This window comes from Methanothermobacter sp. (assembly GCA_030055615.1).
Classification (GTDB): Archaea; Methanobacteriota; Methanobacteria; order Methanobacteriales; family DSM-23052; genus Methanothermobacter_A.
Genome location: JASFYN010000004.1, coordinates 1 through 57,269, shown reverse-complemented (window position 1 = coordinate 57,269; position 57,269 = coordinate 1). Strand labels below are relative to the sequence as shown.

71 protein-coding genes (1 of these 71 running past the window's edge) are annotated in these 57,269 nt (G+C 39.6%); 26 read left to right on the top strand and 45 right to left on the bottom strand.

The window, feature by feature from the left end; all coding sequences use genetic code 11:
- Window positions 1-379, top strand: the 3' portion of a protein-coding gene (locus tag QFX38_07210; protein ID MDI9624657.1) for a nitroreductase family protein. It extends 140 nt beyond the left edge of the window; 379 of the gene's 519 nt are visible here — the last part of the coding sequence; its start codon lies beyond the left edge, outside the window; the stop codon is at window positions 377-379.
- On the opposite strand, the gene QFX38_07205 is transcribed toward QFX38_07210, so the two are convergent.
- The 3 genes from QFX38_07205 to QFX38_07195 are packed head-to-tail and all read right to left on the bottom strand — an operon-like array spanning window position 376 to window position 2,992.
- Window positions 376-867 carry a PsbP-related protein gene (locus QFX38_07205; GenBank protein MDI9624656.1) on the bottom strand — a complete coding sequence of 164 codons (492 nt, stop codon included), beginning with the start codon at window positions 865-867 and terminating at the stop codon, window positions 376-378. The two genes, QFX38_07210 and QFX38_07205, sit on opposite strands and share 4 nt — an antisense overlap.
- Window positions 868-881: 14 nt before the next feature.
- Entirely contained in the window at window positions 882-1,349 is a 468-nt protein-coding gene (locus tag QFX38_07200; GenBank protein MDI9624655.1) for an MGMT family protein, read from the bottom strand.
- Complete coding sequence (locus QFX38_07195) at window positions 1,346-2,992, bottom strand: cation:proton antiporter (GenBank protein ID MDI9624654.1); 1,647 nt, start codon at window positions 2,990-2,992, stop codon at window positions 1,346-1,348. The genes QFX38_07200 and QFX38_07195 overlap by 4 nt, the downstream gene beginning before the upstream one ends.
- Before the next feature lie 350 nt (window positions 2,993-3,342).
- Here QFX38_07195 and QFX38_07190 point away from each other — a divergent pair, with 350 nt between their 5' ends.
- The 8 genes from QFX38_07190 to QFX38_07155 all read left to right on the top strand — a co-directional run bounded on the left by QFX38_07190 (window position 3,343) and on the right by QFX38_07155 (window position 9,924).
- Window positions 3,343-5,376 carry a histidine kinase dimerization/phosphoacceptor domain -containing protein gene (locus QFX38_07190; protein MDI9624653.1) on the top strand — a complete coding sequence of 678 codons (2,034 nt, stop codon included), beginning with the start codon at window positions 3,343-3,345 and terminating at the stop codon, window positions 5,374-5,376.
- Window positions 5,377-5,562: 186 nt separating this feature from the next.
- Window positions 5,563-5,787, top strand: coding sequence for a hypothetical protein (locus QFX38_07185; protein MDI9624652.1), 225 nt, complete (start codon window positions 5,563-5,565; stop codon window positions 5,785-5,787).
- Between the two features lies 1 nt (window position 5,788).
- Window positions 5,789-6,742 (top strand): ABC transporter substrate-binding protein, encoded by a 954-nt coding sequence (locus QFX38_07180; protein ID MDI9624651.1) that lies wholly within the window; start codon window positions 5,789-5,791, stop codon window positions 6,740-6,742.
- 18 nt (window positions 6,743-6,760) lie between these two features.
- Window positions 6,761-7,513, top strand: coding sequence for an ABC transporter permease (locus QFX38_07175; protein ID MDI9624650.1), 753 nt, complete (start codon window positions 6,761-6,763; stop codon window positions 7,511-7,513).
- 11 nt (window positions 7,514-7,524) lie between these two features.
- Window positions 7,525-8,268 carry an ABC transporter ATP-binding protein gene (locus tag QFX38_07170; GenBank protein ID MDI9624649.1) on the top strand — a complete coding sequence of 248 codons (744 nt, stop codon included), beginning with the start codon at window positions 7,525-7,527 and terminating at the stop codon, window positions 8,266-8,268.
- Between the two features lie 4 nt (window positions 8,269-8,272).
- Window positions 8,273-8,539, top strand: a complete 267-nt coding sequence (locus QFX38_07165) for a hypothetical protein (GenBank protein ID MDI9624648.1) — start codon at window positions 8,273-8,275, stop codon at window positions 8,537-8,539.
- Window positions 8,540-8,568: 29 nt separating this feature from the next.
- Complete coding sequence (locus QFX38_07160; protein MDI9624647.1) at window positions 8,569-8,736, top strand: 4Fe-4S binding protein; 168 nt, start codon at window positions 8,569-8,571, stop codon at window positions 8,734-8,736.
- Between the two features lie 6 nt (window positions 8,737-8,742).
- Window positions 8,743-9,924, top strand: a complete 1,182-nt coding sequence (locus QFX38_07155) for an NAD(P)/FAD-dependent oxidoreductase (GenBank protein ID MDI9624646.1) — start codon at window positions 8,743-8,745, stop codon at window positions 9,922-9,924.
- Here QFX38_07155 and QFX38_07150 read toward each other — a convergent pair.
- The gene (locus QFX38_07150) at window positions 9,916-10,713 is read right to left on the bottom strand and encodes a UbiA family prenyltransferase (protein ID MDI9624645.1); all 798 of its coding nucleotides are present in this window, start codon (window positions 10,711-10,713) and stop codon (window positions 9,916-9,918) included. The genes QFX38_07155 and QFX38_07150 overlap by 9 nt on opposite strands.
- A gap of 41 nt (window positions 10,714-10,754) precedes the next feature.
- Window positions 10,755-11,492, bottom strand: coding sequence for an ATP-binding protein (locus QFX38_07145; GenBank protein ID MDI9624644.1), 738 nt, complete (start codon window positions 11,490-11,492; stop codon window positions 10,755-10,757).
- 49 nt (window positions 11,493-11,541) lie between these two features.
- Here QFX38_07145 and QFX38_07140 point away from each other — a divergent pair, with 49 nt between their 5' ends.
- Window positions 11,542-11,997, top strand: a complete 456-nt coding sequence (locus QFX38_07140) for a YbhB/YbcL family Raf kinase inhibitor-like protein (GenBank protein MDI9624643.1) — start codon at window positions 11,542-11,544, stop codon at window positions 11,995-11,997.
- A 14-nt stretch (window positions 11,998-12,011) separates the two neighbouring features.
- Here QFX38_07140 and QFX38_07135 read toward each other — a convergent pair whose 3' ends face one another.
- Window positions 12,012-12,620 (bottom strand): acyltransferase, encoded by a 609-nt coding sequence (locus QFX38_07135; GenBank protein MDI9624642.1) that lies wholly within the window; start codon window positions 12,618-12,620, stop codon window positions 12,012-12,014.
- 101 nt (window positions 12,621-12,721) lie between these two features.
- Here QFX38_07135 and QFX38_07130 point away from each other — a divergent pair, with 101 nt between their 5' ends.
- Complete coding sequence (locus QFX38_07130) at window positions 12,722-13,729, top strand: 7-cyano-7-deazaguanine synthase (protein ID MDI9624641.1); 1,008 nt, start codon at window positions 12,722-12,724, stop codon at window positions 13,727-13,729.
- On the opposite strand, the gene QFX38_07125 is transcribed toward QFX38_07130, so the two are convergent.
- The 29 genes from QFX38_07125 to QFX38_06985 form a co-directional block, all read right to left on the bottom strand.
- Window positions 13,712-13,852: a DUF3096 domain-containing protein gene (locus QFX38_07125; protein ID MDI9624640.1), complete on the bottom strand. Its 141-nt coding sequence runs from the start codon at window positions 13,850-13,852 to the stop codon at window positions 13,712-13,714. The genes QFX38_07130 and QFX38_07125 overlap by 18 nt on opposite strands.
- 34 nt (window positions 13,853-13,886) lie before the next feature.
- Complete coding sequence (argH, locus tag QFX38_07120) at window positions 13,887-15,308, bottom strand: argininosuccinate lyase (GenBank protein ID MDI9624639.1); 1,422 nt, start codon at window positions 15,306-15,308, stop codon at window positions 13,887-13,889.
- A gap of 15 nt (window positions 15,309-15,323) precedes the next feature.
- Window positions 15,324-15,476, bottom strand: coding sequence for a 30S ribosomal protein S27ae (locus tag QFX38_07115; protein MDI9624638.1), 153 nt, complete (start codon window positions 15,474-15,476; stop codon window positions 15,324-15,326).
- Window positions 15,473-15,778, bottom strand: a complete 306-nt coding sequence (locus tag QFX38_07110; protein MDI9624637.1) for a 30S ribosomal protein S24e — start codon at window positions 15,776-15,778, stop codon at window positions 15,473-15,475. The genes QFX38_07115 and QFX38_07110 overlap by 4 nt, the downstream gene beginning before the upstream one ends.
- Window positions 15,759-16,265 carry a DUF359 domain-containing protein gene (locus QFX38_07105; protein ID MDI9624636.1) on the bottom strand — a complete coding sequence of 169 codons (507 nt, stop codon included), beginning with the start codon at window positions 16,263-16,265 and terminating at the stop codon, window positions 15,759-15,761. The genes QFX38_07110 and QFX38_07105 overlap by 20 nt, the downstream gene beginning before the upstream one ends.
- A gap of 1 nt (window position 16,266) precedes the next feature.
- The gene (gene spt4, locus QFX38_07100; GenBank protein ID MDI9624635.1) at window positions 16,267-16,449 is read right to left on the bottom strand and encodes a transcription elongation factor subunit Spt4; all 183 of its coding nucleotides are present in this window, start codon (window positions 16,447-16,449) and stop codon (window positions 16,267-16,269) included.
- The gene (gene rpoE, locus QFX38_07095) at window positions 16,446-16,997 is read right to left on the bottom strand and encodes a DNA-directed RNA polymerase (GenBank protein ID MDI9624634.1); all 552 of its coding nucleotides are present in this window, start codon (window positions 16,995-16,997) and stop codon (window positions 16,446-16,448) included. The genes spt4 and rpoE overlap by 4 nt, the downstream gene beginning before the upstream one ends.
- A 20-nt stretch (window positions 16,998-17,017) precedes the next feature.
- Entirely contained in the window at window positions 17,018-17,548 is a 531-nt protein-coding gene (locus QFX38_07090; protein ID MDI9624633.1) for an inorganic diphosphatase, read from the bottom strand.
- A 24-nt stretch (window positions 17,549-17,572) separates the two neighbouring features.
- A complete protein-coding gene (locus QFX38_07085) occupies window positions 17,573-17,929 on the bottom strand; it encodes a twitching motility protein PilT (GenBank protein MDI9624632.1) in 357 nt (118 codons plus the stop codon).
- Between the two features lie 24 nt (window positions 17,930-17,953).
- On the bottom strand, window positions 17,954-19,180 hold the full coding sequence (locus QFX38_07080; GenBank protein MDI9624631.1) for a translation initiation factor IF-2 subunit gamma: 1,227 nt from the start codon (window positions 19,178-19,180) through the stop codon (window positions 17,954-17,956).
- A gap of 23 nt (window positions 19,181-19,203) precedes the next feature.
- Window positions 19,204-19,584, bottom strand: a complete 381-nt coding sequence (locus QFX38_07075; GenBank protein MDI9624630.1) for a 30S ribosomal protein S6e — start codon at window positions 19,582-19,584, stop codon at window positions 19,204-19,206.
- 18 nt (window positions 19,585-19,602) lie between these two features.
- Entirely contained in the window at window positions 19,603-21,384 is a 1,782-nt protein-coding gene (infB, locus tag QFX38_07070; GenBank protein ID MDI9624629.1) for a translation initiation factor IF-2, read from the bottom strand.
- A gap of 5 nt (window positions 21,385-21,389) precedes the next feature.
- Entirely contained in the window at window positions 21,390-21,848 is a 459-nt protein-coding gene (gene ndk, locus QFX38_07065; GenBank protein MDI9624628.1) for a nucleoside-diphosphate kinase, read from the bottom strand.
- 9 nt (window positions 21,849-21,857) lie between these two features.
- Window positions 21,858-22,025 (bottom strand): 50S ribosomal protein L24e, encoded by a 168-nt coding sequence (locus QFX38_07060; protein MDI9624627.1) that lies wholly within the window; start codon window positions 22,023-22,025, stop codon window positions 21,858-21,860.
- 12 nt (window positions 22,026-22,037) lie between these two features.
- The gene (locus QFX38_07055) at window positions 22,038-22,244 is read right to left on the bottom strand and encodes a 30S ribosomal protein S28e (GenBank protein MDI9624626.1); all 207 of its coding nucleotides are present in this window, start codon (window positions 22,242-22,244) and stop codon (window positions 22,038-22,040) included.
- Between the two features lie 14 nt (window positions 22,245-22,258).
- Window positions 22,259-22,630 (bottom strand): 50S ribosomal protein L7Ae, encoded by a 372-nt coding sequence (rpl7ae, locus tag QFX38_07050; protein MDI9624625.1) that lies wholly within the window; start codon window positions 22,628-22,630, stop codon window positions 22,259-22,261.
- A gap of 205 nt (window positions 22,631-22,835) precedes the next feature.
- Window positions 22,836-23,039, bottom strand: a complete 204-nt coding sequence (locus tag QFX38_07045) for an NFYB/HAP3 family transcription factor subunit (GenBank protein ID MDI9624624.1) — start codon at window positions 23,037-23,039, stop codon at window positions 22,836-22,838.
- A gap of 196 nt (window positions 23,040-23,235) precedes the next feature.
- Complete coding sequence (gene thrC, locus QFX38_07040) at window positions 23,236-24,444, bottom strand: threonine synthase (protein ID MDI9624623.1); 1,209 nt, start codon at window positions 24,442-24,444, stop codon at window positions 23,236-23,238.
- A 10-nt stretch (window positions 24,445-24,454) separates the two neighbouring features.
- Complete coding sequence (locus QFX38_07035) at window positions 24,455-25,057, bottom strand: stage II sporulation protein M (protein ID MDI9624622.1); 603 nt, start codon at window positions 25,055-25,057, stop codon at window positions 24,455-24,457.
- A gap of 2 nt (window positions 25,058-25,059) precedes the next feature.
- Window positions 25,060-26,157, bottom strand: coding sequence for a tryptophan--tRNA ligase (locus QFX38_07030; protein ID MDI9624621.1), 1,098 nt, complete (start codon window positions 26,155-26,157; stop codon window positions 25,060-25,062).
- Window positions 26,158-26,173: 16 nt separating this feature from the next.
- Window positions 26,174-26,680, bottom strand: a complete 507-nt coding sequence (gene endA, locus QFX38_07025; GenBank protein MDI9624620.1) for a tRNA-intron lyase — start codon at window positions 26,678-26,680, stop codon at window positions 26,174-26,176.
- A 13-nt stretch (window positions 26,681-26,693) separates the two neighbouring features.
- Window positions 26,694-26,897 (bottom strand): hypothetical protein, encoded by a 204-nt coding sequence (locus tag QFX38_07020; protein MDI9624619.1) that lies wholly within the window; start codon window positions 26,895-26,897, stop codon window positions 26,694-26,696.
- Window positions 26,842-27,252, bottom strand: a complete 411-nt coding sequence (locus QFX38_07015) for an SIS domain-containing protein (GenBank protein ID MDI9624618.1) — start codon at window positions 27,250-27,252, stop codon at window positions 26,842-26,844. Before QFX38_07015 ends, QFX38_07020 begins: the two co-directional genes overlap by 56 nt.
- Window positions 27,253-27,266: 14 nt before the next feature.
- A complete protein-coding gene (gene npdG / locus QFX38_07010; GenBank protein MDI9624617.1) occupies window positions 27,267-27,935 on the bottom strand; it encodes an NADPH-dependent F420 reductase in 669 nt (222 codons plus the stop codon).
- Between the two features lie 21 nt (window positions 27,936-27,956).
- Window positions 27,957-28,703, bottom strand: a complete 747-nt coding sequence (locus tag QFX38_07005; protein ID MDI9624616.1) for a sugar phosphate isomerase/epimerase — start codon at window positions 28,701-28,703, stop codon at window positions 27,957-27,959.
- Window positions 28,704-28,720: 17 nt separating this feature from the next.
- Window positions 28,721-30,547: a PINc/VapC family ATPase gene (locus tag QFX38_07000; protein MDI9624615.1), complete on the bottom strand. Its 1,827-nt coding sequence runs from the start codon at window positions 30,545-30,547 to the stop codon at window positions 28,721-28,723.
- A gap of 6 nt (window positions 30,548-30,553) precedes the next feature.
- A complete protein-coding gene (gene hisI / locus QFX38_06995; protein MDI9624614.1) occupies window positions 30,554-30,937 on the bottom strand; it encodes a phosphoribosyl-AMP cyclohydrolase in 384 nt (127 codons plus the stop codon).
- Window positions 30,937-32,214 carry a histidine--tRNA ligase gene (gene hisS / locus QFX38_06990; GenBank protein MDI9624613.1) on the bottom strand — a complete coding sequence of 426 codons (1,278 nt, stop codon included), beginning with the start codon at window positions 32,212-32,214 and terminating at the stop codon, window positions 30,937-30,939. The genes hisI and hisS overlap by 1 nt, the downstream gene beginning before the upstream one ends.
- Before the next feature lie 25 nt (window positions 32,215-32,239).
- Entirely contained in the window at window positions 32,240-32,902 is a 663-nt protein-coding gene (locus tag QFX38_06985) for an RNA ligase partner protein (protein MDI9624612.1), read from the bottom strand.
- 105 nt (window positions 32,903-33,007) lie between these two features.
- Here QFX38_06985 and aroE point away from each other — a divergent pair, with 105 nt between their 5' ends.
- Genes aroE through QFX38_06970 form a run of 3 tightly spaced genes read left to right on the top strand, consistent with a single transcriptional unit; the run spans window position 33,008 to window position 36,126 of the window.
- The gene (gene aroE / locus QFX38_06980; GenBank protein ID MDI9624611.1) at window positions 33,008-33,853 is read left to right on the top strand and encodes a shikimate dehydrogenase; all 846 of its coding nucleotides are present in this window, start codon (window positions 33,008-33,010) and stop codon (window positions 33,851-33,853) included.
- 6 nt (window positions 33,854-33,859) lie between these two features.
- Window positions 33,860-34,813 carry a replication factor C small subunit gene (locus tag QFX38_06975; GenBank protein MDI9624610.1) on the top strand — a complete coding sequence of 318 codons (954 nt, stop codon included), beginning with the start codon at window positions 33,860-33,862 and terminating at the stop codon, window positions 34,811-34,813.
- A gap of 17 nt (window positions 34,814-34,830) precedes the next feature.
- Window positions 34,831-36,126: a replication factor C large subunit gene (locus tag QFX38_06970; protein MDI9624609.1), complete on the top strand. Its 1,296-nt coding sequence runs from the start codon at window positions 34,831-34,833 to the stop codon at window positions 36,124-36,126.
- Here the strand turns inward: QFX38_06970 and QFX38_06965 are convergent.
- Window positions 36,119-36,772 (bottom strand): hypothetical protein, encoded by a 654-nt coding sequence (locus tag QFX38_06965; GenBank protein ID MDI9624608.1) that lies wholly within the window; start codon window positions 36,770-36,772, stop codon window positions 36,119-36,121. The two genes, QFX38_06970 and QFX38_06965, sit on opposite strands and share 8 nt — an antisense overlap.
- A 69-nt stretch (window positions 36,773-36,841) precedes the next feature.
- On the opposite strand from QFX38_06965, the gene QFX38_06960 reads away from it, so the two are divergent.
- From QFX38_06960 to QFX38_06950, 3 genes are all read left to right on the top strand, one after another.
- Window positions 36,842-37,765 carry a hypothetical protein gene (locus QFX38_06960; GenBank protein ID MDI9624607.1) on the top strand — a complete coding sequence of 308 codons (924 nt, stop codon included), beginning with the start codon at window positions 36,842-36,844 and terminating at the stop codon, window positions 37,763-37,765.
- 1,174 nt (window positions 37,766-38,939) lie between these two features.
- Complete coding sequence (locus QFX38_06955; protein MDI9624606.1) at window positions 38,940-39,095, top strand: hypothetical protein; 156 nt, start codon at window positions 38,940-38,942, stop codon at window positions 39,093-39,095.
- A gap of 574 nt (window positions 39,096-39,669) precedes the next feature.
- Complete coding sequence (locus tag QFX38_06950) at window positions 39,670-40,269, top strand: DedA family protein (GenBank protein MDI9624605.1); 600 nt, start codon at window positions 39,670-39,672, stop codon at window positions 40,267-40,269.
- 17 nt (window positions 40,270-40,286) lie between these two features.
- Here QFX38_06950 and QFX38_06945 read toward each other — a convergent pair whose 3' ends face one another.
- On the bottom strand, window positions 40,287-40,829 hold the full coding sequence (locus QFX38_06945; GenBank protein ID MDI9624604.1) for a DUF483 domain-containing protein: 543 nt from the start codon (window positions 40,827-40,829) through the stop codon (window positions 40,287-40,289).
- A 13-nt stretch (window positions 40,830-40,842) separates the two neighbouring features.
- Complete coding sequence (locus QFX38_06940; GenBank protein ID MDI9624603.1) at window positions 40,843-41,493, bottom strand: 2,5-diamino-6-(ribosylamino)-4(3H)-pyrimidinone 5'-phosphate reductase; 651 nt, start codon at window positions 41,491-41,493, stop codon at window positions 40,843-40,845.
- A gap of 68 nt (window positions 41,494-41,561) precedes the next feature.
- On the opposite strand from QFX38_06940, the gene QFX38_06935 reads away from it, so the two are divergent.
- The gene (locus QFX38_06935) at window positions 41,562-41,921 is read left to right on the top strand and encodes a carboxymuconolactone decarboxylase family protein (GenBank protein ID MDI9624602.1); all 360 of its coding nucleotides are present in this window, start codon (window positions 41,562-41,564) and stop codon (window positions 41,919-41,921) included.
- A 1-nt stretch (window position 41,922) separates the two neighbouring features.
- Here the strand turns inward: QFX38_06935 and QFX38_06930 are convergent, their stop codons facing one another.
- Genes QFX38_06930 through mtxX form a run of 3 tightly spaced genes read right to left on the bottom strand, consistent with a single transcriptional unit; the run spans window position 41,923 to window position 44,166 of the window.
- The gene (locus QFX38_06930; protein ID MDI9624601.1) at window positions 41,923-42,678 is read right to left on the bottom strand and encodes a YchF/TatD family DNA exonuclease; all 756 of its coding nucleotides are present in this window, start codon (window positions 42,676-42,678) and stop codon (window positions 41,923-41,925) included.
- A 17-nt stretch (window positions 42,679-42,695) separates the two neighbouring features.
- The gene (uppS, locus tag QFX38_06925; protein MDI9624600.1) at window positions 42,696-43,463 is read right to left on the bottom strand and encodes a polyprenyl diphosphate synthase; all 768 of its coding nucleotides are present in this window, start codon (window positions 43,461-43,463) and stop codon (window positions 42,696-42,698) included.
- Window positions 43,438-44,166 carry a methanogenesis marker protein Mmp4/MtxX gene (gene mtxX, locus QFX38_06920; GenBank protein ID MDI9624599.1) on the bottom strand — a complete coding sequence of 243 codons (729 nt, stop codon included), beginning with the start codon at window positions 44,164-44,166 and terminating at the stop codon, window positions 43,438-43,440. Before mtxX ends, uppS begins: the two co-directional genes overlap by 26 nt.
- 192 nt (window positions 44,167-44,358) lie before the next feature.
- Between mtxX and QFX38_06915 the strand changes: the two genes are divergently transcribed.
- Both QFX38_06915 and QFX38_06910 read left to right on the top strand, forming a co-directional pair.
- Window positions 44,359-44,832: a hypothetical protein gene (locus tag QFX38_06915; GenBank protein ID MDI9624598.1), complete on the top strand. Its 474-nt coding sequence runs from the start codon at window positions 44,359-44,361 to the stop codon at window positions 44,830-44,832.
- A 123-nt stretch (window positions 44,833-44,955) separates the two neighbouring features.
- Window positions 44,956-45,663 carry a DUF4012 domain-containing protein gene (locus tag QFX38_06910; GenBank protein ID MDI9624597.1) on the top strand — a complete coding sequence of 236 codons (708 nt, stop codon included), beginning with the start codon at window positions 44,956-44,958 and terminating at the stop codon, window positions 45,661-45,663.
- Window positions 45,664-45,678: 15 nt separating this feature from the next.
- Here the strand turns inward: QFX38_06910 and hemL are convergent, their stop codons facing one another.
- Genes hemL through hisD form a run of 4 tightly spaced genes read right to left on the bottom strand, consistent with a single transcriptional unit; the run spans window position 45,679 to window position 50,164 of the window.
- Entirely contained in the window at window positions 45,679-46,938 is a 1,260-nt protein-coding gene (hemL, locus tag QFX38_06905; GenBank protein MDI9624596.1) for a glutamate-1-semialdehyde 2,1-aminomutase, read from the bottom strand.
- Window position 46,939: 1 nt separating this feature from the next.
- On the bottom strand, window positions 46,940-47,563 hold the full coding sequence (locus QFX38_06900) for a cobalt-precorrin-8 methylmutase (protein ID MDI9624595.1): 624 nt from the start codon (window positions 47,561-47,563) through the stop codon (window positions 46,940-46,942).
- A gap of 10 nt (window positions 47,564-47,573) precedes the next feature.
- Window positions 47,574-48,893: an aspartate--tRNA(Asn) ligase gene (aspS, locus tag QFX38_06895; protein ID MDI9624594.1), complete on the bottom strand. Its 1,320-nt coding sequence runs from the start codon at window positions 48,891-48,893 to the stop codon at window positions 47,574-47,576.
- The gene (gene hisD / locus QFX38_06890) at window positions 48,890-50,164 is read right to left on the bottom strand and encodes a histidinol dehydrogenase (protein ID MDI9624593.1); all 1,275 of its coding nucleotides are present in this window, start codon (window positions 50,162-50,164) and stop codon (window positions 48,890-48,892) included. The genes aspS and hisD overlap by 4 nt, the downstream gene beginning before the upstream one ends.
- Before the next feature lie 1,094 nt (window positions 50,165-51,258).
- Between hisD and QFX38_06885 the strand changes: the two genes are divergently transcribed.
- From QFX38_06885 to thsA, 6 genes are all read left to right on the top strand, one after another.
- Window positions 51,259-51,567: a UPF0058 family protein gene (locus tag QFX38_06885; protein ID MDI9624592.1), complete on the top strand. Its 309-nt coding sequence runs from the start codon at window positions 51,259-51,261 to the stop codon at window positions 51,565-51,567.
- A gap of 257 nt (window positions 51,568-51,824) precedes the next feature.
- Complete coding sequence (locus QFX38_06880; GenBank protein ID MDI9624591.1) at window positions 51,825-53,213, top strand: cyclic 2,3-diphosphoglycerate synthase; 1,389 nt, start codon at window positions 51,825-51,827, stop codon at window positions 53,211-53,213.
- 19 nt (window positions 53,214-53,232) lie between these two features.
- A complete protein-coding gene (locus QFX38_06875) occupies window positions 53,233-53,760 on the top strand; it encodes a RimK/LysX family protein (protein ID MDI9624590.1) in 528 nt (175 codons plus the stop codon).
- A 523-nt stretch (window positions 53,761-54,283) separates the two neighbouring features.
- Window positions 54,284-55,501, top strand: coding sequence for an FprA family A-type flavoprotein (locus tag QFX38_06870; GenBank protein MDI9624589.1), 1,218 nt, complete (start codon window positions 54,284-54,286; stop codon window positions 55,499-55,501).
- Window positions 55,502-55,510: 9 nt separating this feature from the next.
- Window positions 55,511-55,942 (top strand): hypothetical protein, encoded by a 432-nt coding sequence (locus QFX38_06865; protein MDI9624588.1) that lies wholly within the window; start codon window positions 55,511-55,513, stop codon window positions 55,940-55,942.
- A 44-nt stretch (window positions 55,943-55,986) separates the two neighbouring features.
- On the top strand, window positions 55,987-57,269 hold a 1,283-nt coding region (gene thsA, locus QFX38_06860; GenBank protein ID MDI9624587.1), incomplete at its 3' end, for a thermosome subunit alpha.

Here is a 57,269-nt window from a genome sequence, read left to right as displayed (position 1 = left end):
CCTCATAGTTAAAAACCCTCAATTGAAGGAAGAACTTGCAAAGGCTGCATATAGACAACCATTCATAGCAGAAGCCCCAGTTGTCATCGTTGCATGCGCAGACCTTGAAAGATCCGCCCTGGGCTATGGTGAACGTGGAAGAAACCTTTATTGCCTATTTGATGTTGCAGCAGCAGTCGAGAACATGTTGCTCACAATCCATGAACTCGGTCTTGGAGCTTGTTGGGTTGGAGCTTTTGATGAAAGGCTTGTAAGTGAAATTCTAGGCATACCATCCACTTTAAGGCCGGTCACATTAGTACCAATAGGTTATCCTGCTGAGAGACCATCACCACCCCCTAGGATGAGCTTGGAAGAAGCCTTCAACATCATAGATTAGAGTATATCCAGGCTATTGATGATAATATCAAAGTTGGGGTTTTGTCTTTCGAAATCCTTGGGTGTGGTTCTACAATCTATAATATAGAAGTATTCCCCCTTTTGGAGGATTACTAGGCGGGTCTGTTGGCTTGTCTGTGTCGAATCACAGCCTATAGCATATACTAGCTCATAGGCTTTTGAAGCATCTACTGTAAGAGTCCTATTAGACACTTGCCTGTAACAATAGCCTGAAAGCTGCACCGGCAACTTCTGAATATATTCTAGGTATCTGTTTTCGAGGCTCGTATTTGCTTTTTCCTTGAATATTATAACCTCGGCATCACCAGAAGGATCTCTGACACTTACCAGAGCACTTGGAAGATCCATGACCCTGCCACATTCCCATCCTATGGGATGATCAAATGAAATCCCATAGCCTTTATAATGTCCCTTGAAAATACAACCAGTAACCAATACCACTAGGAGGATTAGTAGATATTTTCTCAATTTTTCAGCACCCTTCATATGATTCTGTTTTTATCTATTTTATTATTGTGGAATTTTATACCTTCGCTTTCTAGTAGTCTTTTTTTCATCGCCTTGCCACCTTGGTATCCTCCAAGACTCCCATCAGATTTCACAACCCTATGACAAGGAACAAAAATGGGGAAGGGGTTGGTGGCCAGTGCCCTGCCAACACTCCTGGGGCTTGTGGAGAGCCTACTTGCTATGCGCCCATAAGTACTTACGAAACCAGTCGGTATATTATATGTTGCAAGTAGTACCTTTCTTTGGAATTCTGAGCAAAGGTCTAATGCAAGGTTTTCTATTTTAACATTCTTGAGGGTTAAACTGCCCTTTTTTGCACTTTCTAGTTTCTCATCTAGACTTCCGGGTAATAGAACCTTGAATATGATTGGTTTATCATTTTTTATCTGCCATAGTATGTGGATGGTTCCAATGGGTGTCTTTTTAGCGGTTAAATTCATTCTCCCAGTTCGCAGATGCCCTTGTAGCATGTGAATATTTCTCCTGCTATCTTCTTCGTGGCCTCTTTTTTCTCAGAGATCACTATATCAGCCCCTGCTCTGTAGAGTGGCTCTTCATCTTCAAAACCCCTCATACGGACTATTATTTTCATTAGAGGGTTTAGATGGCGTGCTTCATGAACAACATGGGCTGTCGAATCATAATCTGTTATAGCCACCACCATCGCAGCAGCCTTTGAAACATTAAAATGCTTTAAAACGTTAATATGGGTCGCGTCACCATAATATATATTATGTCCATTTTTCCGCATCCTATTAACAACCTCAGGGTTTATATCAACCCCAATGTAGGGTATGTTGTTCTCCTCAGCTATATCCACAAGTTTACGACCAGTTAAACCCACACCCACTATTATAAGATGATCCTCAAGCGACTCTCTAGGCTTCTTGTAATATCTTCCCCTTTTCATTCTCTTAGGTAATGGAAATCTCATGAGGTGTTCAGCAATCTTTGGAGAAGCCATTATCATGAATGGTGTGAATGCCATTGTCATAATAGAAACCAAAATCAAACCTTGGAACATGAGATTATCTATGATACCATACCTCAGCCCAGCCTCAGATATAATAAATGAAAATTCACCCACCTGTGATAGCATTATAGCCACAATCGCCATGATCCTAGCAGAATATCCAAGTAAGAATCCCACAATATTATTAATAAAAAACTTGGCAACAATAACGAAGATAACAGCAGCTAAAATCAGCGTATAATTTGTAAACAGGAAGTTGAGGTCTACTAACATCCCAAGGGATACGAAAAAAAAGCTTAAAAATACTTCTTCAAAGGGTAAGATCATGCCCTGGGCCCGGTGTGCATAATCCGTTTGGGCCACCATAAAACCTGCTATGAACGCTCCTAGGGCTGGTGATAATCCGGCTTCGTTTGTAATCCATGTTACAGAAGCGCAGATAAATATAACAGTAACTAGGAATAATTCTCTGCTCTTGGCCTTCGCTGCCAAATTTAGAATCCAAGGTACAAGGTATTTCGCGGCGATTAATGTGAATGCTATGATGAGAGCACCCTTTAATATTACACTGAATAGGCTGAAAATCCCTTCAACAGCCCCGGCAAGTACAGGTACCAATAATATCATGGGTACAGCTGCAAGATCCTGGAATATTAATATTGAAGCCGAAACCATGCCATGTGGAGATTCCAACTGTTCAGAATCCTGCAATATCTTTAATACTATAGCTGAACTGCTAAGCGAAACTAGAAATCCTATGAATAATGCCTTTTTCAAATCCAACCCAATCTCCGATAACAAAATCAATACTATTATAATTGTTATAAGTATTTGGAGTGTACCCCCAACGATTGCTGTCCGTTTAAATTCACCGAATCTTTCAGTTGAAAGTTCAAGGCCGATGGCAAATAATAAGAGGATAACACCGGCTTCTGCCATCAACCTTATTTGCCCCACATCCTGGATGAGGCCAAGTACTTGTGGTCCTGCTATAACTCCAGTGATGAAAAATCCAACAATACTTGGCATTCTCATCCTCTGGAATAAGACTAAAACAAGGAATGCCAAGCCAAAGATGATGACAATATCCTTGAGTATCGTTAATGCCATTATCTTCACCCACGGTTGTACCCTAAACTTATTATATAGTGCACATTATACAAAAGTTTAAAAAGCACATTCCTTATAGTGGGCGTATAACGTTCCTAGTAGGATGAACTATTATTTACCCATGGAGGAGGTTTACCTTGGATAAAAAGAAGATCTATTTTATAATTATCTTCACATTCATTATTTCACTTCTCACGTTCCTCTTACCTATTGGGTTCCGCATCCCAATCATAAACATTATGACTTTTGTCACAGGATTTGGGGCTGCCTTTGCATTTTTTTCCATAGCATTCTATTCAAAAAAGGTTTATCAGAAATATTATCCTACACTTTTCTTATTAGGTTTGGGGATGTTCTTCCTTGGTCTTGGAGATTTGGCATGGTTCATCTTTGAATTTTTAGGTGAAAATCCATTCCCTTCAATCGCAGATATTCTATACTTGTCATTTTATCCTATTTTTGGCCTTGGACTTCTAATCATCCCAGTAAAGAGAAAAACTGAAAAACTTAAGGCTATATTTGACTTTTGCATTATCTCGGCTTCCTTGGCCACGATCATATGGATATTTATCCTCAAGCCCATCATAATATCTGGGGGAAGGTTAACTGAAGTATTAATTTCTGTAACTTATGTTTTTGGCGATTTCATAATACTCTTTATTTTGGTAGATCTTATAATCAATAAAATCGGTTCTTTAAAATCCTGCTCTATAAATGTATTCATCGCTGGTATAATCGTTCTACTTTTAAGTGATCTATTATTTGCTTATGGTGATTTACATGGATTCTATTATAGTGGTTGTCCAATAGACTTGGGTTGGATACTGGGCTACCTATTATTAACAGTATCAGCTATTGAATTTAAGTCTGAGGATTTTGAAAAGCCAGTATATTCATGGAGACGTGTCCAAGTATTGGAACATTTCCCGGATTTCTTTCTCATTTTATTGTTTATAATATTCCTATTTCTACTCTTTAATTTCGAAATCGCAACTGTTAAAGGTTTTGCAATAGCATTCCTTATAATATTATCTTTCACGGTTGCACGACACCATGCCGCCCTACTCGAGAACAGAAAGCTTATTAAAAGGGCAAATGCTGAGAAGAGGAAGGCTGAATTATACCTTGAAATCGCCGCATGGGGTATCCTATTACTTGATGATAAAGCAAGAATACGATACATAAACCAGAGAGGACTTGAAATTCTAGAATGTGAAGAAAAAGATGTTAAAGGCAAAAATTGGTTTCTAAATTTCCTACCAGCCAATGAACGCCTAGAAAGAGAGAAAAGATATCTCAAACACATTAAAGAAGGTAAAAAGAAGTATATATTCACTGGTGGGATCATAACATGCAAAGGTAACGAGAAAATAGTCCATTTCATAGCCAGACTACTCTATGAAAGGGGAGAATTCAAAGGAGCCCTAATCGCAGCCGAGGATGTGACAAGATTATACCATGTCAGTGAGAAACTTGAAGAAAGCGAAAAAAGATACAGGAGCATCTTCGAGACAGCCCCAAACATTATAATTTCACTGGATAGAGATCTCACAATCCAAGATTGTAATAGGATGGTGAAAACCCTCGGTTACAAACCCAATGAATTAAAAGGCAAAAACTTCAATGATATTTTAGAAGATAAGGTCAAAGAACCAGTTTCAGGCGAGTATAGGATCCGAAGAAAAGATAAAAGTATAATGTATGCTAGGATAAACTTTAGCACATTAGAAAACGAAATAATCACAGTAATAGAAGATATAACACCCCTCAAAGAATCCATAAAAGAAAAAGAACTTTTACTGCGTGAAATACACCATCGTGTCAAAAATAATCTGCAGATAATATCAAGCCTACTAGGCATCCAAGAAAGGAAAATAGAAAATACCAAATACAAAGAAATACTCTCAAGGAGCAAAGACCGTATAAAATCCATATCATTACTACACGAACATCTATATCAATCAGAAGACCTTACAGCGGTGAAAATCAAAAATTATATAAAAGGTCTCACATCCACGATAATCCAAACCCATAAAACAGGCATACACATAGAAACAGACATCGACGATATCACACTAAATATTGAAACAAGCCTCCCCATCGGCCTAATAATAAACGAATTATTAACCAACACAATAAAACATGCAAATGCGACAAAAGCCAAAATCCAACTAAAAAAAGAAGCAGATGGAACTCTAAAATTACACTTCCAAGACGATGGTAAAGGCCTTAAAATAGATGAAATCAAAAGATCAAAAGGAATAGGATGGCAACTCATAAAATCCCTAATAGACCAACTCGAAGGAAAACTAACAATCAAAAACAAAAACGGCCTAAAATTCACAGCAACATTCCAAGAACTCAAGTACAAGAAAAGATACTAAAACCTTGGGGGAATATTCATAGACGAAAAAGAAAAAATAAAAAAGCTAAAAAAGGAAATAAAGCAAAAGGACAAAATCATAGAAGATCTCAAGGAAAAAATATGGGAATATAAAGGGAGATTATATGAACTGAGAGAAGAGAAAAAAAGATTAAACAAGAGATTAAACGAACTGGAAGTTTTAAGATTGGACCTCAAACTCAAAAACATCCAACTCCTAGAAGATGAGAACAACCGCCTAAAACACCGAGCCGAAATAACCAAAAAACTACTCGATGAAGCACGGGAAAAAATAGAAATACTAGAAAAAACAATCAAAGAATTCAAAAATCAAAAACTCATAGAAAGACTCGCCAAAAAAGAACCCGAAACCCTAATCTACTATAAAAAAAGATTCAAAAAAGAGGGATGATATGTTAAAGAAAAAATGGATCATAACCACGATAATAATATTAGTGATAGTAGTGGGGGCGGCCTACACATTATATCCCAGGCCAGAAGAGAACGTGATAAGAGTCGGCCACCTAAAAGACGACCACCACTCAGCACTATTCATAGCACAAGCAAAAGAAATGTACAAAAAAGAGGGTTTAAAAGTTGAGACCATCGAATTCAACGCAGGACCGGATATTGTGAAGGCAGCGGCAACAGGACAAATAGACATTGGCTTCTGCGGAACACCACCAGCAGTCACGGGAATATCCAAAGGAGTGCCCATAAAAATAGTCGCAGCAGTCAACCAAGAGGGATCAGGCTTAGTAGTCGGAGAAAATACAGGAATACAAAAAATAGAAGACCTAAAAGGCAAAACTATAGCAATACCCATGAAAGGCAGCATACAAGACGTACTATTACAGATGACACTAAAAGAACATGGAATAAACCCAGAAGATGTTAACATCATAGAAATGCAGGTCCCACTAATGCCAAAAGCCCTACAAGCAAGGAGAATAGACGGATTCATAGCATGGGAACCCTATGTTTCAATGGCAGAACAAAAAGGTTACGGCCACGCCATAGCATACTCCAAGGACATATGGAAGGACCACCCATGCTGTGTAGTGATAGCAACAGAAAAATTCATAAAAGAGCACCCAGACCAGCTAAGAAAATTCCTCAAAATCCACGTAGAGGCCACAGAATACCTCAACAGTCACAAGAACGAATCAGCATCCATAGTAGCCAAAGCCCTTGGAACAGACCCCACAGTAGAAAACAGAGCATTCCAGAACATGAAATTCATAGCAGTACCCACAAAATCATTCATAGACAATGTCATGAAATTCGTTGAAATACAAAAACAACTAGGCTACATTAAAAAGAACCTTACCAAGGATGATATCTTCGACCTAAAATACCTCCCATAATGAATAGGGTGAAGGATTTTGAAGAAATTCCTCGAAGCACTCATCATACCAGTGATACTAATCATAATCTGGTCAATATTAACATTCACCAACCTAGTACCATCATATATCCTGCCGAGTCCATATGAGGTACTCATAGCATTTTACAACCTCATAATAACCGGTGAATTAATTCTACATGCTATGAGCACATTATTAAGGGTTGTGGCAGGATTCAGCGTAGCAGCCATAATCGCAATACCGCTAGGGATAGGAATAGGCTGGTTCAAAACCTTGGAGAGGATTTTCAACCCAATAATACAAATATTAAGACCCATACCACCACTAGCATGGGTCCCATTCGCCCTGCTATGGTTCGGCCTAGGGCTTAAAGCAGAAGCATTCATAATATTCATAGGATCGTTCTTCCCAATACTCCTAAATAGCCTAGATGCTGTTAAAGGCGTGGAAAGAGTGCTAATTGAAGCAGCATGCACACTAGGAGCCACAGAAGGACAAGTACTAACAAAAGTCGTGCTACCAGCATCATCCCCAGGGATATTACTAGGTTTAAGAGTTGGCTTCGGGATAGGATTCATGTGCACAGTAGCAGCCGAGATGATAGCAGCCAAATCAGGCCTAGGATACCTTATCATTGAAGCCATGCGCTTACTTGACACAGGCGAAGTAGTAGTGGGAATGCTCACCATAGGCTTGATAGGATTCGCCATCGACCATCTACTCTCAAAAATAGAAGAGAAATACATCCCATGGAGGGGTAAAACAATCTAAGGGGTTCAAGCATGACACTAAAAATAGAAAGACTTTCAAAGAAGTTCAAAGACCGGCCCATACTCAAAGACATAAATCTACAAGTAGAAGATGGCGAATTCCTATGTATAGTAGGACCCTCAGGCTGCGGTAAAACCACACTACTCCGAATAATCGCGGGCCTAGAAAAGCCCACCAAAGGCAGAGTATTCGCTAATGGCAAGCCAGTCAAAGGACCTGGAGCCGATAGGGGATTCGTATTCCAACAATACACATTATTCCCATGGCGCACCGTACTCGAAAACGTAACTTTCGGATTAGAAATCAAAGGACTAGAAAAGAACGAGAGGGAAAAAATCGCCATGGAATACCTTAAACTAGTTGGATTGGAAGATTTTAAAGACGCATACCCTTATGAACTTTCAGGGGGTATGAAACAGAGAGTTGCAATAGTAAGGGCCCTTGCAAATAATCCCAAATTTCTTCTCATGGATGAACCATTCGCAGCCCTTGACATACAAACACGAAACCTATTACAAAAAGAACTTTTATACATATGGGAGAAAACAAATGAAACCATAATATTTGTAACACATAACGTGGATGAAGCAGTATTCCTAGCAGATAGAATAGTGGTTTTAAGCGCGAGACCTGGCAGAATACTGCGAACATTTAAAGTTGAAATAGATAGGATAAGAGACAGACTAAGCAGAGACTTCTTAACCCTAAGGGGTGAAATACTTAAAATACTCGAAAAAGAAGTCAAATTAAGGTGATAGAATGGACCAGAAAATGTTAATAGTGGGTGTAAGCAGCCTACTAATAGGCATAATAATAGGATGGAACCTGGGACCTTCATCAACACAAGACATAGGATTTAACATGACCAACAATTCAAGTAACCAACCAGTAGACGAAGCAAGCATCACACAACCAACAGAACAACCAACAGGACAATATCTAGAAAATGAAACAAGCACACCATCATCCAATCAAATACCATCCCCACCACAAGATGAAACGCCCCCAACTAACACCTCACAATGATCCTAAAAATTGGAGTGAGGGGAGAGGAAATGAAAGTTAACGATTGGTGCATGTATTGCGGAGAATGTGCAGGAGTATGCCCCAGAAACCTCATAGAAGTTAAAGAAACATCCATAATCTTCTCAAAGAAAGAATGTAAAGATTGCAGACTCTGCATGCAAGTATGTCCTATAAGGGCTCTTGAACCAGAGGAGTGATAAAAGATGATCAGAACAGACGTGCTTGTAATAGGCGCCGGCCCGGCCGGTTCAACCGCAGCTAAACACGCAGCACTTGGAGGTGCTGATGTAATCCTAATAGATAAAAAATCTGAAATAGGCGCTCCTAAACGTTGTGCAGAGGGGGTTTCCATGGGCGGCCTCGAATCCCTCGGGATAAAACCCAACCCCCGATGGATAACAAGGAAAATAGAGGGTGTGCGCCTTGTATCACCTAATGGTACCAGTGTATGGCTAACATCTGATAAGGTAAAACTCCCAGAGGCTGGATACATACTGGAAAGGAAAGTTTTTGACAAGCACATGGCAATGGACGCTGCTAGGGCAGGTTCAAAGATAATGATAAAAACCCTAGCAAGGGGCCTGCAACAAGAAGATGATGGTTACATCGTGAACCTTGAATCAATGGGGGAGGAATTCCAGATAAAAGCGAGTATAATCATAGCAGCTGACGGGCCCGAATCAAGGGTTGCAAGGTGGGCTGGTCTCAACACAGCCACTAAACCAAAGGACATGGAATCTGCAGCACAATTCGAGATGGTAGGGGTTGAAATGGAGGATAATCATTGCATAGAATTCTATTTCGGGAGCATAGCCCCTGGAGGTTATGCTTGGATATTCCCAAAAGGAGATGATATAGCCAATGTCGGACTCGGCGTCCTTTCAACCAAAACCAGTAAGAGTGCATATAAACACCTACTAGAATTCGTGGAGGATTGTCCAGCCACCAAGAACGCTCAACCCGTGGAATTGAATATAGGAGGAGATCCAGTAGGTGGAATGCCAAATAGGCTAGTAACTGATGGTTTAATGGTTGTAGGTGATGCTGCGGGCCAGGTCAACCCACTCACAGGTGGGGGTATAATATCTGGGATGACAGGTGGCATGCTAGCAGGTAAAGTTGCAGCAAAGGCCATAGCAGATGGTGACACTTCAAAGGAAAGACTTAGGGAATATGAGAAGCTATGCCATGAAAGTATAGGTAAGGAGATCAACAAGTATCTTAAAGTGAAGGATTACATGTTAAGTCTCAATGACGCGGAACTTGACTCAATTGCAGAAGCTTTTAAGGATGTGGAATTTGAAAAGATAAGCACAACAGAACTTGTTAAAAAGTTGGTGAAAGTTTCGCCGAAAGCCCTCCTAAAACTTGGAAAATTATTTTAGAAAAAGTAGGATGATTATACAAGCCAGATAAAAGGCCGATAACATCTTATGATAGGTTATATCCGCTATCCTGACCATCTTCTCTCTATCTGTTATATTGGAAAGATATAATGGTATGGTCGCCATAAAAGATGGTAATATTACTATTAGAATCTGTGAAATGCTAATATCATGGCTAATATATGCATAATATAAGATCAGGAGGAATATCATAGATACTATAGTTGTTTCTTTAAGTTTCTCTTTATACATGAGATATGTTCCTAGTCCTGCTGTAAACATTAGAATGTAAATACTGGCTGGGATAATAGAAAAACCTCCTAATAGTATGCTTGCAGAAGCTAATCTCAGAACATTGTTCGTGGCTGTGCTATTCAATGGTGCGATGGGTGTTTCTTTCAACCTCAAAGGGGGTAGAGTATATAATAGTTGATTTAAAACCATCAAGAGGAGTATTATAGTGAAAAGTGGGTTTAAAAAGTTTGAAAGCACCAATGAGAATACTATTAGGGCCGATATAAAGGATACAACTATTCCAGGCCTTATATTCTCTTCTATGAACGGTCTGTTAGATTTCAACTTGTCCCTTTTGTCAACTTCGATATCTGTAAGATCGTTAAGGGAATAAAGTCCACCCCATAGTATTGATACAATGACAAGCCCCCAGAGGAATTCGAGTGGACTGAAAACCAGATTATACTCATGTGCATAACTAAGAGCCAAAAGATACATGTGAATATTCTTAGCCGTCCAAGTGATCCTAGTTGATCTTAAAAGGGCCTTTAACATCCTATACCACCAATGCCCCGTGGGAGGCAACGAAAATTTTTTTAACCTTTTAACTTGTCTAGTATGTAGCGGGGTCTGCAACCATACACTTTAATATATTTTTTTATTTTCCAATCTTCAATGTCTAAGTGTGCCTTCACGATCTTAATGGTCTCTTTTGGTGTGTATTCTATCCTTACTACTGTGAATATCGTTCCCAGGATTTTTGAGAATATTCCTGAAAGTAGGGGGATGTCTGTGAAAATATCATATTTTCTATCTCCTAGTTTCAGTCTCCATGCTGTCTGGAATATGATGTTAAGATTCTTGAACATCTCCCTGTATTTTAGGTACTCTCTGATGCAGAGCAAATAGAAGTATGGTGTTCTCTTCGATTTTAGGGTCCATTCGCTGAAACCATGAACATCATCTTTCAGAAGATGGTTATCATGGAATCTATCAGCGAAGAGAATAGCGTCAAAGTCTGAAAGGCGCCTATAGGCTTCATATTTTCTTTTAACATCCAATGACTTTTTTATATCATCTATTATGGTCTTGAAGACTTCTTGTGGGGTTGCTGATAAATCTTTAAGGTTGCATTCTACATTATATACTTTGAGTCCGAGTTCATCTATGGCATGGTAAATGTTCGCTGATTTACCGGTCCCGGGGGTGCCTATAACATGTATTACATTCCCTCTCTTATACTTTAAATCTTCTAGGACACTTTTAAGTTTAATGTAGGCTTGTGTCTTAACAAAAATTTTATTATCCGAAGGCACATTTATTTTATGATCCATCACTATTATATCGGGATAAAATAATATAATATTCGTGGGGGTGTGCTTGTTGAAGATTAAAAGTAGTGCCTTTAATGATGGGGAGAGAATACCAAAGAAGTATACTTGCGATGGTGAAGATGTTTCACCACCACTCACCTGGGATGATATACCTGAGGGGACTGTTACACTAGCCCTAATATCAGATGATCCAGATGCACCATCCAAAACTTGGACGCATTGGCTGATATTCAACATACCACCAGAGCTTAACGGTCTCCCCGAGGGCGTTGAGAAGGTTGGAGAATTTGAAAATGGGATCATGCAAGGATTTAACGATTTTGGACGTATAGGATATGGTGGTCCATGCCCACCATCTGGCGTGCACAGATACTTCTTCAAATTATATGCCCTTGACACAAGCCTCGACCTTGAGCCTGGAACGTCCAAGGAAGAACTTTTAGAAGCCATGGAAGGACATATAATCGAAAAAACAGAGATGGTAGGATTATATTCAAGGGAATAAGCAATTAAATCGATTTATATTCTGTTGAGTACTTTTAGTTTTTTTGGTAATGCTTTGATTTTTGCAGGGGCTCCTATGGCAAGTGACCATGGTGGCACATTCCTTGTTACAACAGCACCAGCAGCTACTATAGCCCCCTCTCCAACCTCAATATTTGAGAGAAAAGTCGTGTTAGCTCCTATGGATGCCCCTTTCCTTATTATAGGACCTTTAAGTTTATATTTAACCCTTACTGGGTATCTGTCATTGGTGAAACAAGCGCATGGTCCTATGAAAACATTATCCTCGATGTAACTTTTTTTCGGCAAATAAACATTTGATTGTATACTAACATTATCCCCAATCTTAGAATGTCCCTCGATGACAGTATTAGTACCTATAAGGACATCATCTCCAATTGTTGTTTTCTCCCTGATCAATACATTATGGCCTGTCCGTAGATTGTCTCCAATAATCACATCATTATAGATGACAGTATTAGATCTTATAAGGGGGTTTTTACCTATAATCGGGGGCTTACTGAACTTCTTATAACCATAACCTATTATTATATTCTCTGTTTCCCTTTTACGGATCCATTCTTCTTCCCTATCCCCAAAAAGAAGGCTTCTAATATCTGGCATTACAATTTAGCCCTCCATTATAAAATCTGACAGTTACTCCAATAATATCTTCTTTTTCTAAGGTGTTCGATTTATTACCTATCATCCTCTTACTATATTATATGGAGTCCTCATATTTAAAGAAGATGATAGAAGAACTGAGAGCTGAGATAGGCCATGAAAGGGTTGATGTGAACATCAAGGAAGCTATTTTTAACAAAGAAAAAGATGAACTCATCATAATAGCCCCTGACAGGTCAGATAAATCCGTTATAATAGGGAAAGGTGGATGGGTTGCGGGTAGGCTTAAAGAAGCCCTTGGAGTTGGCAGAGTCCATGTTGAAGCCTATACTGATATACTCCTAAAAAGATATAGGATGAAACTTTCACTAGATAAAATAGAATCCTTAATAAAAAAGGGAATATTCTCAGACCAATTAAAGGTTTTCAGGGATCTTCTCCAAGAAAGACTGGGAAAAATCCCAGAATTCGATCTTCTGGAGTATAAAATTGAAGATTTAAACGGAGAAATTATAGTAGCATTATCTGGTGGAGTTGACAGCAGTTTTTCCGCAATAATCGCAAAAAACCTTGGTTTTAACGTAAAAGCCGTGACAGTAGACCCTGGGAGCATAATACTACCAAGACACGTTAAAGAAAACATAAAAAGACTATCCAAAATATTGAAGATAAAACACGAATATATTAAAGCTGATTTTTCAGATATTATAAAAGAAGCCCTTGAGGGGAGATTCCACCCATGTGGGAGATGCTCCAAGAAAATAAATGATAAAATAATAGATTATGTAAGGAATCAGCATACTAAAATTGTAATATTCGGCGATTTACTACCCACATCATCCCAGGCTGTAAATTTAGAAGATGGTATCCTAAGATTGAACCTTCCAGCCCTTCTCGCAGCATCTAAACAAGAAGTAAAAAGTGTAGTTTCACGATTCAATATCAAAGGATATCAAGTTTTCGGGTGTCCCCTCCTAGGAGAAGTCCACAAAAAATTCCCACATCTTAGACAATACTCAATACAGAGAATATTAAGAGAGACACGCGCCGGAATATTAGAACCTGGAGAGGCGCTAACCCTTATCATGGGCCTATTCAAAGAACTTTAATATACCATAGACAATCAAGAAAATACCTACAAGGTAACCTACAAGATAAGGGTATATTATCATTAATATGCCTATGATTATCGCAACAAGCCCTATTAGTCGGTGATCTGTTTTCCCTTCCATACAATATAATAAGATAATATGCCGTATATATAGATTATGATGAGGTTATTGATTTAAGCTCATCCTTAATATAAGCTTTCAACTTTTTGATAGCCGCCTCCACCATTCTAGGAGAGGGACCCCCCGGGACATTCCGTGCCTTGACGTTTTCCATGGGGTCAAGAACCCTTCTTATAATATCATCATCCAATTCGAGTTTTTCCCCAGCAACCTCTTCGCTAATCTTGTCCAGTAGGCTAGAATCAACACTTAACAAACTTAAACCCTCATTTATAAGATGGTTGATGAGGCGTCCCACGATTTTATGGGCTGTTCTAAAGGGGATTTTCTTCTCTTTCACAATAGCATCTGCAAGGTCGGTTGCCGTGGCGAAATTGGAAAGTGCAAGTTCAAAGCCCCTCTCCCTGTCCACTTTAACCGTTGATAGCATCCTCCTAACTACATGGATCATATCATAACATGTCTCAACAGCATCCCAGAGATGTGGTGTGATCTCCTGAAGATCACGATTATAAGTATATGGTAAACCCTTCAGGATTCCAAGGACACTCATAAGATTACCATAAAGATTTGATGTTCTGGCCCTGGCTATCTCAGCAACATCCGGGTTCTTTTTCTGAGGCATTATAGATGATGTTGATGAGAATTCGTCAGCCAATTCGATCAAATTGAACTCGTAGGTGCTCCAGAGTATTATCTCTTCACAGATCCTGCTCAAGTTCGCAGCTGTCATTGAAAGGTCGAATATGGTCTCTGCTATGAAGTCCCGGCTACTTACAGCATCCATTGAATTTTCCATGTAATCACTGAATCCTAGTAATCTTGTTGTAAGTTTTCTGTTTATTGGGAAGCTAGTTGTTGTCAAAGCCGCGGAACCCAGAGGGTTAACATCAACTCGCCTATAAGTATCCTTTAGACGTTCATAATCTCTCTTAAAAGCATGGGCATATGCGAGTAAGTGGTGTGCAAAAGTGGTAACCTGGGCGTGTTGAAGGTGTGTGTAGCCTACCATGATAGTCTCTTTATGGTCCTCTGCCATCCTAACTAAAAGTTGCATGAAATTTAATAGTTCTTTTTGTATTTCTCGTATTTTTTCTTTGAGGGCGAGTCTGAGGTCTGTTGCTACTTGGTCATTTCTTGATTTCCCTGTGTGCATGAAACCGGCTTCTTCCCCTATCCTTTCTGTGACATATTCTTCTATGGCCATGTGGATGTCTTCAACTGACGGATCCAAGTTTAGGGCTTCTATACCTTCTCTTTCAAGTTCTTCTAGGGCTTTTATTATCTTATTAGCTGTTTTTTTGCTGATTATCCCCTCTTGGGCTAGCATCCTAGTGTGGGCTATGTTACATTTTATATCAGCGTAGAATATGTGTTGGTCGAATTTTAGGGATGATGTGAATTTGGCAGCTTCTTCATCCATCCTTTTTTGCAATCTGCCTCCTCTAAGGTTCAATTATCCTCCATCCCTCTACCTGTTTTTCCATTGGGTGTATCCACACCTTCCACACGCGTATCTGTCCCCATGGTCGGCCATGAAAACTCCGCTTGAACATCTAGGACAGAATGGGTTTTTCCTCTTGATCTTGTCATCTTTAACTTCATATAATTTATATTTGCTCATTCTTCTCCCCCGGTTTCCATTTTCTCCTCTAAGTTCTTTTCTATGACATGTTTTGGTTCGATCTCTTCTAGTGCTTTCTTGTCCTGGTAGAGCTTAGCATATCCTTTGGCTTTACCCTCTCCAAAGTAGGGTCTTAGGGTGTCTACAACAAGGAGATCTTTATCAGAATCTAGCATGGCGACTAGTTTCTTTTTAACTTCGAGTATTTTTGGTGTTGGCTCTCCCTGGTATAAACATTCAAATTTTATCTCAGTCCTTGAAAGGAGCGGGTTCTCCTTTTCATCAGTTATTCTGATTTCCATCTGCTCTTACCTCCTTGAATTCTCTAATTATCTTTTCTGCTTTTTGCTTCATTTTTTCTGCTTTGACTAGTACAACCCCTTCATTGGGTTGCCCATACAATATAATAGCATTTGCTGGTGCTAATATGATTGCTGGTAAAACTGCAAGGTCTTCCTCACCATCTACTATGATAAGGAAATTATCATCAGATTTGATAGCCTTTTTTATAGTGGTCCAGAGTTCATCTGTTATAGTGCCAGGAGGATTTTCACATTTTAAAATTTTAGCATCATATCTAATCTCGTATTTTGAAGCTCTTCTCTGAACGCGTTTATCTATTATGGCCAAATGAGGTTTTAAACCTGCCTGGAGTAGTCTATGTGTTGTAACATCACCCACTGAGATTATAAATGCACCCTCTGGTATGGGCGCATCCATGGGTGAGGGGTATAATCTCCCGAATGGTTCCTTTAATTTTCCCCTTAATTTTCTTGGTAGGATTAACACTTTATCTGACCCTCAACGCATATTCACCAGGTTTGTTAATTGATAATTCCTTGGCTATCCTAGACTTTTCAGGGTTGATTATGATTAGCACTCCACTCCAGTTGGTGGATGTTAACCCTCCACAATCTGGGCAACGTTCTTCTTCTGTAATCCTTTTACATTTAGTGCAAGCTTTGAGTGTCATTTTTTACTCTTCCTCTTCTCTTCTTCGATCCATTCAAGCCTTCCAAGTCCTGGTTGTCTCATGGTGAGGCCTATCTTTATCTTACCTTCCTCTTTAAGGCTTAATGAAACTATCCTAGCCCTCACACGGTTGCCTTCTTCGAGTCTCCTGTTAGTCTCTTTACCGACTAGTACGCGCTTCTTGGCATCATATGTTATGAAATCATCTGTAACCTGTGAAACATGGACTAGACCATCCATGGGCCCTATCCTAACGAATGCGCCGAACTCAGCTATCTCAATCACTTCGCCCTCTACCACTTCCTGGAGTTCTGGTTTGAAGAAGAGTGCGTTAAATGTTACCTCATGATAGGCAGCCCCGTCACCCATTATAACTTTGCCTATTCCTATGTCCTCTATGTCTATTACTGTGAGCATCTGTCCAAGTTTCTTGTCCATTTTACCTACATAGGTTTCGTTGAGTATGTCGAATGTAACCTCTTCTAGGGGTTCTTCAAACCGGTGTGGTGGTATTCTAACCGTGTCTATGATCTTTGTCTTATAGTACAAGGTATCCCCCTATCCAAAACTTATTCTAGGTATTTTTCTTTGTATAATTCTACTGAGTGGGTGACCGCATCTAATGCCTTTTGACGGCCTTCCCATCCTATTATTTCAGTATTTTTATCTTCGAGTTTCTTGTATTCCTTGAAGAAGTGGGCTATCTCCTTGAGGATGTGTGGGTGGATATCACTGATATCATTCACATCCTTATAATGGGGATCTTTGACAGGTACTGCGAGTATTTTATCGTCCTGATCACCACTGTCAATCATCCTCATCAATCCTATTGGCCTTGATTCAATGATGCAACCAGGGAATGTGGCCTCATCTATGAGTACGAGGATGTCCATTGGATCCCCGTCATCGTAGAGTGTCTGTGGTATTATACCATAATCTGCAGGGTAGAAGAATGGTGAATATAATACCCTGTCAAGTGAAAAGGCTTCTAGGTCCTTGTCATATTCGTACTTGTTCCTCGAACCTTTCGGTATTTCGATTATGGCATATACAATCTCGGGGATTGACGGCCCCGGTCTAATATTTTTCCAGAGATTCATATTCTACTCCTCCAATTATCCTTTTTATGAAATGTATCCGTTGATAGTGAGATATTTTTTCTGTCGCAAGTATATGACTGGCACGCCTTTTCTGCGTGCTTTTCTTCTGAGTTCTTTATCATTTGTGCAGAGTATATCTGATAAGCGTATTAGTGCGTCATCCACACTTTCATCCTTACCTAAGGGGAGGTTGACGATCTTGAAAGGCCCCTTTTCTGCTAATTTTAAGGCTATCCGCGCGGCGATCCTATCTTTCCCCTTGGATTTCATTTTAATCTTTTTGAGTTCGTCTATTACGAATGATGGGATGATAAATTCGCCATTGGGTGCTATTCTTTCCAGTTCAGAGATGATATCTACCTTGAACTGGAATGGTATCATAAAAAATTTGTGTCAATTATGATCCTATTTGATGATACCATATCCTATCAGCCTCCATCTTGCACCTATCCGTCTTGATAATGCTATTCTCTGACCATCCTCTGCGCAAACAGGTAACTTTAATGTGATATCAGCGTCGTTTTCCCTTGCAGAAGTTACAACACCTACAGTGGTTGTTGTACCTACATTAATCATAAGGGGTTCATTTGTCCTTATAGGTTCAACCTTTGCCTCCTCTTCTGTACCAACGATCCTTTCTAATAGGTGTGTTTCAATGGTGAGACTGTGCCTAACAGGTGGTAGTGTGTCTGGTTCACCCACCACTGAACCTGATAGGGAATCTGCTTTTGTAAGTGATGGGTCTAGTTTTGTACCTACACCCACAAGGCCTCCTGGTCCAACTTCTTCCATTGGCTCCCCACCTGCAACTAATCCAACTATCTCAGAGTAGAGGCTGTTCCATGATGCTTTACCATCCTTTTTGAGTTGTATTCCAGGTTTTATCTCTATTTCATCCCCGACCTTGAATTTGCCTTGTATTAGTGATCCGCCGATAACCCCTCCCTTTAGTTGGTCTGGGGTGGCTCCTGGCTTGTTTATATCAAAAGAACGGGCCACGTACATCCTAGCCGGTTTTTTAAGATCCCTTTTAGGTGTTTTAATATTCTCTTCTATTGCCTGGATTAATATGTCGATGTTGGCCCCTTGTTGGGCTGATACTGGTATTATGGGCGCATCGGCTGCACATGTACCCTTCACGAACTCCTTGATTTCCTTATAATTTTCCAAGGCTCTTTCTTTTGATACAATGTCTATCTTGTTCTGGACTACAATAACATCTTTAACTCCTATGACATCGAGTGCCATGAGATGTTCCTTTGTTTGTGGTTGGGGGCAAGGTTCGTTGGCTGCTATTACAAGTATTGCGCCGTCCATGATAGCGGCGCCGGATAACATTGTCGCCATGAGTGTTTCATGGCCTGGCGCGTCGACGAATGATACTTTCCTTAAAAATTCTGTCTTGGAATTGCAGTGTTCACATTTTTCCTTTGTTGTGTAGGATTGGGGTGGTGGACAATTAGGACACTTCCTAAAGGTTATATCCGCATATCCTAGGCGGATTGATATTCCCCTTTTGGTTTCTTCGCTATGGGTGTCTGTCCACACCCCTGACAGAGCCTTTGTAAGTGTTGTCTTCCCGTGGTCGACATGTCCTACAAGGCCGATGTTTATCTCAGATTGTTTTTTCACAAGGATACACCTATAGGTTTTTTTTATTCTTCTTCGGAACTTATAAGTTCTTCTAGGGGTTTATCACCCCTTTTGGTTACCACGGTATTTATTTGGACTATATCCTCGGATATAACGTTACCCCTTAGGGTTTTGCGTCTTCTTTCACCTTTGCGTTTTGGCCTGTAACCTGGACCGGCTGAAACTAGACTTCTAACCCGTCTGGGGCCTGGTATGTCCTTTCTCATTGGGAAACCGTCCTTGTCGCTTCCACCAGTTATCTTTAACTTGTAACCTTTTAGTCCGATTATTGAGCCTTCGAATTCGTCCCCTATTGCGAGTCCTATGAGTTTTCTTTCCTGTGAGGGGTCGGTTTCTATTTGGATGCTTTTTTCTTTATCTGAGATTACTATTTTGAAAGTCACTGTTTTCATCCTCCCATACTATTTTTGGATCCCCCATGTTGGATCCATTTTCCTTTTGATGTTAGCTATTTCTTGGAGTGTATTATATTCGTCTTCGGTGAGATCGCTTCTGAGTTTGTCTATAAGGATCCTATAGTGCTTTTCTGGGATGTCAACGTAGAGTATGTCACCTTCATGGACGTTCCTCCCGAATATGGCGTCACTTATTGCCATGGCCAATTTCTGCCCAACTTTAGCGGATTTTCTGCTTTCGCCCTTGTCTTGCATGCTGGCCACCCTACCAAGGGGTTTGCCTTCACTTGTCATAATGGGGTAGCCTTGTTTTATGGTTCCGGCGAGAACTTCTATACCTGCTATGGCTGGTTTGCTCTGTCTAAACACTAGCTTAGGTATTATTCTTATCTTGGCGGGTCTTATGATAGCCTCCATCCATTTTTTCTTCCTTTTCTCTTTGATTTCTTCCATCCAGTCCTCGTATTCTTCCATTAATTTGTAGATTACATTTCCTTGGAATAGTTTTATCTTTGAAGCTTTGATTTCCTCCATGGCAGAGGGCAGAACCTTTACATTGAAGGCTATTATAACACCATAGAGTTCGTTTTCTTGTTTTGCAATCTGTGCATTGACAACGTCCTTCCTTGAAACATCACCTATATCAGCGGTTTTTATAGGTACTTTGATATCTTCTAGGAGTTTTACCAGGGCTTCAAGTGAACCTAGAGTGTCGGCTTTGACAATTATGCCCTCATCTTTTGTGGCTATCTTAACATCTTCTATTTCTTTTTGTAGTTCATCCTTTATAGATTTTATATCATCTCGGATAACCCTCAGGGGTGAGCCAGGGATGACATCATCTATGTTTGGGGCTACTATTTTTATACCTGCGGCAGCCACCACCTCATCTACTTTCTGAAATTTTCTCCGGGTTTCCCTCATCTCTTCAAGTGGCCTAGGCTTTAGTAGTGATCTTATCCTCGTTATTATAATATCATCTGAAGTTACTAGGGCTATCTGGTCGTTGTCCCTTATTATACCATCATAGATGACCGCGTCTAATGTTGTTCCCAATCCTTTTTCCTCTTTGACTTCTAGTACTGTGCCCTTTGCTGGTGCATTAGGTTCTATTTCTAACTGTTTTTTGAGGTATTGTTGTGCAAGGCCCATGAGCATCGTTAAGAGTTCTGGGATGCCTTCACCTGTCTTTGCACTTATGGGTATGATGCTCACCTGACTTGTGAAGTCTGTTATCCTATCGAAGCGTTCAGATGCGAAACCTTCCTCGTGGAGGCTGCCGACAAGCTCATATACCCTTGTTTCAAGTTTCTCTTGGACGTTAGCGGCTTGTAGTGGGAATGTGTCCATGAATGGCATGTCCTCATGGACTTGCCATCCTGGGATTTTGTCTATTTTGTTCGCCGCGACTATGAATGGTGTCTTATACATTTTGAGGATGTTCAGAGCCTCATAAGTCTGAGGCTTGAATCCCTCGTTGATGTCCACGATTAGTATGGCCAAATCTGCTAGGGCTCCGCCCCTTTTCCTGAGGGTTGTGAATGCTTCATGGCCTGGTGTGTCGATGAAAAACAGGCCGGGTAATATTTCTTTTATAGAGAATCTTTCAAGGAATTCTCCACATATTTCTTTTATTGTTTCTATTGGGATTTCTGTCGCCCCTATATGTTGTGTTATGCCCCCGGCTTCTCTGGTGGCGATGGCGGTACCCCTAATATGGTCTAGTAGGGTTGTTTTGCCATGGTCTACGTGGCCGAGGACTGATACTATGGGCGACCTTATTTTCATCTTTTTTAGTCTCCAGGTTCGTATATTATTTTTTCATCTGGCATGGTATAATCGTAGATTTCATCTTCGTTGAAGAATAGTTTTATTTCCCTTTCAGCTGATTTGGGTGAATCTGATGCGTGTATTATGTTTCTCCCTGTGTGGAGTGCGAAGTCTCCTCTTATAGTGCCTGGGTCTGCTTCTTGTGGGTTGGTGGCTCCGACTATCTTCCTTGTCAGTTTGATACTGTTTTCGCCTTCTATTACTAGTGCCAGTACTGGTGCTGATGTTATATAATCTATGAGGTTGTTGAAGAATGGTTTGTCTTTGTGTTCTTGGTAGTGTTCTATTGCAAGTTCTCTTGTGATGTGTAGCATCTTGGCGGCTACTATTTTAAGTCCTCTTTCTTCGAGTCGTGTTATGATTTTTCCTGTTAGTCTTCTTTGGATGGCGTCTGGTTTTAACATTATGAATGTTCTTTCCATTTTAGATCACTATTTTTTCTTTGTGATCCATTTGACTTTCCTGGGGACTCTTTTGAGTTTTAGCATGTTCTTTTCGCATTTGCTGCTGCAAAAGAAGTATACTGTACCGTCTCTTTTCACGAACATTTTTCCTGTTCCTGGTTCTATTTCTTGGTTACAGAATGAGCATGTTCTCATGATTTTACACCTTTATGGTGCTTTGATTTCTTTGGCTTCTCTGATGGTGTCCAGTAGCATTAGTATGTCGCCTTCTCTTACTGGTCCCATCACGTTCCTTGTGAGTATTCTGCCTTTATCTCTTCCTTCTAATATTCTACATTTCACTTGTAGTACTTCCCCTGTCATCCCAGTCCTTTTGAGGACTTCGATGACTTCTGCTGGGGTTGCTTCTTCCAATATTATCACCTATACTATTTTTTGAGTTCTTCGACTTTTTCTATCACTTCTTTTATTAATTCTTCTGATTCTCCAGGGTCTATTATGCATGCGGATGCTGAGGGCACGTTTAAGCCGGCTGCTGCTCCTAGTTCGTCTTTTGTAGGTAAGTATACGTATGGTATTTCTTTTTCTTCTGCCAGGACTGGTAGGTGGGCTACTATCTCTGGCGGGTCAACATCCTCAGCTATTAGGATGAGTTGTGCAACTCCTCTTTCAGCTGCTTTGGTGACCTCGTTGGTCCCCTTAGCTATCTTACCCGTGTCTCTCGCTATCTCTAATGCTTCAATAGCTTTGTCAGCTAATTCTTTTGGCACATCGAATTTTACGTAAATTGCCTTCGCCATAAAATATTACCTCCTTTTTCATCTGGTTTTTTTTGATATACCATCCATCAGCAATACTCTGAACTGGTGAGTACCCTTTTATATTAGTAGGAATATATAAAATTTTTCTAATAAAAAATTAGGACTAATAATAATGTTATTCTACTTTTATTATTTATAAAACTTTCCCCGGGAAAATGAAAAAAATGAAAGAAATTAAGAGAGTTTATATCCTTTTAACGGCCAATTCTATGTCCTCTGCTTTAACAGTTTTTCTACCGGCGTGTTTTGCGAATTTTATGGCCGCTGCTGCTATCTCTTCACCTTTTGCTTCTAGGGCCTTGGCTAGTGCTTCTCTTGCATCATCACTAACTCTCTCGGCACCGGCATTTTTTATGATTCTCCCAATGGGGGCTATTGGCAATTCCATAACCAACCACCTCAATTTACAAATATGATCTATTAAACTACTTCTATATAAATATATCGCCGATCATGCAGATTCTCTCGGCCAACCATTAACTTTTCGCCCATGATATCAAAATAGATTATCATCCAAGATTTCATGAAAAACAATAGACTATAGGAGAGCCCAATGAAAAAAGAAACAACCAAAAAATACAAATCTACCCAGAACTTGTTTTTCCACTTATAACCTCTAATAAACTACTAATATCAGCTTCAACTTCCACTGGCTCCTCACAGGCTCTTATAGCAGTGTCAGGATCTTTTAAGAGGTGGCCAGTTGCTATGCAGACAATCTCTTCACCCCTGTCAATCTCTCCTTCATCCAACAACCTTATAAGACCTGCTATGGAAGCTGCTGAAGCAGGTTCAACGCCTATACCTTCCCTTCTCGCCAAGAGTTTCTGAGCTTCCAAAATCTCCTCGTCACTCACAGACTCTGCAAGCCCTTCAGACTCATAAATAGCCCGAAGAGCCTTACGATAACTCACAGGAGCCCCTATACGTATAGCTGTTGCAACAGTTTCAGGGTTCTTAACAACCTCTATCTCCATCTCACCCTTCTTAAAAGCGTTAACGATAGGAGAAGCGCCCTCCGCTTGTATACCAATCATCATGGGCCTTTCATCAATAAAACCGGCCTGGTAGAATTCGGTTATACCCTTCCATACTGCTGATATGTTACCAGCATTACCCACCGGTAATATAATACGATCAGGAGATCTCCAACCCAATTCATCAACTATTTCAAATCCAATGGACTTCTGACCCTCTAAACGGAAAGGATTCACAGAATTAAGAAGGTAAACTTCACCCATCAAAGCTAACCTAGTCACAGCCTCAAGAGCCTCATCAAAATTACCCTTCACAGACAAAACCCTAGCACCATGAAACATGGCTTGGGCAAGCTTGCCAAGGGCGACCTTACCTTGGGGTAAAAGCACTAAACAGTCAAGGTTGGCCCTCGCAGCATATGCAGCCAAAGAAGCTGAAGTATTACCCGTTGAGGCGCATCCAACACTATTAACCCCCAACTCAAGGGCCTTAGTTATGCCGACGCTCATACCCCTATCCTTGAAGCTTCCTGTTGGGTTAGCACCCTCAAATTTAACATATAATTTCACTCCGAGGTCTTTGCCTATATTATCACATTTTATAAGGGGTGTTCCACCTTCTTGGAGAGTTACTATCTTTGATTCATCAACTGGCATGAACTCTTTATACTTCCACATTGTCTCCTTCCTACCCTCAAAAACATCCCTTGAAACCTTAGGTTCTATTATGACTTCAAGTATCGAACCACACTCTTTACAAGTGTATATTATCTCATTTAGTCCATACTCCATTCCACATTTTATACATCTTATCATCTCTAAAACCTCAACCCGTAAAACCTTTTATTATATAATATAATGATAATGTGAACTCTGATTCGATTATAGCAGCTATAAATATGAATATAACAGCTATAAAGAATATGAGTAACGAATCCTTAAATTCTTTCATGTTATCATTTAAAGATCTTTTCAATTTCAAAGTGAATGATCCTGAACCTTTTATAAGATCCCTTATAAAATGGATGAGGAAACTTGATAACCTGAAACCAGCCACGCTCGCAATTATAAGACCTGGAATTTCAAAAATGCCATGAGGCGCCACTAATAAAATAAAATCAAACATTGGAACCTTCGTGGCGAAATATCCCATAAATACTCCGTTAAATGCAAGGAATAAGCCCGTGAAGATACCCAAAGATAAACCACCAAGATATAATAAAAAAATGGCCTGCAGATTATGCGAAAATACAGAAAATATCGTTATCCCCTCTTCTATGACACTCCTCTTAAACTCTCTCATCACAGGGGCTAAAAGCATATCTAGAAATCCTGAAATAAAATATCCTATAAAAAATGATCCTACAAATATCAACGTGGATATGATAAGATAACCTTTATTTTCCCTATAAAGTTCTCTAATATCCATTGTTACACCTTTTCAAGTATGGATTCCGCGATTTTCTCGGCCCTTTTTCTCTTCTTTGAAAATTCTTCAAAAAATCTCCGCATATAAACTGCGACATTACTCTTACATTCACCACACATAAGCGTGCCATTCTTACACTCCTCATATATCTTTTCAAGCTCTTTATCAGATCCTAGCATATGATATAACAGGATCTCATATACTATACAATCCTCGGGGACTCCGCCGAGTTTCCTCTGCTCCTCTAATGTTTCTCTGCCACCAGTCTTAGCATTTCTAATCTTCCATTCGATTTCATCAAGGGAATCTGTTAAAAATATTGCACTGGACGGCTTGCTACTTGACATTTTACCCCCAGTAAGACCCCTCATAAACCTATGATAAGTGGAAGAAGGGAGGATGAAACCATACCTTTTCTCAAGACGGGATGCTATATCCCTCGTAAGACGTATGTGAGGATCCTGATCAGGCCCCACTGGTACAAGGGTTGGTCTTGGACCCCCATGTTCCTCCAATTGGGGGTGTAGTATATCAGCGGCTTGTATAAGCGGGACATAAACATGTGCCATGTTAGTCGAACCAGTGAAACCATAGATAGCCCTTAACTCGTTAAAATTAACCTTCTTCGCGAATATATAAGCAAGATCCTCTACTAGGAGATTCTCAGATTGCAAATATACATGAATGTTATCCTTTGTAAGGTCTAGACCCAATGCTATATAATTACTTATATATTCTTTGACTGCGAGTTCCCTCGATTCCTCAAAGTCGATGTCGCGTGCAGAATAGGATTCCATATCAGCTATTGGAATGTAGATTTCCGCCCCGTGTTCATCATACCAGATGAGCTGGTCAACCACCATCTTATGTCCAATGTGCATCCTCCCACTGGGCATCATCCCAGTTACCACTGCGAAATCCTTTTCCTCATCCATGGCCGTGAGTATCCTCTCATAGTCTCTATGACCGAATATTATACCCCTTCTCATGAGCCAGTGAGGATCCTTTATCTTATCTATGATTCCTTTGAAGGGTTTTATGCCGAAGTTTTTCATTATCTCATTGTATTCTAGTATGCTTGAACTCCATGGGTCTATCATTTTCCCACCCTTTTTTTTATGGTCTGATCCATTCTACCATGTAGTAGGTGACGTCTTCTTCGTCATCAACTACTGCAAGGATTAATTTTTTTCTCACGCCATGGGCGACTCTCACATAACTCGAAAAATCTAGGATTTTAAGTTTTGTACTTTCGTGTACTATCCTTACAAGGTAACTTGAATGGTTCCTAGTTGGGGTTTCACCCCTCTCATATACCCTGAATTCTGAACCATATTTGAAACCTGTTTTTACTATGTAACCCCTGTCTCGAAGATCCCTATAGACTATGAACTTCTGGTATAAGCCGCGCCTGTTTAGGATGGATATGAGCTCATTGAAGCTTATCTCCTTGTCGCCATCCCATATTGAAAGTTTGCCCTTTCCTTGTAAGTAGGCCGCCTCCACCAGTGAAAGTTTTAATTGGTCACCTTCTAGGTTACCATAATGGCTTTTCTGGTTTAGGCGTAAAGCCTTGGGATCTCCTTGTACTGTTACTGTGTTACCTGCGAGTTGACCATCCAAGTCTTCTCACCCTCTAGTAGTGTGCTTCTGCAAGGTCTTTTTCTCCTTTTTTAAGTTTTCTCATTAACTCGTATATTACACCATCTAATATTAGGAGGCTTGTATCCTCATATAATGTTCCAAGAGGTACTTCATCAGTGGTTTCCCCGGCCTTTATCGCTTCATTGTAATCTCTCCATGGGCCTACATCTATTATGATCTTGGATTTTTTTTGCAAGTTCTGATTCTCGATTTGCTGTCACTCCGAGGATCTCGGCACCTTTATTTTTTAATCTTTGGGTTTCTTTTATTATGTAGCTTGTACTCCCAGAACTTGAAATGACTATAATAAGATCGCCCTTTTTGGGTGATATTGTTGTAGAATCTCCGATTACATGAACATTTAGTCTTAGTTGTGCGAGTCTCATTGCAAATGCTTCGCCTACTAATTTTGACCTGCCACTTCCCAGTACAAATATGGATTTTGATCTGTTGATTAGGTTCAGGATCTCATCTAGGTCTTCTTTTTTGATTTTTTTCTCAACATTCTGGGCATGTTCTATTATCCTTTTTATGGTCCTTTTGAAGTACATTTTTTTGGATTTCCTTAGATATTTGTTATCCTTATACCAGCATTTTTTATCTTATTTTTCATGTTTAGGTTTATGAGTAGTGGTGTTATCTTCTCGATTATCCTTGCATTTTCCAAGGATCCGCAGTCTATGCCTCTGACTCCTGGTATTTTCTCTGCGAGTTCTATCACGACCTTCTTGGCTTTTTCATCATCTGATGTTATGAGGCAGTCACATTCCACATCCTTTTTGAAATTTAGTAGGCTATAAGCGCTTATGTTGTTAAATGCTGATACTACGGTCGCATCTTCTAGGAACTTCGCGGATCTTTCAGCGGCTGAACCATCCCAGAGATCAAGGTATTTTACACCGGACCCGCCAATCGAACTTTCAAGGGGTACCGTAGCATCTATAAAGATCTTATCCTTGACCTGATCTTTTATAGACTTTAGGGTTGCCATCTGAGCATGTAATGGCACTGTTAATACTATGATATCTGCTAGGCTGGCAGCATCCTCATTTCTCATACCTTCCAATTTCAACCCAGGATCTCCGGTCATCTCTTTTATCTTATCCACGGTATCCTGGGCTCTCTTAGCATCCCTAGAGCCTATGATAACACTTTCACCCGCCATCGCTAATCTTAGGGCCAATCCCATACCCTGATCTCCAGTTCCACCTATTATAGCAATTTTCCTATTCATTAGACATCACCTTATCCCCTCTTAGAGTAGGTTTAATTTTTCAAGGAAAGTTAAACTTTCAATTAACTCCTCTTTACTCTTCACTTCAATTGTTAAGATACCATCATATCCTTTAAGGTTCTCGAATACTTTAGGAAAATTTATGCTCCCTGTTCCGAGGGCGTTATGTGAATCTTCTAGGCCATTGTTATCTGAAAGGTGTACATGGCCTATTAGTTCCATCTTAATGTCTGTGGTTGTGTAACCCATGGTGTGGGCGTGGCCGATATCGAAAGTGGCCATGATTCCAAGTTCCTCTACTATTCTTTGTAGTTCCTTTAAGTTACTGTAAAGGTATTTTTCCATTTTTGGCATGTTTTCGAGGCAGAGTGTCACGCCTAGATCATCAGCATACTCTTTAAGTTCTTTGAGGGATCCAAGATTATATTCTAATATTCTGTCTTTGTATACTCTTGCAAGGAATGGTACACTACCCGGGTGTAATATTAGCTTATCCGAGTCTAGGCGCGCTGCCAAATCCAGTGAAGATTTTATCTCCATTATTGATGATCTTCTTATCCTATTGTTGGGGGAGGCTATGTTAACATCGGAAATTGGAGCATGTACTATATATTGGAGGGAGTATGAGCCTGTTAAATCCTCCTCTATCCTATCTAGTGGGTATTCATTGATTATCTCACAATAGTTGATCCCGAGTCCTTCTATGTATTCTAAAGTGACATCAGGTGGTGCTGGATGTAAAGCCAATGTTGAAATTCCAAAATCCAAAAATAGACCCTCCAATATTATGTTTCCGATCTTACCCGGGCTTTTATTGGCACACCCTTTTTAACAGCCTCTAATATCATCTCTGCCAATTCAATATCCTTTTTTATCCTTATAGTGCCTTTTTTACCTACAGTAGCTGTGAACAAATATTCTTCATCTAGTAGTATATCATAGGATACTCCTATAGAATCTTTACCAAATTCTAGTACCACATAATTCCCGGATATGTCCACTGGAACTTTTATCAAACCCTTTTCCTCTACCTTTTTGAGAGGTTCTATGTTAATGCCTATTCCTATACTATTTTCGATCTCTTCGATGGTTTTACCCTTCTTGCCTATGATCTGGGGTATATATTTTTCCTCAACCCATACCTTTGCCCTCTCATCAGATTCGAGTTCGACCTTGAATTTACCAGGGGGTAACCGTTTGCTGAACTCCTTTTCAATTTCTCTCTCAACTATTAACTGAGCTGGAGTTTTCCTTCCAGCTACACTAGAAACTTCCATTACTATGGTCTGTTCACCATAAGTATAAATCTCATATACTAAATCTCCTGTTTCAAAATCTCTGATTTCTATAACCGGCCTTGCAAGGTCCGCTTCCACCATCCCAGTTGGCACTTTAACCGTCAACGAAATGTCATAAACTGCTTTTATCTTCCCATCTTCGATGAATATGGTTGTATCTACTATTGATGGTATCATTCCAAGTTCTACTCGTCCTATTATCCTCTGAATGGCGTCTATGGGCCTTGTGGCATGGACCACTCCAACCATGCCCACACCTGCAAGGCGCATATCAGCAAATATCCTAAAGTCCCTTGTTTTCCGTAGCTCGTCATATATTGTGTAATCTGGTCTTACAAGAAGTAGTATGTCAGCAGTCTTTTGCATATCCCTTTCTATTGGAGCATATTGTGTTATCTCATCCCCTACCTGTAAATCCCTTGGGGATTCCATAGTCTTGACTATGGCATTCAACTCCTTGCTGAAAAATTCGGCCACCGCCTGGGCAAACGTGCTTTTACCAGCGCCTGGGGCCCCGGCGATTATTATACCCTTAGCTGTGTCCCTTAGACGTTCCATTAGTTCATCCGATAAGCTATAATCTTCCAGTGAAACCTTTGCAACTGGTCTTACAGCTGTTATCTCCATGGCCTCTGAAAATGGGGGTCTTGCAATAGATATCCTATATTCGCGGAATTGTACGACTGTGGCACCTTCCATTTCTATTTCAATGAAACTTTTCAAGTCGCTTTTAGCCCTTTCAACTATTTCACGGGCCATCCTATTGATTTCTGAACGTTTAAGTGGCTTGGACCCTATCTTGACAAGTTTTATTTTTCCTGGTTTTCCCTTTTTTGCCATGGGGACAACGTTCTCTTTTAGGTGGACTGACATTGTGTCCTTGTCGAAGTATTTGCTTATTTCGAGTTTATCATATTCTAGGACTTCTGGTTGTATGTATACTACTTCTAGTCCTTGTGCTCTTGCAACTTCTGCCTGTACCTTGTCACTTGTAACTAGTAGGGCATCGTGTTCCCTGGCTGTGCCCCTTATCATGGCATCTATTTCACCACCCTTTGCGAGGGCTATCTCATCTAGTGTGGGTCTTCTACCAACGAAACTCAGGGAGATTATATCCTCCTTACTCAACTCTTGCAAGTTTTTAAGCTCTTCCAAACCGTTAAATCCAGTTTCGCGCCCCCTGTTAGCTTGATATTCTAGTTCTGAAACTACCGCCTCTGGTATTATAACTTCACTCCCCTTGAATTCCTCTTCCTGTACTATGTCTGTGATTCTACCATCCACGATAACGCTTGTATCTGGGACTATTCTCATACCATATCATCCCCTATAGACTTCTTCAGGATTGAAAACCTTCTGGCCTATATTCTCCAGCCTCTCTGGGGGGATTAACTTCCTATAAAAGCAAGAGTAGTATCCGGTATGGCATGCTCCACCCTTTTGTTCTACCTTGAGTATTATAGCGTCCATGTCACAATCCACGAGTATTTCATTTACTTTCTGGATGTGACCTGAACTTTCACCTTTCAACCAGACTTTTTTTCTTGAAGTGCTCCAGTAATGGGCCATACCAGTCTCTATCGTACGTTCTAAGGCTTCTTTGTTCATATAGGCTACCATTAGGATCTCTTTAGTATTTTTATCCTGTGCTATTGCTATTATAAGCTTCTCTCCGCCTATCTCGTGCCTGAAATTTAAAATCATTATTCCTCCTTTAGATATTCTGTTATTTTGTCAATTTCTACAAGCTCTTGGGAGCCTGTTTTCATGTCTTTTATAGTGACTTTACCATCTTTGAGGTCTCTTTCACCTACGAGGATTACCTTTTCCACGTTGAGATGATCTGCATATGATAATATTTTCCTCAGTTTACGACCTGAAAGATCAACATCTGAAGGCACGCCCTCCTCTCGGAGCTCCTGGACTATCCTGTAAGCCGTTGGACGAGTTGAATCCGAAACAGGCGCCACGAAAACCTTTGCGAATTGGAAAGGCTCATCTTTTTGTTTTTTGAGAGCGGCTACTAGTCTGTCAAATCCGAAGGCGAATCCTGTTGATTGGATTTTTTCACCACTGAACAATTCTATGAGGTTATATGTGCCTCCTCCACAAATCTGTTTCTGGGCTCCCAAAGATGGTACATAAATCTCAAATACTATGCCAGTGTAATAGTCTAATCCCCTCGCAATCCCCAAATCAAGGACATACTCTTCAACTTTAAAATCATCTAAGAGTCTTATAAGCTCTCTGAGATTATCTATAGACTCCAGGGCGGGTTCACAACCTTCAACCATCTTCTTAACATTTTCAAGCAATCCTAGGCCACCTTCCATGCCTATAATAGATAATAACAAATTTTTCATGCTTTCATCTGCTTCTACATTTTCCAGGTGAAGTTTAAGTTCCTGCACATCCCCTTTATCAATTAGACCCATTATCCTATCCTGCAATTCCCCCTTTATCCCAGCATCTTCTAATATGCCTCTGAGTATCCCAAGGTGTCCTATATGTAACTTGTATTCTTTGAGGCCAAGCTCTCGCAGACAATGCACTGCTAATGCTATCACCTCTGCTTCCCCTTGTGGGGATTCCGCACCCACAAGTTCGCATCCAAACTGCCAGAATTGTCTGAACCTACCAGCCTGTGGCCTCTCATACCTGAAACAACTCCCATAATAGTACATTTTTATAGGCTTCGGATGTTTTCTCATCTCATTCAAATATAATCTAGCAACTGGTGCTGTGAGCTCTGGCCTCAAAGCCAAATCCCTGTTCGCTTTATCCTTGAAATGGTAAATCTGTTTCACTATCTCTTCCCCAGATTTTAGAGTGAAAAGTTTCAAATCTTCGAAGATCGGAGTTTTTATCTCATGATAACCATAAGTTTCAAAGACTCGTTTCAAGGTTCTTTCCACTTCTTTTCTCATTTTCATCTCTTCGAAGAGGAAATCTCTTGTACCACGCGGCCTTGTTATCTCCATCTATTTTCCTCCCAATCAAGTTGGATTATTCATAATATTTAAGATATTCCTCCAACATTTTAGGGAATGATAATGCATCAAGGAATCTTAAACCTAATCTTTCAGCCCATACTTGGATACCCTCATCCGCCGCGACAACACCAGCACCCAGTTCCTTAGCCAACAATAAAACATCAAGATCTGGGGCGCTGTCAAGAGTCCCCTTACGGAGGGCGCCCCTATATTTTTTCCTGAAATCTTTTATAGCCCCCCCTATCACTTCCATTTCTATCTTACTCTTTTTAACACCCTTTGAGGCCATCACCATAGCTTCCACTGCAGCTTCCCATATGGCAGCCTCTGAAATCCTCATACCCTTGTTCATCCTCTCCCTTATATCCCTAACATACTCAAAGAACACCTGAGATGGTATCTGAGTGTCATAACGGTTTGGTGTCTTCTTCACTATCCATGTTTCTGCCTTCACAAGTATATCAGCCGGGCAACCATACCTATTCATATAATCAGTGAACTCCTTATAAGTTACTGGGGGCATATGACAGCTTATATTTAATCTTATACGAGATCTTGCTATAAGATCAAGGAGCTTATCAACCGCTTCATGGAGATCCCCAGCGCCCATCATATCCCTCAACTGATTATCAGTAAATGCAGTTGTATCAAGTACAAATCTTTGTTTTGCGAGCACATTTATCCCCTCTAATGATCGTGATAGAATATATTATCATCATCAACAAATAAATATACTTGGGATCTACCCACAAAGGAATTAAGAAAAGAGGAGGCTCCTGAAATGATAACAGGAAAAACCAAGATCATTGGAGTGATAGGGGATCCGGTAGAACACAGCCTATCACCCATCATGCATAACGCTGCATTCAATCACCTAAACCTAGACTATGTATATGTAGCCTTCCACGTGAAAAAGGGAATGGCAAAAAAAGCGATAGAAGCCATGAAAACCTTTAACATAAAGGGCCTTAATGTTACAATCCCACACAAAGTACACATACTAAAATATATTGATAAAATAGATGAAACAGCAAAACTTATAGGGGCAGTTAACACCCTAAAATTAGAAAAAGGGAAAGTATGGGGTTTCAACACAGATGGTACAGGTTGTGTAAGAGCTCTTCAAGAGGTGACAAATCTCAAAGACAAAAATATCATAATATTAGGTGCTGGTGGCGCCTCAAGGGCCATTGCATTCCAACTAGTCTCCTACGACATAGGGAGCCTACACATTCTCAACAGAACGCCTGAAAACGCCAAAAGAATAGCAAAAGACATGAAAGAAAAGCTAGGAATCAAAATATTCGCCGGCGGCCTAGAACACTTAAAAGAGAAAATCAAAGACGCCGATATACTCATCAACACCACACCAGTTGGAATGTACCCTAATATCGATGCAAAGCCCCTCGCAACCGCGGACATACTTCACAAAAACCTAATAGTGAAAGATTTAGTCTATAATCCGCCCAAGACCAGATTATTAAAAGAAGCAGAAAAAGCAGGGGCCAAAACAATATCAGGAATAAAAATGCTAGTATACCAAGGGGCAGAATCATTCAAAATATGGACAGGGAAAGAAGCCCCCACAAGTATAATGGAAAAAGCAATACTAAAAACCATAGGGTGATCAAAATTGGAAGGACCATGGGTTGAAAAATACAGGCCAAGAACACTAGAAGAGATAGTGGGACAAGAACACATAATATCACGGCTTAAACGTTATGTTGAACAGAAGAGCATGCCCAATCTCATGTTCACAGGACCTGCAGGAGTCGGTAAAACAACAGCGGCATTAGCACTCGCCAAGGAAATACTAGGAAAAAATTGGAGACAAAATTTCCTAGAACTCAACGCCTCTGATGCAAGAGGAATAGACACAGTAAGGACAAACATTAAAAATTTCTGCCGCCTAAAACCAATAGGAGCACCATTCAGGATAATATTCCTCGACGAAGTAGATAACATGACAAGAGACGCTCAACACGCCCTGAGAAGAGAAATGGAAATGTACACGAAAACAGCAGCATTCATACTCTCCTGTAATTATTCATCAAGGATAATAGAACCACTACAATCAAGATGCGCCATATTCCGCTTCCTACCACTTAAAGGCCACCAGATAAAAGATAGACTAGAATACATTGCAAAAAAAGAAAAACTAGAATACGAACCAACAGCCCTCGACGTCATAGCATACCTCTCAGAAGGCGACCTTAGAAAAGCCATAAACATACTACAAGCAGCAGCATCACTACAAGAAAAAATAACCGAAGACACAATATACGAAGTCGTCTCAAGGGCCAGGCCAAAAGACGTTCGTAGAATGATAAAAACAGCCCTAAAGGGAGATTTCATGGACGCCAGAAAAATTCTAAGGGAAATAATGGTATTACAAGGTGTGAGCGGAGAAGACATGGTAGACCAAATATACCAAGAAGTTTCAAGATTAGCCATGGAAGGATCCATAGAAGCCGAAAACTACATAAAATTCGTCGATTCCATAGGAGAATACGATTTCAGGATAAGAGAAGGTGCAAATCCCAGAATACAATTAGAAGCACTCCTCACAACATTCCTAAGAGAATAATCTGGAGAAGAATAGGAATGGCATGGACTGAAAAATACCGCCCCAAAACATTCAATGAAATGGTTGGAAACAAAAAAGCCATCGAAGAAATAAAAGAATGGATCAAAGAATGGAAAGATGGCAAACCGCAACCTCCACTCTTACTAGTAGGACCCCCAGGGACAGGGAAGACAACACTAGCCCACATCATAGGATCCCACTTCTCAGATACATTAGAGCTTAACGCCAGTGACAAAAGATCCTATGATACCCTAATAAACATTATAGGAGAAGCATCAACTGCTAAATCACTATTCAATGATAACTTTAAACTCATCATACTAGATGAAGTTGATGGCATCCATGGAAACGAAGACCGTGGAGGAGTCCGTGCAATAAACAAGATAATAAAAGAATCAAAACATCCCATCGTCTTAACAGCCAATGATCCCTACAGTAAAAAACTCCAAACAATAAAACCAGCTTGTAAAATCATCAACATTAGGAAGGCACACCCAAACTCAATAGCAGCATATCTCAAAAGGATCTGCGAAAAAGAGAACATCGAAGCAGACCCTAAAATCCTAAGAGAACTTGCAAAAAGATCACATGGGGATCTAAGATCCGCAATAAACGACTTAGAAGCCATGGCAAAAGGGGAAAAAAAGATCGGAACAGAACTCCTAGAAGCTGGTGAAAAAGATGTTTTCCCGGGCCTATTCGATGCCATAAGAGCCATCTTAAAGAGTAAAAACATTAGGCATATAAAAGAGGCCATGCAAATCGACGAAGACCCCCAACTATTACTTGAATTCACAGCAGAAAACATCCCAAGAGAATACGAAAAACCCCACGAAATAAAAAAAGCCTATAATCACTTATCTCGCGCTGACATATTCTTCGGAAGAGCAACACAGACAAGAGATTACATATACTGGCGCTACGCATCAGAACATATAGGAGTGGGAGTAGCCTTATCAAAAGATAAAACCTATAGAAAATTTACAAGATATGCAGGCCCCGGATCATTCCGATTTCTCGGAAGGACAAGAACCAAACGCCAAATAATAGAAAACCTGGCAGAAAAGATTTCAAGAAAGCTCCACATATCAAAAAAGGTTGCTATCACAACACTCCCCTACCTCAAGATAATCCTAGAAGATGAAAAAACCGCCCAAGAGATTAAAAAGTACTTAGAATTAACAGATGAAGAATACAAGATCCTAAAAGGGAAGAGAAAACAGCGCAAAAGCAGAAAAACAAAACCCAAGAAGATAGAAAAAGGGGATCCTCCACGCCGGGAAAAACAGACAACACTCCTACAATTCAAATAAACCCCCTATCCCTAATATAATTTAAAGATTTCAACATATTCTCCCTAAACTGTGGAAAAACCTCCTCAAAGAATCCAATAAACTCTCGGACAACAGCATCCCTTGTCACTTTTATCGGCCCGACCCCCAACCATCTTTCAATCCAAGCTACAGGCACCTTAGACAAAGGATACAATAACCTACCCCTACCATCCTCCCATGGGGGACCAGCGATCAACTTACCATTTATCATTTTCTCTATCGCATCAGCGATTATATGATCAAGTGTTAATGGGCATGCGATAACATCAAACCCTCCTCTACTCACCAATTTGACTCCATATTTCCTAGTGTAGGGCTCCAATACAGCATATAAAGTGTATGAAAGAGGATCATCACCCTCCTTGATGAGTATCCTCTGATGGGGCTTCAATTCACTTGAAAGTACGCGCGAAACCCTTGAACAGATCATCTGGAAGATCTTAGACCTCACAACCTTCATACTAGGATAATGTTTTTTAAAAAGTTCCTCTCGTTTCCTGGAAAACCTTGAAAACCTAAGATTATTTATAATGATAGAATCTTCCATGACACTCACAAATCTCGTGTCAACACCAATCCTAGACAAGAACCTGATAACCTCACCCTTTCCCATCTTGATCTCCATTTAATACTCTAAAATTTAATTATCATCATACCTATATAGAATATAATAAAAGATAAAAGGTGGGGCAAGTTGTTCAACCTCCTAAAAAGGAAAAGTGACAAGGAAAATATCCTCGAAATAGAACCAGAAGGCCCCGTAGATTGTATAGCAGATTTCACCTACAATTTCTATTGGCAACAAAAAGGCGAAGAACTCGAACCAGAGGACCAAATACCAGGAACAGATCACACATACAAAGACATTGTAGAACACTTGAAAAATAAAGGCACGCTAAAAATAATAGGGGACGCAGGCCACAGACTATGCTCAAGCATGGGAGTCGACCTAAAGTTCTTCGGAGGAACAGGAAAAGCAATAGACGTAGGCAATGTTATCGTAGATGGTGACGTTGACACCCGAATGGGTATAAGCATGCTAAGAGGAAGCATATATGTTAAAGGCAAGATAAAAGAGCCAATTGGCAACCTAGTCGAGGTAGAATCTGACATAAAAGGCTATAAGAAATTCAAGTCAATAACAGACATAGTCACAAACGGCCTCCAAGGAGAAAAGCTTATAGGGGCAACATTGACTGGTAATAGGCTCACGATAAATGATGGACGTGTAAGGGACACTATAGGTGCGCGTTTGGACGTGGAAGCCCATATAATACATGAAGGCGAGGCGGATCTTTCCACTGGCATACTAATGAAAAAAGGTGTTGTAAGAGTCAATGGAAATGTCGGTAGGAACACTGGAGCTTTACTAAGTGGGGGTACCGTGATAGTAGATGGGGATGCTGATGATTTCACAGCTATTGACATGAGATCAGGCACCATCATAATAAATGGTGACGCTGGCAAATTTATGGGAGCTCAAAAAAAAGGAGGGATCATATTAGCAAAAAGTGGAAAACCAGTACCACCAACCTCAGAAAGTAAATTCACAGAAGAAGACAAACAGACACTGATAAAATTCGGTTTCAATCCTTCTTCATTCAAAAAATTCTCATAAATTTTAATCATTCATGATTATTATTTAAAGTGATGGAACTTGGCATTATCATTAAACGCCCATCTTCCTCATTAATTTCGGGTGTGAATAGATCCCCTGGAAATGGAATAAAAAAATTTGGAATAGAGAATTCTTAAAATAAATGATCTGATGTGGGGTGGTATCTTTTGGAAAAGAAGGTTAAAGCTAGGCTCAATCTTCAAGGCAATAAAAGGTATCGTTATGGATTTTATTGGAACCTTCACTGCTCCTAAATCTTGAATTTCTTAAACGGATGATTATTATTTTATGTAACCCTAAAAGTAAATCCAAAGTTATTCAACGAGGGGGGCAAATACTTTTTCGAAGGAGTAAAACTTTTTGAGAAAGTATTCACAGCCCTTTAGTTGCCACTATATTTTTTTGATTGTAGAAATTGATGCGAGATATGCGTGTACAATTATGCCTTTATGGGTTACAATTTTTTTGGGGGGGTAATCATTCTTCCTTACTGGTTTTCCCTTTTCTATATGGATGTATTCCAATCCTTACTTTAAGTGCACAACTTAGGAAAATCGGGAAGTGGCTACTACAGCCTTCTACAAAATTGTAAGATATCTAAGGGTATATTGTTGGTATACTATTTTTTTTAGTAGCCCCATTATTTTGGATTTATGGTGGGAACTCATTACCAGTTTCATATTCTTGCAATAGTTATCCGCAGAAAAATTAGAAAACACATTACAAAAAAAAAGTTATCAAGGGTACAAAGAATTACAAAAAAGACAACCCGTTACCGTCTACTGTCCCCTAATCTGGTAAAAAAAGTATGAGTTTGCCAGAATACTTTCCCAAATTGGTGAAATGACCCCAGTGGAATATTGGGGAATTTTCTTCCAAGATTCGATCATATAAGAATTTTGTCATAGAATATGCAGATGAAAAGCCCATCTTGAAAAATCGTCCCTTTATACAATAAAAATGAGTGTATAATTAAGCTAGGTGATATAAAATTGGAAAAAGAGAATGCGAATACAAGCCGGCATATATGCTAGCTGATTATGTGAAAAAGTAAAATTCAAAAAAGTGGGATGTTTATATGAACATTAGTAAAAAAAGTGGTTCTTTGGATTTTGTGGCTGTTACCAGTTTTAATTGTCGTCATTGGCGGGATTATTATAATTGAGCGTTAAATTTGACATACTATTTATGTGTTAACAATTGTTATTCGCACATACTTAGAAATCCTCGACATAATCTTGGCATATCATTCACCAAAATAAGAAGACTTTTAATCGAAAACCTAATAGAGAAAGCATCACATGATGAATTAACCTTAGATGAATTATAATTTCGCTGAAAGTGGAAAAGCGCCAGCAGGCGTGCCAAGTCTTGCGAGAGGCTTGATATCACCCACCGTAATATTAATTTTGGGCATATCCACATTCCATATATTTTAAATGCGCCTCACCAAATGGTTCACAGATTATTATCAGACATCCTAAGCATGCTCACAGGGCTTTTTAGTTGCCTTCACTGGCTTCTGCTTCGGAAGTAGAACAGCGGAAATTATACTCACTGGAGACTCATTTTCAACTCAACCACAACTAAAAAGTGAAACAGAATAGTCAAACCAATCAACATTAAAGGAGGAATAGGAAAATTCCCCCTGAGCTTATCTGAAGTCTTGAAAACAAGAATTTGAACACTACACGGATCATCCTCTTTTTTTCGAAAAGTTGTCAAAAAAATTTTCACCCCCTCATCTTGAGATAAAATTTATTAATTAGAAGATGTCTTCGGAAAATGTTGTTCCATGAAAGGGGGAGAGTAAATTATATTATTTTTTTGTCTTGGCCAAGTTCTAACTTTATTTTTGCTATTTGAAAAACTATATAAATTAAATTTTAAAGAAATAGGGATTAATGTATGGTATTGTGGAGTATTTAAGTAATGTTGTTATTGGTTTCATCCAGAAAACAGGATATTTTGGCGTTTTTATATGCATGGTCTTTGAGAGTGCATGTGTTCCACTACCCAGTGAGGCTATAATGCCATTTAGTGGATACATAGCATGGAAGGGTACTATGAGCATCCTTGGAATCACAATTATAGGAGCACTAGGGAACCTTATAGGTTCATGGATAGCATACCTCATAGGCTTTTATGGTGGCCGGCCATTCCTTGAAAAGTATGGTAAATATATCCTCATCACAGAGAAAAAACTTGAAATGGCAGAAGAATGGTTCGCAAATTATGGCCATGAAGCAATTCTCATCTCAAGGGTTCTCCCTGTTATACGTACATTCATTTCATTACCAGCAGGGATAGCTGAAATGGACTTAAAAAGGTTTACAGTTTATACTTTTATAGGCTCATTACCTTGGTGTTTTGCCTTGGTGTATATTGGATATCGTTTGGGCCCCCACTGGTCAGTCATAAGATCCTTATTCCATCTCCTTGATTATGGGGTTATCATTGGATTAGTGTTACTCATAGTCTATATATGGAGAAAGTGGGGGTGAATCGCTATAATAGTCTCCTATTCACTTTTTAGGGGGATTTTCTCGTAATATTCGTTGTATCCAAGGTGAAAGTGGGGTAGTTCTCTTTTAAGTTCATCTTCGAGTTCTAATATCATCTGATATTCGCTAGGGTTTACATAGGCTATCAGCTTATTTTTCCATGCCATTGGACATTTTAGACTACATGGTATAAAACCAGATGGTAGTATTATGGCGCAGGCATCCTTTGGCGCGTCCAACTCATCCAGTTCAGCTAAGTGACCTTCATCAATGGCGAAACGCGTAGCCTCTGAAAAACTCTCTATACAACAACGTGGATAACCTAATAAGCGGCCTATCTGGTAATCGTCGCCACGGTAAATTCCAAGTTCAGTTGATACAAGGGGGTCCAAGGCGGGTCTTGTTGGAGGTTTATACTTTTTCACGATTTCTATCTCTTTTTGTAAGCGTGCCATCAGCTGGTTGAAATAGAATTCATCCACACGACAAATGCTACTAGGACCATCATGGCATCCATTTTCTCTTAATTTGATTATTCTTTTGTAGATTTCTTCGAGCAACTTGATACCCCCCCTAGGATATAACCTTGTATTCTAGGATTAGATCCTTTCCAAGAGTGTAATATTTTCTAAGTTCTAGTTTTATAGCATCCTTCATATAGGGTATCCCTCGGCCGTCTACTAGTGTTTTTGCTTGTGCCCCCCCTACTATCATGGGCGCTATGCAAACTCTCACTTCATCTACGAGGCCTTCTTTGAGCATGGAGAAGTTCAGGGTTGAACCTCCTTCTAACATTAATTTTTTTATGCCCATCTTTTTTAGTTCGGCCATTAAGGTTTTTAGGTTGACTTTTTTGTCACCGGCTGCGATTATCTTGGCCTTACTTGACAGTTTCTTGATTCTCTCTTTGGGGGCGCTTTTTGAAACCGCTATTATTGTTGGGGCTTCTTTGTTGAGTATTCTGGAATTTGGTGGTGTTCTTGCCCGACTGTCGACGACTATCCTTGTTGGGTTTTCTGATTTGTCTGCTTTTATTTTGTGTATTGTTAGGCGGGGGTTGTCTATGAGTACGGTGTTTATCCCTACCATTATAGCGTCACATTCTCTGCGTAGTCTATGGACCCTTATCAGGTCTTTTTTTCCTGATATTTCCGAGCTTCCAGTGTGTGTTGCTATTTTACCGTCGAGGGTCATGGCAGCATTTAATATAACATAAGGTTTCAATTTTATTGTACACACCCCATCATTATTTTAATCATTAGATGATATAACCTTATGGGGGGTATAAAATTATGGAAAGGTATGAGAGGGGATTGAGGATATTGGATAAGATCCATAAGGACTCATATGAGGAACTTAAGAAGGAATTAGAGGATATAGCACCTGATTTTGCGCGTATAGTTGCCGAGTTCCCCTATGGTGAGATTTATTCTCGCGGAGGCCTTGATCTTAAAACTAGGGAACTTATAACCATAGCCGCTTTAACAACACTTGGTTGTGCCACTTCACAGCTTAAGGGTCATATTCGTGGCGCTGTTAATGCGGGTTGCACGAGGGAGGAGATAATCGAGACTATAATACAAATGTCGGTATATGCGGGTTTTCCAGCAGCTATAAATGCTTTAATAGCGGCTAAAGAGATCTTAGAATGATTCATATCTTGAATATTCTTTTTGCATTATTTTCTGTTATATTATCAACTTTTTTGATGTTTGTATTTTTTATTTGGGCTATTTTCTTCACAGCTTCCTCTATAAATGAGGGTTCGTTTCTCTTACCTTTGAATGGGGACAAGTATGGGCTGTCAGTCTCTGTTAGGATACTCTGAAGTGGCAAGTCCTTGATTAGTTTCTGGTGATGGTCTATGAAACATACCATAGTAGAGAATGAGAGATAATATCCCTCTTCTATTATGTTTTTCGCCGTGTCTAGGCTGCCACTATAACAGTGGAATATTACATTTTCTATTGGGTGTTCCTTTATGATTTTGAAGGCTTTTCTTTCACTGTCCCTTGCATGGATTATGAGGGGGAGCTCATATTCAATTGCAAGTTCTATGAATAATCTGAAGATTTTCTCCTGCCTCCTGCGACCCTCCAGGTCCCTTGTATGGTGGAAGTCCAGTCCACTCTCACCAACACCTACGGCCTTCTCTATATTATCCTCTATTTCTTCTATAATGGTTTTTATGATCTTATCTTCCATCTTAGCAGCGTCTACTGGATGTAAACCCAGAGTGGGATATATAAAATGTTTATATTCTTCCGATAACTTGATAGACCTTCTCACACCCCCAAGACCGACTCCACAATCTATTATGCTTGTTAACTTCTTCTTAGCCCTTTTTATAACCTCTTCCCTGTCCTTGTTAAAGTCTTTGAAGTCTATGTGGCAATGGACGTCTATTATCCTACCAAACCCCCATACTAGGCGCCGAATCTCCTCTCACGTTCCTGATATGATCTCAGAGCCCTTAAAAAGTCCACTTTCCTGAATTCTGGCCAAAGACTGTCACAGAAGTATAATTCGGAATAGGATGATTGCCAGAGTAAGAATCCGCTTAATCTTTCCTCGCCACTAGTCCTTATGATAAGGTGGGGATCCTCTAACCCTGCAGTATAAAGGTTATCATTTATAGTGTCCTCATCGATGTCCTCTGGGTCGATTTTACCTTCTTTAACCATCTGGGCTATCTTTCTTGTGGCTTCAACTATTTCCAGCCGTCCATCATAGCCTATGGCAATGTTAAGAATTCTATCATCGTATTTTTCGGTGGCTTTTTCAGCTATTCTAATAGCCTCCTTCACATTTTCGGGTAAAAGGTCGAGATTGCCCACGGCTTTGATCCTCACACGATTTTTATGGATCTTCTCGTTTTCGGCAACTTTTTTAAAGTTTTCCTCGAATAATTTCATAAGACCCTCCACTTCCTTTTTGGGACGTTTGAAGTTTTCAGTGGAGAAGGCGTACACTGTTACGATCTCTATTCCAAGGTCTATACACCAATCTAGTACCTTTTCAAGGGTTTTAATACCCCGTTTATGGCCTTGTATAGGATCTCTACTTCCTTGTAATCGTGAATAACGCCTGTTACCATCCATTATTATAGCTACGTGCCTTGGCATTTTCTCCTTTTTCAAATTTCTCAAAATGTACCATTCGTAGAGTTTATAGATTGGCTTTAGGAGTTTCATCCACATCCTCCCTCATATTAGCAAGTTTATATGCGAATTTTAACGCTCTTTTATAGCCCTCGACGGTCTGGGCCCTAGAAGTGTCTATAAAAATAGGATCTATCCCAAGGGTTATAGCCCCATGACTTTTAGCTGATCCGATTAATACAAGGCTTCGGAATATAAGGTTACCTGTTATACCATCTGGGGCTAGAATCAGATTACGTCCATCTTTTATAGCATCCTCTATCAGAATATAATAATGTTTTATATCATATTTATCTTTTATCATTGATGTTAACTTCTCGGCTTCTTTGATTGATTTGTCGATTTCCGGTGCTCTCCCAATATCATGGGGCCTGCCACCTGAAATAACAGCTATACTAGCCTTGAAACCTATTTTTTCCATGAAATTGGAACAATAATCTATTATCTTTATCTTATCCTCTATTGTGAATCCTTCATCTATACCAACAGGAGCGAGGAAAAAACTGTGATCATCTAATTCTATAAATGATGCCCTCTTAGGATCCCCAATTTTTTTTAATTCCCGTACGATAGGCGCTGAATTTAATGAACCCCTTACATATGCATCCCCAACACCTTCATGGATCATCCTGATAAATTCATCTTCTGAATAAGATAAAAGAACTTCAAAATCTATATTATTTGCTGCTGTCTCAACATTTTTGTTTTCACCAACTCCCACTACTATAACCACCATATTTAGGATCCCTCAATAAAATTTTACCCAAGTCATCTCGAATTATAATAGGATTCTCAACTGTGTATACAAAAAATTTATTTATGAACAATAATATAAGATAATTTTAAGTGCTCATTTTATTAAAATTATAGGTAGGATCCCAATGATTAATACCTCAATTTGGGGGGCGTTTACTGGGGGGGTTTACAGTTGAAGGCTGGAAAATCCCAATCCAAAGGTTATCTTATCTGCAGTGAATGTGGAGGTTATTACAAGTTGGAGGAAGGTGAAAGCCCTTCTGATTTTGTCTCATGTGAATGTGGGGGTTCGCTCCAATATTATGAATCTCTAGAAGAGGCCTACGGAGAAAAACCTAACGAAATTAACAAGACCAGCAAAGGAATAACTTCTGAGAAAGTTGGAATTATCAAAGATGGTGAAATTATAAAAGAATCCTATGAAATAATCGGCACTGGAATTACTGATAACAGGAAAACAGTTGAAAGCCTGCTCAAAGATGATCTTGATGATGCCCAAGATTTCATCTCCACCATTCAAAATAAAAGAAAAGAAATTAAAACCCACAAAAACACTAATTATATCCTCATATCATTCTTTATAATCATTATTCTCTTGATCATTTTAATCTTGGCGGGGAAGACGCCCTTATCCCTTCCTATATAAAGTTGGGCTACATACTCTCTCATCTGATCTTTTTCATGTTTTTACCATAATCACATTAGGAAGACAATCCTCTCTTAGAATACAAAGTAATTTTATATAATGGAATAGATTAACAGAATACCTATGAGAAGAAAAATCATCATAATATTCATAGTGGTTGTTGCAATTATTATCTTTTTCTCCTTTATGTATATTAAAAATTCTCGTAATGTGATGGTAGGAGAAAAGAAAGTGTTGCTTTTATGCGTCGATCCAACCGAGCCAAGACCAGGCATAGGAGCAGTTGACATGGCATTCATCATAACCTTGAATAATGGGAACATAACAAGTATAAAACCTATCTACCCAGGGCAGATGGCTCATCCCACAGCAACACCACCATCCTTGCAAGCTATAGGTGTTAAAAAATGGTATCTACATGATGCTCTCTGGGAAAATGACACAGAAAAAGGGGCGAAACTCGCCCAAGAAATAGTAGAATATAATACTGGCGAAAAGACAGATATTGTAGTTATAGTAACCCCAGAAGCTGTTGACGCGATTCTGGCAAGGATAGGACCAGTATACGTAGAGGGGAAAGGTTATGTTTCAGGAAATTCAATAGAATTTTTAAGAGAAGAGCAGAAAACTGGATACAGTAGAGGAGAGGCGGTTAAATCCCTCATTAAAGCTATAATAGACTCTACAAGGAACCGGGACAAATACTTAAATTTGATAGATGAGGTGGTTAAGCAAAATGCCCAAGGTAATATCGTCGTAGTCCCACAAACCGCCCTTGTAGAATTCCTAACATACATAGGATTCGAAAAACTTATGAGACAAGCATACTAATCCACCATGAGGGGTCTATTTGATGGCCTTTTTAATAGATTCCTCCATCACCTCTAATGTCACATCAAGATCTTCCTTTCTGTGGGCTGCTGAAATAAAACAGCATTCAAATTGTGATGGTGGCACGAAAACCCCACCCTTTAAAAGGCCATGGAAATACTTTTTGAACATTTCTAAGTCAGCCGTCTTGGCACTAATATAATCTTTAACCTCTCTCTCGGTAAAATAGACCTGGAACATTGATGATAACCCTGCTAAATGAAATTCTAGATTATTATCCTCTAGGATATCCTTTATGCCCTTTCTTATCATTTCCCCTTTTTTGGTAAGCTCCCTGTAAATATCCTCTGTTAATTCCTTGAGGGTTGCTATACCCGCAGTTACTGATACAGGATTCCCATTGAATGTTCCGGCTTGATAAACATCACCTGCTGGTGATATATGTTCCATTATTTCTCTAGGACCCGCTAGTGCACCCATGGGGAATCCTCCCCCTATGATCTTCCCATAGGTTACAAGATCCGCAACTATATTATAATATTCTTGAGCACCTCCAGGGGCTATCCTAAAACCTGTGATAACCTCATCAAATATCAGGAGTATACCATTTTCACTTGTTATTTTTCTCAAAAATTTTAAGTAGCCATCCTTCGGTTCTATACAGCCTATATTAGCCATAACAGGCTCTACTAGTATTGCTGCAATATTATCATCATCTTCTATTATACTTGCAACTGTTTCTTCATCATTGAAAGGTACTGATATAGTGTTTCTTGTCGTGTCTGCGGGTATGCCTGGTGAATCAGGGGCTGCTGTCGCACCGGATCCTGGTTTTACCAAAACATAATCATGTGCACCATGATATGCGCCTTCAAATTTGATTATTTTATCCTTTCCCGTGAATGCCCTTGCAAGTCTTATTGCAGCCATTGTAGCCTCTGTACCCGAATTCACAAACCTTATCATTTCAACGGATGGTACCCTATCTATGACAAGTTTTGCAAGTTCTACTTCGGCCCGGGTTGGCGTACCATAAGTACTCCCTCTTTTTATTTGTTCGCATACCTTATTTGTAATCTTCTCTGGAGCATGTCCAAGAATAAGGGGGCCATAGGCTAAACAATAATCTATGTAACGGTTACCATCCACGTCATAGAGCATGCAACCTTCACCCTTTTCGGCGAAAAAAGGGTATGGCTCGAATCTTCTTACCGGAGAACTCACACCACCAGGTAAAACCTCCAAAGCCTCCCTAAACAGACTATTAGATATCATGTTATTCCTCCTTTTTTTTCGCAAGGTTTATTAGGGCGTTTGTGGCTGCCACTGCCACTGGCGTCCCACCCTTCGGGCCAGAAGTTATAAGGTATGGTATGCCTGTTTTTGTGAGGAGCTTTTTGGATTCAGCAGCACCTACGAAACCAACAGGCACGCCTATTACGGACTTGACATCCATACCAGCTTTTGTTAATTTTATGACTTTTAGGAGCGCAGTTGGTGCATTACCCACCACTACAACCCCACTAAAGCCCTTCGAAGCTGCATATTCCATTGCAGCAGCTGCCCTGGTCATATTTTCATCCTTCGCCATCCTTATAACCCTTGGATGGTTTATATAACATTTAACTTCCCCATTATAGGATATTCCTGCTTTCACCATTTCAACATCTACTAATATATCCTCAAGGCTCCATAGGGCATCTATAGTTGAAGTTATGAAATCTTGGCTCATCTTAATAATATCAGCATATTCTGGGTCGGCTGTGGAATGAACTATCCTCTCTATGATGGTTGATTCCTCTGGGGATAACCCTTCTATCTTATCTCTTATAAGCTTTTTTATGATTTTTCTACTTTTTTCCGCGATTTCTTCACCTTCTCTTGTGGACGCGCCCATCATCCAAATCACTTTAGGGGGTTAGTCTTCTCCTATCTCTTGGGAATAATACTGTCTCCCTGATGTTTTTAATCTCTAACAGTGCCATGGTGAATCTTTCAGCCCCAAGACCCCAACCTGCATGTGGTGGCATGCCATACTTGAAAGCTGAAAGGTAACTTTCAAATGATCTGGGATTTAATCCCTGTTTCTTGATTTTTTCAACTAGGAGGTCGTGTTCATGGACTCTCATAGCACCAGAAGATATTTCGAGGTCCTTGTACATGAGGTCGAAGGCGTAACTCTTGCTTGGATCATCCTCCCTTGGCATCACATAAAATGGTTTTATGCTAGTTGGCCAAGATTTTATAAAGTAATATCCGTCCATTATCTCGCCTAGAGCTTTTTCGGCAGCCCTTGAGAGGTCCTCGCCATATCTGAGGTGGACTCCTTGGGAGTTAACTATCTCCACAACCTCATCATACTCTAGTCTTTCAAATGGTAGTTTTGGTATTTCAAGTTCTCTGCCTAAGATTTCGAGTTCATCTTTGCAATGTCCCCTAATGTCTTTTATGACCTTTACAACAAGTTTTTCAAGTATTTTCATGACATCTTCATGGTTCATGAAGGCCGCTTCTATGTCAATGGATATGATCTCGTTTAAGTGTCTGAGGGTGTCGTGTTCCTCTGCCCTGAATATTGGTGCTATCTCATAGACTCTGTCAAGTCCGCTTGCCATCATCATCTGTTTATAAAGTTGTGGACTTTGACCTAGGAAAGCTTCCCTTTCAAAGTATGTTATAGGGAAAAGTTCTGTCCCGCCCTCTGTTGCTGATGCAACCAACTTAGGAGTGTTTATCTCGATAAAACCTTCCTCTTCGAGGAAAACCCTCACAGAATGCAACATTCTACTTTTTATTTTGAATATTGCACTTACTTCGGGCCTTCTAAGGTCTAGGAACCTTGAATCTAGTCTTGTGTCAATTTCGGCTTTAACCTTCCCTGTAGGGTCAAGTGGTAATGGTTGTTGTGATTCAGCCAAGACCTTCACATTGGAGGGTATTATTTCAACACCTCCTGGGGCCTTTGGGGATTCCTTGACTGTCCCCTGTACTTCTATGACATATTCTTTTTTAAGTTTTCTTAACTTTTTGAATAATTCCTTTGATGTTTTTTTGCTTGGGGCGGTAACTTGTATTATACCTGTCCTGTCCCTGAGAAGTATGAATATGATCCCTCCAAGGTCTCTTATTTCATGCACCCAGCCCATGAGAATAGTCTGGGATCCGTCAAGTGATGGTGTGATCTCATTTGAATAGTGGGTTCTCCTTGTCTTACCGAGCATGATTGTCACCTCATAAGCCTCTTTTTAAAGGATTCAGCATGTGCATAGAGCCCTTCATATTCTGCAAGTGGAATTACAATATCTTTGAGTGTTCTAAGACCTTCTTCTGATAATATTTGTATTGTAGGTTTTTTTAGAAAAGATTCTGTTGATAATCCCGAGTACATCCTTGCACATCTACTGGTAGGTAGCACATGGTTGGTCCCTGAACCATAGTCTCCTGCAGAAACTGGTGTTAGTTCTCCGAGGAATATGGACCCTGCATTTTCAATCCCATCTAATAGGCTTTTGGGGTCTTTGGTCATTATTATAAGGTGCTCAGGGGCGTATTCATTGCTGAAATAAACAGCCTCCTCAAGATCCTCTACAATGATTATCCTACCATAATTCTCGAGGGACTTTCTTATGATGTCACCCCTTTTAGCATATTTAATCTTATCCTCTATGATATTATAAACTTTCTCTCCAAGAGTCCTTGAGGTTGTTACAAGTACCGAGGCCGCATCAGGGTCATGTTCGGCTTGGGCTATCATCTCCACGGCTATATATTCCGGGTTAGCGTGTTCATCAGCTATTATAAGAACCTCCGAAGGGCCTGCGATAAAATCAATGTCCACATCCCCATAGACCCACTTCTTAGCTGTCGCCACGAATATGTTCCCTGGTCCGACGATCTTATCAACAGGTTTTATGGTTTCGGTTCCATAGGCCATGGCAGCTATGGCTTGAACACCTCCAACCTTGTATATTTCATCTGCACCGGCCATGTCAGCTGCTACGATTGTAGCTTCATTGACGGTCCCATCTTCAGTTGGTGGGGTGCAACAGATTATCCTCTTGACACCAGCGATCTTGGCGGGTATTATTGTCATAAGGGCCGTGGAAGGATAAACTGCTTTACCTCCAGGTATGTAACAGCCTACACTCTCGATTGCTCTTATAATTTGACCCCCGATTATACCATTGTTTATTTTCTTCAGCCATTGGCTTGGGAGTTGTAGTCTGTGGAATTTTTCGATGTTTGCAGCTGCCATATCCAATGCATTTTTCACTTTTTTATCTATTTGTTTGTAGCTTTCCTCTATTTCCTCCCTTGTAACTTTGAAATCTTTGATGTCTGCACCATCGAATTTCTTTGTGAATTTCCTGAGAGCTTTGTCACCATCTCTTTTAACTTCATCAATTATCTTCTTAACGGGTTCTATCACATTATCGATATTTGGTGAAGATCTCTTCACAAGTTCTTTTATCATGTGAGCTTCGAATTCTGTGATCTGCATATTTATCACAAACATTACTTTTTATTAGATGTTAATTTTATACCATAGGGTTGTGGATGGTCGGATTTACAATTTTTCTATGATAATTACCCCCTCACAAAAGGGGACCATTAAACATGTAGTAAGATTGTTTAAAAATAATATTATTCCAACTAGAATTTTTTATATGTTGGCTAATTTCAGACTCCTAGGTATAATGTGTAAATTTTAATCTTCAATTTTGCTGTTAACTTCTCCTCCGATGAATGAAGGGTACACGGGGGGATGATTTAGTTTAAAAGAGATATAAATTTGATAAAGGGTGCTCCATTAACTTTAAGGTTTTGTTGTAAGTGAAAGGTGCTGATTAGCTATAAGCTTCGAATTTATTCTCCGGAGACGGTTGGGGGAGAAGCTGAATTATGTTACTGATTGTATTGATGCTCGAAGAAGTAATTTAAAGAAAGCAGATAGATAAAAAAAATAATCCCCCCTACAATGGAGAAACCCCCCCATGAAAACCCTCTGAGAAGCATATGGTGGATCCGAACTATTAAAAATATTAAGGCTTTGAAAAGCTGGGAAGAAAGTAATGAAATTGAACTTAAAGCACTTCAAAAAAAAATGTTGTAGTATTACTGTAAGATCCTACAGGACAGCTAATAAAAAAATATATATATTGCCGTAGTAAGCTAACCCACTATTTTACAATAGGTGCTATCATCTCATATTTTTTAATTTTTGACATGATTCATGAATCCCTCAAGACGCGTTCATTCTCACCAATTTATCCACAAAATTTGATCCTTCCGCATTAAGTTTCTTTATCGGATTCCAGATGCAATTGGTTTTCCCAGTTTTTAGGGGATTATGTTAAAAATTTCCTTGTTTTTTCGATGATGGGTAACCATTGGGGGAGGTTTTGGATAAATTCCCTACACAAGGTATATAAAAGAAGAACATTATATATAAATCAAGGTAAATTAAAGAAAATTCGGAGTGGGGCTTAATAGTATGGTTTTTAGTGTACCAGTTGGTTATTTTTTGATTCCTTAACATTAGGTTTATATAATCCAGATTACTACTCTATATGGAGGGAGTCGAGGCTGGTACCCATGTATAAGGATGAAATGATACAACTACATCAATTCCTAGTATACATTTTAAAATATCTCGAAAATGGTTATGACATAGAAAAAGAATGTGAAAAGTATTTTTCACTTAACATCAGCCCCCACCACATCCACCGGACAAAGGCGGAACACAAATATGCTATTTTTGTACTCTCAACGGCCATCTCAGAAATACTCGCAAAGCAAGGAAATGATACATTACCCCCAAACATCGTGAATGGCCTATCAGAGCTTGCTAAAAGATCAAAAAAGGAACTTGCAAAGATGGAAGCTAAGATAGAAGCCAAATAAGCATCCGAGCATCTCTCCAGTGCAAGAAAAAGTAAGCATCCCACAGAAGGGGTCAGGATCTTTACAACAAGAACATAAAAATCCATAATACCAAATTTTTTAACTTTACATTTACACACAAACAAAAGGAATAGTGGTATCCACTTTTTTATAAGAAAATCCCACACAAAAAAACACCTTTTGTATGTTTTGGGCTAAATTATTAATATTAATAAATTGACATCTAAACCTAAGAATAAGTAGAAGGTGTTGAAAAAATGAAAGCTATGGAGAAGATTATCTGTCTCGTTGATGGTGAACATTATCTACCAGTTACAAAAGCCGCGGTTGAAACCCTTGATTGTATGGAACACATAGATGTTAAGGCTCTCGTATTCATAGGGGGTACAGAGAAACTCAAAACATCATCCCCAGAAGAATACGCTAAGATCATGGAAAAACCAGTTTACTTCGGGGAGGACCCCCATAAAATCCCTTATAATCTCATAAGAAAAGTCATAAGAAAGTATGATGCAGATACTGTTATGGATCTAAGTGACGAGCCAGTACTCGACTATTCCAAAAGGTTTAACATAGCAACTATAGTACTAGAAGAAGGTGCAATCTATAGAGGTCCAGACTTTGAATTCCAACCACTCACAGAATATGATGTCCTTGAAAAACCATCAATTAAAATCCTTGGAACAGGTAAAAGGATAGGTAAAACAGCAGTATCTGCATACGCCGCCCGCTTAATCCACGAAAAGGATTATAACCCATGTGTTGTTGCAATGGGCCGCGGGGGCCCCGAGGAACCGGAGATAGTCCGTGGCGATAAGATAAGCATAACACCAGAATACTTGATAGAACAAGCATACAAGGGAGTGCACGCCGCCTCAGACCACTGGGAAGACGCTCTCATGAGCAGAATACTAACAATAGGATGCAGGAGATGCGGTGGCGGCATGGTAGGTGATGTGTTCATAACAAATGCAAAACGTGGCGCTGAAATCGCGAATGAAGTAGACGCGGATTTCGTTATCATGGAAGGGAGCGGAGCCGCCATACCCCCAGTAAAAACAGACAGACACATCGTCATAGTAGGTGCAAACCAGCCCATGATAAACATCAAAAAATTTTTCGGACCATTCAGGATAAAACTAGCAGATCTCATCATCTTAACCATGTGCGAAGAGCCCATGGCCACAAAAAAGAAGGTAAAAGATATAGAGGAATTTATACATAAGATAAACCCTGATACAAAGGTCATACCAACCATATTCAGGCCCAAACCACTCCAAGATATAAAGGATAAAAATGTATTATTCGCAACAACAGCCCCAGAATCCATAATGGACGTGCTCATAGCACACCTCGAAGACAAATACAAATGTAATATCGTCGGGACAACAACCCATCTTTCAAACAGGCCACTACTCCAAAAGGACATAGAAAAGTATATAGATGAGGCTGAGATCATGTTAACAGAATTGAAAGCAGCCGCAGTAGATGTAGCCACAAAAGATGCGCTAGATGCTGGTTTAGAAGTGGTATACTCTGATAATATACCTATTGTGGTGGATGAATCCCCTGAGGATCTTGACAAAGCCATAATAGAAGTTGTTGACGCGGCCATCGACGACTTCTACACCCGACTCACCCCATAATTTTTATGGGATGATATACTTGGAATACCAGCAACTCAAAAAACTCCTAAAATTCACTCTAAAAGAAAAAAGGATTATAAAGGAGCTGGGAATCCCACCTGATGCTTTCATCCCTCTCCTTTTTTCCATACGTTTTGGTGGGGATTGGAGTTTTGTGAGAAATTCTGATAAGTTCATGGCAGTGAAAGAGAAGATCACAAAATATGATGAAAAGGAAAAGGTCGGCTGTACTATTGAAATTGTGTACCTCTTCTTAAATCCGAGAATACTCAAGGAGGAAGGGACAGTTTACAGACTGGAAAAATGTGGAGACAAAGGTGAAAGAAAACTTGTCAAAAGACCATATCAGATAATTATAGGAGCCGATTATATTATAAAAGCGAGCTTAGACCCCCTAAACCTCAAAATAAAATTTAAAAGGATAAAAAAACCTGTCAAATTTGAAGGTTCTGGAGCTTATGGAGCATCCCATGAAATGGAACACCTTTCAAAGGGCCAGATCAGTGGAAGACCATTCTGGGAATTCGAATATGAAATAGAAAAATAAAATAAGGCAATTTTAAGCTGATAATAGCTTACTCTCCCAAAAATTAAGCAATAAATGATGAAATGAAAAAGATAGTTACTACAAGAACAACTCCTTCTAAATTCAAGAATATAGTCATGGAAACATGAATAATCATAATCAGATTGGTATCCTATAAACACAATCTTCCACTTGAGAACACCTATTATCCCAATAAAATAGTCTTCTTACAATAAATCTTCATAAAAACCCCTAAGGAGACCTCAAAAAAAGATTTACTCTGGGAAAAGGTACACTAAAGAGGCCATCCAACCTAGAATAGAATCGCCAATTTCGTTAACTCAAAATGCAAGTATTGGATTCATAATTGAAAAATCTTCTAACCTGAATCAGATATCAGCAATAAAATACATAGGCAATAACCCATAATTTTTGTGCATTCCATAGGGCTTAACAAAACTTCATAAAGTGCAAGCACACGAGGGTTTATTAACATCACAAGCTAATATAAGTCATAAGATATCGAAATATTTGGTGTATTAACATGAAGGCCGATGCCGTGAAAATTGCAGATAATGTCTACTGGGTTGGAGTCCTAGACTGGGATATTAGGAGCTACCATGGTTACACTCTCAAGGGTACAACCTATAATGTTTATCTTGTATCTGGAGAAGATAAGGTAGCCCTTATAGATAACACATACCCTGGAACCGCCCCGCAGATGATGGCAAGAATAGATGATGCACTCCAAAAAGAAGGAAAAGACAAAGTTGATGTAATAATACAAAACCATATCGAGAGGGACCATAGCGGTTCATTACTAGAGGTCTGGAAAAAATATAAAATACCTATATATTGCACTGGAAAAGCAGCTGAAGGTTTAAAAAGGCACTACCCAACCCTAGAAGATTCCAAGCTGGAGATAGTCAGGACAGGTGACAGCCTAGATCTTGGCGGTAAAAACCTCATGTTCCTTGAAACTCCCATGCTCCACTGGCCTGATAGCATGTTCACATTCCTAATCGAAGATGGTATACTATTCTCCAATGACGCTTTCGGACAACACTTATGCTACAATAAACGCTTTGACAAGGACATCAATGATTATATTTTAATGGATGCTGCGAAAAAATTTTATGCAAACCTCATAACACCACTGTCTCCATTAGTCTTAAGAAAATTCAAAGAGGTAGAGGATCTCGGACTCCTTGATAAGATAAAGATGATAGCACCATCCCATGGACAAATATGGACCAAACCAGAGAAGATCATAAACGCATACAAGAATTGGGCCACGGGAAAATGCGAAGATAAAATAACAATAATATATGATACCATGCATTACTCCACCCAAAAATTGGCCCACGCCCTCGCAGAAGGAGCTATGAGCGAAGAAGTAGATGTTTCCATGTACTTCCTCCATGAAGACGAAAGAAGTGAAATAGTAAAAGATATACTTGAAAGCAAAGCTGTATTCATAGGGAGTCCCACAATTTTTAACGGGCCATTCCCAAGCCTTGGGGATCTAACATATTATCTAAGGGGACTTGCCTTTGACAGAACAGGCTTCAGAAGACTCGCAGTTATTTTCGGTTCTAAAGGTTGGGGTGGGGGTGCAGTTAACAGCCTCAAACAGGAACTTTCAAAGGCAGGATTTGATGTGTTCGCAACCATAGAAGTGGATTATGTGCCATCAGAAGACGATTTACTTAAATGTTATAATCTGGCCAAATCAGCAGCCTCTAAGATAAAATCCATTTAGGATGATCAAATGGAGAAAATAGTTCTGAGGGAGGATCTGTCCCCAAAGGATAAACTTTTAACATGCTTATTCTGGGCTACTCGGAAAACCATCCGGGAAGAAGGATGCGCTCCATTAAGGATAAATGAAATTAAAACATCAAGAAAGACTTATAAAACCCACGGGAAAAAGTTACTAAAGCTTTCCCCACCCATATTCAAGAATATAATAGATGATATGAGGAATGGTAAGACTGTGACTTTTGAACTATCTATGGGTGAGGAGCTTTTAAAGGTTTATATAGATGATAGGTCCTTTGCTGTCGCTTCCAAAAAAACAAAGGATCTTGAAAAGGAGATAACAAATAAGATAATGGAGGAAATGAAAAGAAAAAAGCCTGATTTTTGTCAAACATTTGTACCAAAAATCATGTCACAAAAAATGTGGGTAAAATATTTATAGAACTCCTAACCCATGGATAATTGCAAATATTTTGAGGTGATCACATGGCACAGTTAACTGGTTCACAACCAATAATAATACTACCAAAGGGAACTACAAGATATGTGGGAAAAGAAGCCCAGAGAATAAACATAGTAGCGGGTAGGATACTAGCAGAGACCATTAGAACAACCCTAGGCCCTAAGGGAATGGATAAGATGCTCGTAGACTCCCTGGGGGATATCGTAGTAACAAATGACGGTGTTACAATCCTAAAAGAGATGGATATAACTCATCCAGCCGCTAAAATGTTAGTAGAAGTTGCCAAAACACAGGAAGACGAAGTAGGAGACGGTACAACAACAGCAGTCATAATAACTGGAGAACTTCTCAAAAAGGCAGAGGAACTCTTGGAAATGGGCGTGCATCCAACAATAATAGTAGAAGGTTACAGGCAAGCAGCCAAAAAAGCCATAGAAGTCCTAGATTCCATAGCGATAAATGCTAGAGATCGTGACACCTTACTAAAAGTTGCGATGACAGCAATGACAGGTAAAGGAGCTGAAAAAGCAAGAGAAACATTAGCAGAACTAGTAGTAGATGCAATACTCCAAGTTGAAGACAATGGTGAAATAGACAAGGATAACATAAACATTCAAAGGATACTTGGAGGATCAGTTGATGATTCCATGATAGTTAATGGAATAGCAATCGACAAAGGAAGAGCAGACCATGCAATGCCAAAACGAGTTGAAAACGCTAAAATAGCACTATTAAAGTATCCAATAGAGGTCAAAGGACTTGAAACAGATGCAAAGATACGATTAACAGACCCATCACAAATGCAAGCCTTCATCGAACAAGAAGAAAAAATGATAAAAGACATGGTCCAAAAAATCATAGATTCTGGAGCCAATGTTCTATTTTGTCAGAAGGGCATCGACGATCTTGCACTCCATTACCTTTCACGTGAAGGCATCTACGCCCTCAAAAGAGTTAAAAAATCAGACATGAAACGTCTTGAAAGGGCCACAGGCGCTAAACTCGTAACTAACATTGAGGATCTTACAGAGGAAGATCTTGGAGAGGCTGGCGTAGTATATGAAAAGAAAATTTTTGACGAGCTCTTAACCTTCGTGGAGGATTGTAAGGATCCTAAGGCATTATCTATAATCCTAAGGGGTAGTACAAGACAAGTTGCAGAAGAAGTGGAGAGAGCTGTTGAAGATGCTATTGGTGTGGTTTCTGCGACTGTTGAGGATGAGAAGGTTGTTGCTGGTGGTGGGGCTCCTGAGGTTGAGATTGCTAAGAGGCTTAAGGATTATAGTGAGTCTATTAGTGGCAGGGA

Bases quoted from the DNA above. Each gene is read 5' to 3' on its own strand.
- QFX38_07180 (MDI9624651.1), top strand. From the start codon at position 5,789: ATGTTAAAGAAAAAATGGATCATAACCACGATAATAATATTAGTGATA.
- uppS (MDI9624600.1), bottom strand. From the start codon at position 43,463: ATGAAACTCCTAAAGCCAATCTATAAACTCTACGAATGGTACATTTTG.
- QFX38_07090 (MDI9624633.1), bottom strand. From the start codon at position 17,548: ATGAATCTCTGGAAAAATATTAGACCGGGGCCGTCAATCCCCGAGATT.
- QFX38_07165 (MDI9624648.1), top strand. From the start codon at position 8,273: ATGGACCAGAAAATGTTAATAGTGGGTGTAAGCAGCCTACTAATAGGC.
- hisD (MDI9624593.1), bottom strand. From the start codon at position 50,164: ATGCAGATCACAGAATTCGAAGCTCACATGATAAAAGAACTTGTGAAG.
- QFX38_07155 (MDI9624646.1), top strand. From the start codon at position 8,743: ATGATCAGAACAGACGTGCTTGTAATAGGCGCCGGCCCGGCCGGTTCA.
- hisI (MDI9624614.1), bottom strand. From the start codon at position 30,937: ATGATTTTAAATTTCAGGCACGAGATAGGCGGAGAGAAGCTTATAATA.
- QFX38_06935 (MDI9624602.1), top strand. From the start codon at position 41,562: ATGGAAAGGTATGAGAGGGGATTGAGGATATTGGATAAGATCCATAAG.
- QFX38_07110 (MDI9624637.1), bottom strand. From the start codon at position 15,778: ATGGAAATCAGAATAACTGATGAAAAGGAGAACCCGCTCCTTTCAAGG.
- QFX38_06900 (MDI9624595.1), bottom strand. From the start codon at position 47,563: ATGATGGGCGCGTCCACAAGAGAAGGTGAAGAAATCGCGGAAAAAAGT.
- QFX38_06910 (MDI9624597.1), top strand. From the start codon at position 44,956: ATGAGAAGAAAAATCATCATAATATTCATAGTGGTTGTTGCAATTATT.
- QFX38_06870 (MDI9624589.1), top strand. From the start codon at position 54,284: ATGAAGGCCGATGCCGTGAAAATTGCAGATAATGTCTACTGGGTTGGA.
- QFX38_06885 (MDI9624592.1), top strand. From the start codon at position 51,259: ATGTATAAGGATGAAATGATACAACTACATCAATTCCTAGTATACATT.
- QFX38_07030 (MDI9624621.1), bottom strand. From the start codon at position 26,157: ATGATAGACCCATGGAGTTCAAGCATACTAGAATACAATGAGATAATG.
- QFX38_07195 (MDI9624654.1), bottom strand. From the start codon at position 2,992: ATGGCATTAACGATACTCAAGGATATTGTCATCATCTTTGGCTTGGCA.
- aroE (MDI9624611.1), top strand. From the start codon at position 33,008: ATGATAACAGGAAAAACCAAGATCATTGGAGTGATAGGGGATCCGGTA.
- QFX38_07200 (MDI9624655.1), bottom strand. From the start codon at position 1,349: ATGAATTTAACCGCTAAAAAGACACCCATTGGAACCATCCACATACTA.
- QFX38_06965 (MDI9624608.1), bottom strand. From the start codon at position 36,772: ATGGAGATCAAGATGGGAAAGGGTGAGGTTATCAGGTTCTTGTCTAGG.
- QFX38_06950 (MDI9624605.1), top strand. From the start codon at position 39,670: ATGTATGGTATTGTGGAGTATTTAAGTAATGTTGTTATTGGTTTCATC.
- QFX38_07160 (MDI9624647.1), top strand. From the start codon at position 8,569: ATGAAAGTTAACGATTGGTGCATGTATTGCGGAGAATGTGCAGGAGTA.
- QFX38_07170 (MDI9624649.1), top strand. From the start codon at position 7,525: ATGACACTAAAAATAGAAAGACTTTCAAAGAAGTTCAAAGACCGGCCC.
- QFX38_07015 (MDI9624618.1), bottom strand. From the start codon at position 27,252: ATGTACTTCAAAAGGACCATAAAAAGGATAATAGAACATGCCCAGAAT.
- QFX38_07085 (MDI9624632.1), bottom strand. From the start codon at position 17,929: ATGATACCATTCCAGTTCAAGGTAGATATCATCTCTGAACTGGAAAGA.
- QFX38_07035 (MDI9624622.1), bottom strand. From the start codon at position 25,057: ATGGATATTAGAGAACTTTATAGGGAAAATAAAGGTTATCTTATCATA.
- QFX38_06865 (MDI9624588.1), top strand. From the start codon at position 55,511: ATGGAGAAAATAGTTCTGAGGGAGGATCTGTCCCCAAAGGATAAACTT.
- QFX38_07125 (MDI9624640.1), bottom strand. From the start codon at position 13,852: ATGGAAGGGAAAACAGATCACCGACTAATAGGGCTTGTTGCGATAATC.
- thrC (MDI9624623.1), bottom strand. From the start codon at position 24,444: ATGATAAGATGTATAAAATGTGGAATGGAGTATGGACTAAATGAGATA.
- rpl7ae (MDI9624625.1), bottom strand. From the start codon at position 22,630: ATGGCGAAGGCAATTTACGTAAAATTCGATGTGCCAAAAGAATTAGCT.
- infB (MDI9624629.1), bottom strand. From the start codon at position 21,384: ATGAAAATAAGGTCGCCCATAGTATCAGTCCTCGGCCACGTAGACCAT.
- QFX38_07190 (MDI9624653.1), top strand. From the start codon at position 3,343: ATGTTCTTCCTTGGTCTTGGAGATTTGGCATGGTTCATCTTTGAATTT.
- npdG (MDI9624617.1), bottom strand. From the start codon at position 27,935: ATGAATAGGAAAATTGCTATAATAGGTGGAACTGGAGATCAGGGTATG.
- QFX38_07115 (MDI9624638.1), bottom strand. From the start codon at position 15,476: ATGAGCAAATATAAATTATATGAAGTTAAAGATGACAAGATCAAGAGG.
- ndk (MDI9624628.1), bottom strand. From the start codon at position 21,848: ATGGAAAGAACATTCATAATGTTAAAACCAGACGCCATCCAAAGAAGA.
- QFX38_06880 (MDI9624591.1), top strand. From the start codon at position 51,825: ATGAAAGCTATGGAGAAGATTATCTGTCTCGTTGATGGTGAACATTAT.
- QFX38_07135 (MDI9624642.1), bottom strand. From the start codon at position 12,620: ATGCCAGATATTAGAAGCCTTCTTTTTGGGGATAGGGAAGAAGAATGG.
- hemL (MDI9624596.1), bottom strand. From the start codon at position 46,938: ATGATATCTAATAGTCTGTTTAGGGAGGCTTTGGAGGTTTTACCTGGT.
- QFX38_07145 (MDI9624644.1), bottom strand. From the start codon at position 11,492: ATGGATCATAAAATAAATGTGCCTTCGGATAATAAAATTTTTGTTAAG.
- QFX38_07060 (MDI9624627.1), bottom strand. From the start codon at position 22,025: ATGAGAACATGCTCATTCTGTAACCAAGAAATAGAACCAGGAACAGGA.
- QFX38_07000 (MDI9624615.1), bottom strand. From the start codon at position 30,547: ATGAGAATAGTCCCAGATACAAGCGTTATCGTGGATGGTAGAATCACA.
- spt4 (MDI9624635.1), bottom strand. From the start codon at position 16,449: ATGACACTCAAAGCTTGCACTAAATGTAAAAGGATTACAGAAGAAGAA.
- QFX38_06970 (MDI9624609.1), top strand. From the start codon at position 34,831: ATGGCATGGACTGAAAAATACCGCCCCAAAACATTCAATGAAATGGTT.
- mtxX (MDI9624599.1), bottom strand. From the start codon at position 44,166: ATGGTGGTTATAGTAGTGGGAGTTGGTGAAAACAAAAATGTTGAGACA.
- hisS (MDI9624613.1), bottom strand. From the start codon at position 32,214: ATGGAGATAACAAGGCCGCGTGGTACAAGAGATTTCCTCTTCGAAGAG.
- QFX38_07130 (MDI9624641.1), top strand. From the start codon at position 12,722: ATGGAGTCCTCATATTTAAAGAAGATGATAGAAGAACTGAGAGCTGAG.
- QFX38_07045 (MDI9624624.1), bottom strand. From the start codon at position 23,039: ATGGAATTGCCAATAGCCCCCATTGGGAGAATCATAAAAAATGCCGGT.
- QFX38_07150 (MDI9624645.1), bottom strand. From the start codon at position 10,713: ATGTTAAAGGCCCTTTTAAGATCAACTAGGATCACTTGGACGGCTAAG.